The sequence below is a fragment of the Polymorphospora sp. A560 genome (genome assembly GCF_045781765.1).
Classification (GTDB): Bacteria; Actinomycetota; Actinomycetes; order Mycobacteriales; family Micromonosporaceae; genus Polymorphospora; species Polymorphospora lycopeni.
Map to the genome: position 1 here is coordinate 8,080,604 of NZ_CP122282.1, position 57,671 is coordinate 8,138,274.

The 57,671-nt window shown below is 72.0% G+C and carries 51 protein-coding genes (2 of these 51 running past the window's edge); 27 read left to right on the forward strand and 24 right to left on the reverse strand.

Annotated features, from left to right (window positions below; all coding sequences use genetic code 11):
- Positions 1-588 carry the 3' portion of a hypothetical protein gene (locus QCD66_RS36405; protein ID WP_375732625.1) on the forward strand. The gene continues 267 nt to the left of window position 1, outside the view, so only the last 588 of its 855 coding nucleotides appear in the window; its start codon lies beyond the left edge, outside the window; its stop codon occupies positions 586-588.
- A gap of 33 nt (positions 589-621) precedes the next feature.
- Here the strand turns inward: QCD66_RS36405 and QCD66_RS36410 are convergent, their stop codons facing one another.
- Positions 622-1,758 carry a DUF4192 domain-containing protein gene (locus tag QCD66_RS36410; RefSeq protein ID WP_375732624.1) on the reverse strand — a complete coding sequence of 379 codons (1,137 nt, stop codon included), beginning with the start codon at positions 1,756-1,758 and terminating at the stop codon, positions 622-624.
- Positions 1,759-1,859: 101 nt separating this feature from the next.
- Positions 1,860-2,372 (reverse strand): GNAT family N-acetyltransferase, encoded by a 513-nt coding sequence (locus tag QCD66_RS36415; RefSeq protein ID WP_375732623.1) that lies wholly within the window; start codon positions 2,370-2,372, stop codon positions 1,860-1,862.
- Between the two features lie 156 nt (positions 2,373-2,528).
- On the opposite strand from QCD66_RS36415, the gene QCD66_RS36420 reads away from it, so the two are divergent.
- From QCD66_RS36420 to QCD66_RS36440, 5 genes are all read left to right on the forward strand, one after another.
- Positions 2,529-3,419 carry a fructosamine kinase family protein gene (locus QCD66_RS36420; protein WP_375732622.1) on the forward strand — a complete coding sequence of 297 codons (891 nt, stop codon included), beginning with the start codon at positions 2,529-2,531 and terminating at the stop codon, positions 3,417-3,419.
- A 43-nt stretch (positions 3,420-3,462) separates the two neighbouring features.
- Positions 3,463-4,479, forward strand: coding sequence for a GTP 3',8-cyclase MoaA (moaA, locus tag QCD66_RS36425; protein WP_375732621.1), 1,017 nt, complete (start codon positions 3,463-3,465; stop codon positions 4,477-4,479).
- Positions 4,480-4,481: 2 nt separating this feature from the next.
- Positions 4,482-4,736 carry a MoaD/ThiS family protein gene (locus QCD66_RS36430; protein WP_375732620.1) on the forward strand — a complete coding sequence of 85 codons (255 nt, stop codon included), beginning with the start codon at positions 4,482-4,484 and terminating at the stop codon, positions 4,734-4,736.
- 16 nt (positions 4,737-4,752) lie between these two features.
- Positions 4,753-6,033 carry a metallophosphoesterase gene (locus QCD66_RS36435; protein ID WP_364213324.1) on the forward strand — a complete coding sequence of 427 codons (1,281 nt, stop codon included), beginning with the start codon at positions 4,753-4,755 and terminating at the stop codon, positions 6,031-6,033.
- Between the two features lie 226 nt (positions 6,034-6,259).
- Complete coding sequence (locus QCD66_RS36440; RefSeq protein WP_375732619.1) at positions 6,260-9,496, forward strand: UvrD-helicase domain-containing protein; 3,237 nt, start codon at positions 6,260-6,262, stop codon at positions 9,494-9,496.
- A 16-nt stretch (positions 9,497-9,512) separates the two neighbouring features.
- Here QCD66_RS36440 and QCD66_RS36445 read toward each other — a convergent pair whose 3' ends face one another.
- On the reverse strand, positions 9,513-10,130 hold the full coding sequence (locus QCD66_RS36445) for a prepilin peptidase (RefSeq protein WP_375732618.1): 618 nt from the start codon (positions 10,128-10,130) through the stop codon (positions 9,513-9,515).
- 240 nt (positions 10,131-10,370) lie between these two features.
- Between QCD66_RS36445 and QCD66_RS36450 the strand changes: the two genes are divergently transcribed.
- The 3 genes from QCD66_RS36450 to QCD66_RS36460 all read left to right on the forward strand — a co-directional run bounded on the left by QCD66_RS36450 (position 10,371) and on the right by QCD66_RS36460 (position 13,511).
- Positions 10,371-11,174 (forward strand): flagellar basal body protein FliL, encoded by an 804-nt coding sequence (locus QCD66_RS36450; protein ID WP_375732617.1) that lies wholly within the window; start codon positions 10,371-10,373, stop codon positions 11,172-11,174.
- A 247-nt stretch (positions 11,175-11,421) separates the two neighbouring features.
- Entirely contained in the window at positions 11,422-12,156 is a 735-nt protein-coding gene (locus tag QCD66_RS36455) for a hypothetical protein (protein WP_364213312.1), read from the forward strand.
- Positions 12,157-12,278: 122 nt separating this feature from the next.
- Positions 12,279-13,511 carry an ATP-binding protein gene (locus QCD66_RS36460; RefSeq protein ID WP_364213310.1) on the forward strand — a complete coding sequence of 411 codons (1,233 nt, stop codon included), beginning with the start codon at positions 12,279-12,281 and terminating at the stop codon, positions 13,509-13,511.
- Between the two features lie 66 nt (positions 13,512-13,577).
- Here the strand turns inward: QCD66_RS36460 and QCD66_RS36465 are convergent, their stop codons facing one another.
- The 5 genes from QCD66_RS36465 to QCD66_RS36485 are packed head-to-tail and all read right to left on the reverse strand — an operon-like array spanning position 13,578 to position 21,355.
- Positions 13,578-14,741: a VWA domain-containing protein gene (locus QCD66_RS36465; RefSeq protein ID WP_364213307.1), complete on the reverse strand. Its 1,164-nt coding sequence runs from the start codon at positions 14,739-14,741 to the stop codon at positions 13,578-13,580.
- Positions 14,738-17,347, reverse strand: a complete 2,610-nt coding sequence (locus QCD66_RS36470) for a DUF5682 family protein (protein ID WP_375732615.1) — start codon at positions 17,345-17,347, stop codon at positions 14,738-14,740. The genes QCD66_RS36465 and QCD66_RS36470 overlap by 4 nt, the downstream gene beginning before the upstream one ends.
- A complete protein-coding gene (locus QCD66_RS36475) occupies positions 17,344-18,429 on the reverse strand; it encodes an AAA family ATPase (RefSeq protein ID WP_357513951.1) in 1,086 nt (361 codons plus the stop codon). The genes QCD66_RS36470 and QCD66_RS36475 overlap by 4 nt, the downstream gene beginning before the upstream one ends.
- Positions 18,426-20,024: a DUF5691 domain-containing protein gene (locus tag QCD66_RS36480; RefSeq protein ID WP_375732614.1), complete on the reverse strand. Its 1,599-nt coding sequence runs from the start codon at positions 20,022-20,024 to the stop codon at positions 18,426-18,428. Before QCD66_RS36480 ends, QCD66_RS36475 begins: the two co-directional genes overlap by 4 nt.
- Complete coding sequence (locus QCD66_RS36485; RefSeq protein ID WP_375732613.1) at positions 20,021-21,355, reverse strand: SWIM zinc finger family protein; 1,335 nt, start codon at positions 21,353-21,355, stop codon at positions 20,021-20,023. The genes QCD66_RS36480 and QCD66_RS36485 overlap by 4 nt, the downstream gene beginning before the upstream one ends.
- A 72-nt stretch (positions 21,356-21,427) precedes the next feature.
- Between QCD66_RS36485 and QCD66_RS36490 the strand changes: the two genes are divergently transcribed.
- Entirely contained in the window at positions 21,428-21,994 is a 567-nt protein-coding gene (locus QCD66_RS36490) for a DoxX family protein (protein WP_364213295.1), read from the forward strand.
- Between the two features lie 311 nt (positions 21,995-22,305).
- Positions 22,306-23,760, forward strand: a complete 1,455-nt coding sequence (locus QCD66_RS36495) for a glycosyltransferase 87 family protein (RefSeq protein ID WP_364213292.1) — start codon at positions 22,306-22,308, stop codon at positions 23,758-23,760.
- A gap of 10 nt (positions 23,761-23,770) precedes the next feature.
- Here the strand turns inward: QCD66_RS36495 and QCD66_RS36500 are convergent, their stop codons facing one another.
- The 4 genes from QCD66_RS36500 to moaC are packed head-to-tail and all read right to left on the reverse strand — an operon-like array spanning position 23,771 to position 26,449.
- Positions 23,771-24,199 carry a molybdenum cofactor biosynthesis protein MoaE gene (locus QCD66_RS36500; protein WP_364213289.1) on the reverse strand — a complete coding sequence of 143 codons (429 nt, stop codon included), beginning with the start codon at positions 24,197-24,199 and terminating at the stop codon, positions 23,771-23,773.
- Positions 24,196-25,440, reverse strand: a complete 1,245-nt coding sequence (locus QCD66_RS36505) for a molybdopterin molybdotransferase MoeA (protein ID WP_375732611.1) — start codon at positions 25,438-25,440, stop codon at positions 24,196-24,198. The genes QCD66_RS36500 and QCD66_RS36505 overlap by 4 nt, the downstream gene beginning before the upstream one ends.
- Positions 25,441-25,481: 41 nt before the next feature.
- Positions 25,482-25,961, reverse strand: coding sequence for a molybdenum cofactor biosynthesis protein B (locus tag QCD66_RS36510; protein WP_375732610.1), 480 nt, complete (start codon positions 25,959-25,961; stop codon positions 25,482-25,484).
- The gene (gene moaC / locus QCD66_RS36515) at positions 25,958-26,449 is read right to left on the reverse strand and encodes a cyclic pyranopterin monophosphate synthase MoaC (protein ID WP_364213283.1); all 492 of its coding nucleotides are present in this window, start codon (positions 26,447-26,449) and stop codon (positions 25,958-25,960) included. Before moaC ends, QCD66_RS36510 begins: the two co-directional genes overlap by 4 nt.
- Before the next feature lie 658 nt (positions 26,450-27,107).
- Here moaC and QCD66_RS36520 point away from each other — a divergent pair.
- The 7 genes from QCD66_RS36520 to QCD66_RS36550 all read left to right on the forward strand — a co-directional run bounded on the left by QCD66_RS36520 (position 27,108) and on the right by QCD66_RS36550 (position 33,759).
- Positions 27,108-29,627, forward strand: a complete 2,520-nt coding sequence (locus QCD66_RS36520; RefSeq protein WP_375732609.1) for a putative bifunctional diguanylate cyclase/phosphodiesterase — start codon at positions 27,108-27,110, stop codon at positions 29,625-29,627.
- Positions 29,624-30,979 (forward strand): glycosyltransferase 87 family protein, encoded by a 1,356-nt coding sequence (locus QCD66_RS36525; RefSeq protein WP_375732608.1) that lies wholly within the window; start codon positions 29,624-29,626, stop codon positions 30,977-30,979. The genes QCD66_RS36520 and QCD66_RS36525 overlap by 4 nt, the downstream gene beginning before the upstream one ends.
- A complete protein-coding gene (gene crcB / locus QCD66_RS36530) occupies positions 30,979-31,365 on the forward strand; it encodes a fluoride efflux transporter CrcB (protein ID WP_364213277.1) in 387 nt (128 codons plus the stop codon). Before QCD66_RS36525 ends, crcB begins: the two co-directional genes overlap by 1 nt.
- Positions 31,362-31,733: a fluoride efflux transporter FluC gene (locus tag QCD66_RS36535; RefSeq protein ID WP_375732636.1), complete on the forward strand. Its 372-nt coding sequence runs from the start codon at positions 31,362-31,364 to the stop codon at positions 31,731-31,733. The genes crcB and QCD66_RS36535 overlap by 4 nt, the downstream gene beginning before the upstream one ends.
- A 44-nt stretch (positions 31,734-31,777) precedes the next feature.
- Positions 31,778-32,413: a phosphoribosyltransferase family protein gene (locus tag QCD66_RS36540; protein ID WP_357535104.1), complete on the forward strand. Its 636-nt coding sequence runs from the start codon at positions 31,778-31,780 to the stop codon at positions 32,411-32,413.
- Positions 32,414-32,435: 22 nt separating this feature from the next.
- Positions 32,436-32,882 carry a zf-TFIIB domain-containing protein gene (locus QCD66_RS36545; RefSeq protein WP_364213274.1) on the forward strand — a complete coding sequence of 149 codons (447 nt, stop codon included), beginning with the start codon at positions 32,436-32,438 and terminating at the stop codon, positions 32,880-32,882.
- A gap of 184 nt (positions 32,883-33,066) precedes the next feature.
- Complete coding sequence (locus QCD66_RS36550; RefSeq protein ID WP_364213271.1) at positions 33,067-33,759, forward strand: maleylpyruvate isomerase N-terminal domain-containing protein; 693 nt, start codon at positions 33,067-33,069, stop codon at positions 33,757-33,759.
- A 13-nt stretch (positions 33,760-33,772) separates the two neighbouring features.
- Here QCD66_RS36550 and dnaB read toward each other — a convergent pair whose 3' ends face one another.
- Positions 33,773-35,206 carry a replicative DNA helicase gene (gene dnaB, locus QCD66_RS36555; protein WP_375732607.1) on the reverse strand — a complete coding sequence of 478 codons (1,434 nt, stop codon included), beginning with the start codon at positions 35,204-35,206 and terminating at the stop codon, positions 33,773-33,775.
- Positions 35,207-35,613: 407 nt separating this feature from the next.
- Here dnaB and QCD66_RS36560 point away from each other — a divergent pair, with 407 nt between their 5' ends.
- Together QCD66_RS36560 and QCD66_RS36565 are read left to right on the forward strand one after the other, a co-directional pair.
- Positions 35,614-37,137, forward strand: coding sequence for a hypothetical protein (locus QCD66_RS36560; RefSeq protein WP_375732606.1), 1,524 nt, complete (start codon positions 35,614-35,616; stop codon positions 37,135-37,137).
- 223 nt (positions 37,138-37,360) lie between these two features.
- On the forward strand, positions 37,361-38,863 hold the full coding sequence (locus QCD66_RS36565; RefSeq protein WP_375732605.1) for a von Willebrand factor type A domain-containing protein: 1,503 nt from the start codon (positions 37,361-37,363) through the stop codon (positions 38,861-38,863).
- Positions 38,864-38,936: 73 nt separating this feature from the next.
- On the opposite strand, the gene rplI is transcribed toward QCD66_RS36565, so the two are convergent.
- The 5 genes from rplI to QCD66_RS36590 form a co-directional block, all read right to left on the reverse strand.
- Positions 38,937-39,386 (reverse strand): 50S ribosomal protein L9, encoded by a 450-nt coding sequence (rplI, locus tag QCD66_RS36570; RefSeq protein ID WP_364213259.1) that lies wholly within the window; start codon positions 39,384-39,386, stop codon positions 38,937-38,939.
- 14 nt (positions 39,387-39,400) lie between these two features.
- Positions 39,401-39,640: a 30S ribosomal protein S18 gene (rpsR, locus tag QCD66_RS36575; RefSeq protein WP_091551811.1), complete on the reverse strand. Its 240-nt coding sequence runs from the start codon at positions 39,638-39,640 to the stop codon at positions 39,401-39,403.
- Positions 39,641-39,684: 44 nt separating this feature from the next.
- Positions 39,685-40,218, reverse strand: coding sequence for a single-stranded DNA-binding protein (locus QCD66_RS36580; protein ID WP_364213256.1), 534 nt, complete (start codon positions 40,216-40,218; stop codon positions 39,685-39,687).
- Positions 40,219-40,293: 75 nt separating this feature from the next.
- On the reverse strand, positions 40,294-40,584 hold the full coding sequence (gene rpsF, locus QCD66_RS36585) for a 30S ribosomal protein S6 (protein WP_212825000.1): 291 nt from the start codon (positions 40,582-40,584) through the stop codon (positions 40,294-40,296).
- Between the two features lie 375 nt (positions 40,585-40,959).
- Entirely contained in the window at positions 40,960-41,787 is an 828-nt protein-coding gene (locus QCD66_RS36590; protein ID WP_364213253.1) for a hypothetical protein, read from the reverse strand.
- 194 nt (positions 41,788-41,981) lie between these two features.
- On the opposite strand from QCD66_RS36590, the gene QCD66_RS36595 reads away from it, so the two are divergent.
- On the forward strand, positions 41,982-42,758 hold the full coding sequence (locus QCD66_RS36595) for a deoxyribonuclease IV (RefSeq protein WP_357535122.1): 777 nt from the start codon (positions 41,982-41,984) through the stop codon (positions 42,756-42,758).
- A gap of 10 nt (positions 42,759-42,768) precedes the next feature.
- The gene (locus QCD66_RS36600; RefSeq protein ID WP_375732603.1) at positions 42,769-45,198 is read left to right on the forward strand and encodes a hypothetical protein; all 2,430 of its coding nucleotides are present in this window, start codon (positions 42,769-42,771) and stop codon (positions 45,196-45,198) included.
- 49 nt (positions 45,199-45,247) lie between these two features.
- Here the strand turns inward: QCD66_RS36600 and QCD66_RS36605 are convergent, their stop codons facing one another.
- Together QCD66_RS36605 and QCD66_RS36610 are read right to left on the reverse strand one after the other, a co-directional pair.
- Positions 45,248-46,771, reverse strand: coding sequence for a glycosyltransferase family 87 protein (locus QCD66_RS36605; RefSeq protein WP_375732602.1), 1,524 nt, complete (start codon positions 46,769-46,771; stop codon positions 45,248-45,250).
- A gap of 154 nt (positions 46,772-46,925) precedes the next feature.
- Entirely contained in the window at positions 46,926-49,382 is a 2,457-nt protein-coding gene (locus tag QCD66_RS36610; RefSeq protein WP_375732601.1) for a transglycosylase domain-containing protein, read from the reverse strand.
- A gap of 58 nt (positions 49,383-49,440) precedes the next feature.
- On the opposite strand from QCD66_RS36610, the gene QCD66_RS36615 reads away from it, so the two are divergent.
- Complete coding sequence (locus QCD66_RS36615) at positions 49,441-49,746, forward strand: hypothetical protein (protein ID WP_375732600.1); 306 nt, start codon at positions 49,441-49,443, stop codon at positions 49,744-49,746.
- A 361-nt stretch (positions 49,747-50,107) separates the two neighbouring features.
- Here the strand turns inward: QCD66_RS36615 and QCD66_RS36620 are convergent, their stop codons facing one another.
- Complete coding sequence (locus QCD66_RS36620; RefSeq protein WP_357535131.1) at positions 50,108-50,560, reverse strand: DUF5318 domain-containing protein; 453 nt, start codon at positions 50,558-50,560, stop codon at positions 50,108-50,110.
- A 249-nt stretch (positions 50,561-50,809) separates the two neighbouring features.
- Here QCD66_RS36620 and QCD66_RS36625 point away from each other — a divergent pair, with 249 nt between their 5' ends.
- Complete coding sequence (locus tag QCD66_RS36625) at positions 50,810-51,436, forward strand: PadR family transcriptional regulator (RefSeq protein ID WP_357535133.1); 627 nt, start codon at positions 50,810-50,812, stop codon at positions 51,434-51,436.
- Positions 51,437-51,456: 20 nt separating this feature from the next.
- Positions 51,457-52,536, forward strand: coding sequence for an inositol-3-phosphate synthase (locus QCD66_RS36630; RefSeq protein ID WP_357535135.1), 1,080 nt, complete (start codon positions 51,457-51,459; stop codon positions 52,534-52,536).
- Positions 52,537-52,621: 85 nt separating this feature from the next.
- On the opposite strand, the gene QCD66_RS36635 is transcribed toward QCD66_RS36630, so the two are convergent.
- Entirely contained in the window at positions 52,622-53,107 is a 486-nt protein-coding gene (locus QCD66_RS36635) for a methylated-DNA--[protein]-cysteine S-methyltransferase (protein ID WP_375732599.1), read from the reverse strand.
- Positions 53,108-53,277: 170 nt separating this feature from the next.
- Between QCD66_RS36635 and QCD66_RS36640 the strand changes: the two genes are divergently transcribed.
- On the forward strand, positions 53,278-53,748 hold the full coding sequence (locus tag QCD66_RS36640; RefSeq protein WP_375732635.1) for a hypothetical protein: 471 nt from the start codon (positions 53,278-53,280) through the stop codon (positions 53,746-53,748).
- A gap of 32 nt (positions 53,749-53,780) precedes the next feature.
- On the forward strand, positions 53,781-55,298 hold the full coding sequence (locus tag QCD66_RS36645; RefSeq protein ID WP_364213234.1) for an SPFH domain-containing protein: 1,518 nt from the start codon (positions 53,781-53,783) through the stop codon (positions 55,296-55,298).
- Between the two features lie 64 nt (positions 55,299-55,362).
- On the opposite strand, the gene QCD66_RS36650 is transcribed toward QCD66_RS36645, so the two are convergent.
- On the reverse strand, positions 55,363-56,451 hold the full coding sequence (locus QCD66_RS36650; protein ID WP_375732598.1) for a hypothetical protein: 1,089 nt from the start codon (positions 56,449-56,451) through the stop codon (positions 55,363-55,365).
- A 179-nt stretch (positions 56,452-56,630) separates the two neighbouring features.
- Positions 56,631-57,671, reverse strand: the 3' portion of a protein-coding gene (locus QCD66_RS36655; RefSeq protein WP_375732597.1) for a CCA tRNA nucleotidyltransferase. Its footprint extends 450 nt past the window's final position; 1,041 of the gene's 1,491 nt are visible here — the last part of the coding sequence; the start codon falls outside the window, past its right edge; the stop codon is at positions 56,631-56,633.

The window sequence follows — 57,671 nt, forward strand, 5'->3', positions numbered from 1 at the left end:
ATCTGGATCGCCTCGACCGCCATAGGTGGCCGTACCGTTGACGTTCCAGTCGATCTACTCGTACCCGAGAGGCTCGCGGGCCGGGGCCGACGCTCGGCGGAACTGCCAACACACGGCAAGAATGCGGCCCGTCGGACCCCTGGCCTGGAGGCTGCCGCCGCCGACCACAGCAACGTACTGATCACCAGCTTGGACCCGCAGATCGATCGACGCGCACTGCTCGTCCCAGTAGCAGGAACCGCAGCATTGCTGGTGGCAAAGGCGCACAAGCTGCATGAACGACTGACCGCCGTAGATGCCAGGCGACTGGACCGAGTCAAGCCAAAGGACGCCAGCGACGTGATCCGTCTGATGCAGTCAGATCCTGCCGACCATGTCGGAGCCAGGCTACGGACACTGGCCAACGATGACATGGCCGGCGCGAGCGTACGCGATGGCGTCGAACACCTGCGCGAACTATTCGGCCGTAGGCGCTCTCCCGGTGTCGACCTGGCTGTCCAGGCTCTAACGACAGCCACGCCCGAGACATTCGTCCGAACGCTGGCCCCGGCATACATGGCAACGCTGCTACGCAGTTACAACAGTTGAACGGGCCGCCCATGAAGGGCGGGCCCACGGCGGTCAGGTGCCGATCCGGCGACGGCGGGTCCGGCGGCGTGCGGGTCCGGCAGAACGCCGAGGGGGCATGCGGCCACCGGCCTGTGGCCACTCGGCGAGCATCGAGGGCGGGGTTCCCAGTTGCAGCGCCTCGTCGATCAACAGCGCCATGGAGTAGCCGGGTTCGGCGTGCAACGCCCGGTCGATCGCGACGCTCGCCAGCGCGCCGTTGCCGGCCCGCCAGGCGGCGAACGCGAGCAGGCTCGCGGGGGCGGCGGCGAGTCCGGGCTCCACCCGTCGCACCACGTCCGTCCACATCGTCACCTGCCAGTCGTCGTCGCCGATGCGTTCCCAGGCGTGGTCCCGGACCGGCAGGTGCGGCAACAGCACGGTCAGCCAGGCCAACTCGTCGTCGGTGAGCCGCCCCTGCTCCCGGTGCCGGGTCATCGCGGCCCGTACGGCGGCCTCGCCCGCGATGCGCACCACCCGGTCGGCCGTCGTCGGCGGAGCCGCCCCGTCGACCAGTTCGCGGAGCCGGTTGTCGGCGCGGCGGGTGGCCTGCCGCATCGCCTCGCGGGCCGGCCCGACGACCGGGGCGACCTGGTTGGCCAGCGCCGCCCGATCGGGGAGCGCGACCTGGCCGGCGAAGGTGGCGGCGGCCGCCACCTCGGTTGCCGCCGGGTCGTATGCGGTGCCCTCGGCGGGACAGCAGTCGACGGCGTCGCACAGGTACGACCAGTAGCGGCCCTCGGTCACCCGCAGCGCCTCCAGCACACGCAGCCGGGCTTCACGCAGCGCCGTCCCGACCAGTTCGACGGTCGGGGTGACCCGGGTCGCGGCACCGTAGCCGACGATCATCGCGCTGTCGGCCCGCTGCCTGGCGACGACCAGGGCGAGATGCCGGGCGGTGGCGTCCCGGGCCGGGGCGGACGCGCCGGGCGTGGGCAGGTCGCCCCGAGCCGCGAAGACGATCTTCGAGCCGCGAAGTGCCACCACCACGACGCTGTCGGCCGGGTGGAACCCGATCAGGTAGGGCACGGCGGCGAGGAGGTCGGCGGGCGAGCGCACGGAGAGCTTCGGCGCCGGCGGCGGCCCCGACCGGGCGCCGGGTCCGGTGGACGGCGGCTGGTCGGGCGGGGGCGGGGGATCGGTCAGGGTCATGCCGAGCAGCCTGGCCCGGCCGCCCGTTGATCGGAATGCCCTGCCCCGCGCCTGTGGACGACACGCCGGTCATCCACAGTCACGCAGAGTATTGTCGCTGCTCAGGACCGAAACCGCACTCCGTGAAGTGCGACGTCGTCGCGGTCGCCACCGCCACCACCCGGCTGCAGGTCGAGGGTCAGCTCGACGGCGGACAGCACGTCGTAGCCGGCCGCGTGCAGGCAGCGCAGAGCCTGCTCGTTGCGGGCCTGCGGGCGTACCGTCAGCTTGTCCAGACCCCGGCGGCGGGCCTCGTCGGCGACCCGGCGGAGCAGCGCGCGACCGATTCCCCGGCTGCGATGGGTCCGGGCCACCACCACCGGTTCGACCTGCCCCGACGACCCGTCCATGATCAGACCGACCAGGCCGACCACGCCGTCGACCGGGTGTTCGGCGACCCACACGCCGGACAGGTCGAGCCTGGTCAGATATTCCTCGAACGCCGCACCCGGGTCGGCGCCGCCGTGCCCCGGATCGGCGTAGAGCACACCATGGTGGGTGGCCAGTTCGGCGCAGAGACTCCGGCCGGCTCCGTGGTCGGCGGGCCGGTACGGGCGGATCGCGACCTCGTTCATAACGCCTGCTCACTTCGCTCGCGGCCGCCATGATTCGATCTGAGCTTGCCGATTCCTTCACTACGCTCGCTCATACCTCATCTCTACCCCCGAATCGGCCGCCGCGATACCACCTGGGGAGCACAGATTTGGCTGGGCAACGGTTAGGTTGCCCGGATGGACCTGGCCTACCTCCGGGCGCACCCGCAGCACCTGCCGACCTTCCTCACCCACCAGCGGATTCGCGAGACGCCGGTGGGTGGCGGGGACATCTGCGCGGCGTCCCGCCTCACCCTCGACGACGGCAGCTCGCTGTTCACCAAGACCTGGCCGCCGGGGTCGGCCACACCCGTACCGGAGGGGTTCTTCGCCGCCGAGGCGGCCGGGCTGGCCTGGCTGCGGGCGGCGGACGCGGTGCCCGTACCGGAGGTGGTCGTGGCCCTGCCGGACCTGCTGGCGCTCGAGTGGGTCGAGCCCGGACCGGCCACCGCCCGCGCCGCCGCCCGGTTCGGCCGGGAACTGGCGGCGCTGCACCGGGCCGGGGCGCCCGCCTTCGGCGCCGAGTGGCCGGGCTTCATCGGCGCGCTGCCGCAGGACAACACGCCGTCGGCCGGGCCGTGGTCGGCGTGGTTCGCCGAGCGTCGGCTGCTGCCCTACCTGCGGCGGTCGGTCGACAACGGCGCGCTCTCCGCGACCGAGGTCGCCCTGGTGGAGCGGCTGGTCGCCGGGATCGACGGGTACGGCGGCACGGAGCCGCCCGCCCGCCTGCACGGCGACCTGTGGCCGGGCAACGTGCTGTGGGCCGCGGACGGGCGGGCCTGGCTGGTCGACCCGGCGGCGCACGGCGGGCACCGCGAAACCGACCTGGCCCAGCTCGCGCTCTTCGGTGGCGCACCGCACCTCGCGGAGATCATCGACGGGTACGGCGAGGTGTGGCCGCTGGCCGACGGCTGGCGGGAGCGGGTGCCCGTACACCAGTTGCACTTGTTGCTGGTGCACACCGCGCTGTTCGGCGCCGCCTACGCCGGTGCGGTCCGGGCCGCCGCCGAGGCGGCCCTGCGTGCCTGAGCACCGGGTACGGCGGGCACCGGCGACGCGCTACCGTCGGACGATGACGACCGTCGGGCAGCCCGAGCGGGCCGGGCTCGCCGACCGCTTCGGTCGGACGGCGACCGACCTGCGGGTCTCGCTGACCGACCGGTGCAACCTGCGCTGCACCTACTGCATGCCGGCCGAAGGGCTGGCCTGGCTGCCGCGCGACGAGATGCTCGGCGACGCCGAGGTGATCCGGCTGGTCCGGGTCGCGGTGGAGCGGCTGGGCGTCACCGAGGTCCGGTTCACCGGCGGCGAACCGCTGATCCGCCCCAACCTGGTCGGCATCGTGGCGGCCGTGGCCGGGCTCAGCCCTCGTCCGAGGCTGTCGCTGACCACCAACGGGATCGGGTTGGCCCGGCTCGCCGGACCGCTGCGGGACGCCGGACTCGACCGGGTGAACGTGTCGCTGGACACCCTCGACCGGGCCCGTTTCGCCGAGCTGACCCGCCGGGACCGGCTGCCCGACGTACTCGCCGGGCTGGCCGCCGCGGCGGCCGCCGGCCTGACACCGGTGAAGGTCAACGCCGTGCTGATGCGGGGGATCAACGACGGCGAGGCCGTCGACCTGCTGCGGTTCGCCCTCGCCAACGGTTACGAACTGCGGTTCATCGAGCAGATGCCGCTCGACGCGCAGCACGGCTGGAACCGGGCGGAGATGGTGACCGCCGACGAGATCCTGGCCGATCTGCGGACCGGGTTCACCCTGCGCCCCGACCCGACCGAACGGGGCGGCGCACCGGCCGAGACCTGGCTGGTCGACGGCCACTCCGCCCGCGTCGGCGTGATCGGCACGGTGACCCGGCCGTTCTGCGGCGACTGCGACCGCACCCGGCTGACCGCCGACGGGCAGGTACGCGCCTGCCTCTTCGCCGTCGAGGAGACGGACCTGCGCGCGGCGCTGCGCGCCGGTGCCGGCGACGCCGAACTCGCCGACCGGTGGCGGGCCGCGATGTGGGGCAAGAAGGCCGGCCACGGCATCGACGACCCGACGTTCCTGCAACCGGCCCGCCCGATGTCGGCGATCGGCGGCTGAGGGTGGCGGAATCGCAGCTCACCGTGCGCTACTTCGCCGCCGCACGGGCCGCGGCGGGCACCGCCGAGGAGACCCTCGCGGCGGTACGGTCGCTGGACGAACTCGTCGACCTACTCGCGGCCGCGCACGGGGAACGGCTGGCCCACGTACTGGGGATCGCGAGTTTTCTGGTCGACGGAACCGCCTGGCATGATCGTCTAGCACCACTTCCGGCGGGCGTGACCGTCGACGTCCTGCCGCCGTTCGCCGGCGGCTGAGGAGGGCTTGGATTCCATGGCCGTCATCGGCTTCGCGGGGACGATCGCGGTCGTCACCGGCCTGATCCACCTCTATCTGTGGAAACGGCTGGTCCGCGACACCACCCGCCGGGGACGGTGGCGGCAGGTCGGCAGCGTGGCCGCGCTCGCCCTGGCCGTGCTCGTACCGGTCACCCTGGTCACGTCGCGGTCCGGCCTGACGTGGCTGGTCTGGCCGGGCTACCTGTGGCTCGCCGTCATGTTCTATCTGCTCGTCGTGATGTTGGTGCTCGAGATTCCGATGCTCGTCGCCCGGCTGACGCTGCGCCGCCGACCGGCTGCCGCGCCGACCGGACCGTCCGACACCGAACCGGCCACCGAGTCCCTGGTCACCGAACCGGCCCTGGTGGGCGGCGGCCCGGCCGAACCGCCGGCCCCCACCGCACCGCCCGCTCCGCCCGCGGCCGAGCCGGGCCACGATCCCGCCCGCCGGCTGCTCCTCGCCCGCGGCGCCGCGATCTTCGCCGGCCTCACCGCCACCGGCCTCACCGGGTACGGCGTGTCGACCGCGCTCGGCCCGCCACGTATCGACCGGGTGAGCATCCCGCTCGCCCGGCTCCCCCGGGCCCTGGACGGGTTACGGATCGCCACCGTCTCCGACATCCACATCGGGCCGCTGCTCGGCCGGGCGCACACCCAGCGGATCGTGGATCTGATCAACGGGCTCGACGCCGACCTGGTGGCCGTGGTCGGCGACCTGGTCGACGGGCCGGTCGCGGAGCTGGGGCCGGCGGCGGCCCCGCTGGCGGATCTGCGGGCCCGCCACGGCAGTTTCTTCGTGACCGGCAACCACGAGTACTACGCCGGTGCGGAGGAGTGGGTCACCGAGGTCGACCGGTTGGGTCTGCAGGTGCTGGAGAACGAGCGCCGGGAGATCGTCACGCCGCGCGGGGTGCTCGACGTGGCCGGCGTCAACGACCCGGCGGGCGAGGGTACGGGCGCCACCGGCGGCCCCGACTTCGACCGGGCGCTCGGCGACCGGGACCCGGACCGTCCCGTCGTACTGCTGGCCCACCAGCCGGTGCTGGCACAGGAGGCGGCGAAGTACGGGGTCGACCTGCAACTGTCCGGGCACACCCACGGCGGCCAGATCGTGCCGTTCAACCTGCTGGTGGGTCTGGAGCAGCCGGTGGTCTCCGGCCGGGGCAACGTCGACGGCACCGAGGTCTACGTCACCAACGGCGCGGGCTTCTGGGGACCACCGGTACGGGTCGGCGCCCCGCCCCAGATCAGCCTGATCGAGCTACGCAGTCCTTGATCCCCGAACCGCCCACCCGGCCGGTGCGGCGCCCGGCCACCGCACCGCCCGGCACCACACCGCCCGGCCAGCGCGGCGATCAAGGAAACATCGTGCCCCCTATGCCTCTTTTGTCGGGTGATTTGTCCTTGATCTACCGCACTGACGGGTAACCTGACGGGATAGTGCATGTCACGGTCGCGCGTGGCGCCCACCGCTGCCCGACGCGCGCGTGATTTGATGCGGCGTGCTTCCGTTCAGCGCTGCACCCCCCGGCGGCTCCCCCACGGCCACCGGGCCGTTCGTGGCGGACCTGCACATCCACTCCAAATACTCGCGGGCCTGCAGCCGCGACCTCAACATGTCGAACCTGGCCTGGTGGGCCCGGCGCAAGGGTGTCAGCCTGCTCGGCACCGGCGACTTCACCCACCCCGCCTGGTACGAACACCTCCGGGAAAGCCTCCAGCCGGCCGAGCCCGGGCTCTACCGGCTCAGCCGCGACGCCGAGCGCGAGATCGCCCGTAAGCTCCCGGCCCGGCTGGCCAGCGTCGCCGAGGCCAACCCGGTGCGCTACATGCTCAGCGTCGAGATCTCCACGATCTACAAGCGCGACGACCGCACCCGCAAGGTGCACCACCTCATCTACCTGCCCGATCTCGACGCCGTGGCCCGGTTCAACACCGCGCTCGCCCGGATCGGCAACATCGCCTCCGACGGGCGGCCCATCCTCGGCCTCGACTCGCGCGACCTGCTGGAGATCACGCTCGAGGCCAGCCCGGACGGCTTTCTCGTCCCCGCCCACATCTGGACCCCGTGGTTCTCGGCGCTGGGCTCCAAGTCCGGCTTCGACGCGATCGCCGACTGCTACGCCGACCTGGCCGACCACATCTTCGCCGTCGAGACCGGTCTGTCGTCCGACCCGGCGATGAACTGGCGGGTGTCCAGCCTGGACCGGTACCAACTGGTGTCCAACTCCGACGCCCACTCGCCGCCGGCACTGGCCCGCGAGGCGACGGTGTTCGCGACCGACCTCGACTACTACGCCGTACGTGAGGCGATGCGCACCGGCGACGGGCTGCACGGCACGATCGAGTTCTTTCCCGAAGAGGGCAAATACCACGCCGACGGGCACCGCAACTGCGGTGTCAACTGGCAACCCGAGCAGACCCGGGCGGCCGAGGGCCGCTGCCCGCAGTGTGGCAAGCCGCTGACCGTCGGCGTGCTCAGCCGGGTCGAGGAGCTGGCCGACCGGCCGGAGGGGCACGTGCCCGCCCACGCCCGCCAGGTCACCCACCTGGTCGCGCTGCCCGAGATCGTCGGCGAGATCAACGGGGTCGGCCCGAAGTCGAAGACCGTCGAAGGCCAACTCAACACCCTCGTCGCCGCGCTCGGCTCCGAACTCGACATCCTGACCACCGTCCCCGTCGACGACATCGGGCAGACCGGCGGTGAACTGCTCGCCGAGGCGATCGGCCGGCTGCGGCGAGGCGAGGTACGTCGTACCCCCGGCTTCGACGGCGAGTACGGCGTCATTCGGCTCTTCGAGCCCGGTGAGCTGGACCGGGCCGGTCAGGCGCAGACGCTGTTCGACGTACCGGTGCCGCAGCAGCGGCCACCGGCGGAGGCGGCGGCCCGGCGGCGGGCGGCGACCGCCCAGGCGAACGCCGCGAAGGCCGCGAACGCCGCGAAGACCGCGAAGACCGCGAAGACCGCCAAGGCCAAGCCCGAGCCGGCCGCCGCGCCGCCGCTCCCGCCACCGCCGTCACCGCACGAGCCGTTCGAGCCGATGCTGGCCGGCATGGAGGAGGTCGGCACCGGGCTGCTCGACCGGCTCGACGCGATGCAGCGGGTGGCCGCGTCGGCACCGGGCGGGCCGCTGCTCATCGTCGCCGGTCCCGGAACCGGCAAGACGCGTACGCTGACCCACCGCATCGCCTACCTCTGCGCCGAGCTGAACGTCTACCCGGAGCACTGCCTGGCGATCACCTTCACCCGACGGGCCGCCGAGGAACTCCGGGCCCGCCTCGACGGGCTGCTCGGCCCGGTCGCCGAGGACGTCACCGTCGCCACGTTCCACTCGCTCGGCCTGGCGCTGCTGCGGGAGAACGCCAAGGCCGCGGGGCTGCCGCCCGACTTCCGGATCGCCGACGACACCGACCGGGCCCAGGCCAGGGCCGAGGCCGGCGACGACGAGGCCGCCTACACCGACCTGTTGCGGGCCCAGGATCTGGTCGACCTCGACGAGCTGGTCACCCTGCCGCTGGCCCTGCTGCGCGACGACGCCGAACTGGTCGAGCGTTACCGCGACCGGTGGCGGTGGATCTTCGTGGACGAGTACCAGGACGTCGACGCCGACCAGTACGAGCTGTTGCGCCTGCTCAGCCCACCGGACGGCAACCTGTGCGCGATCGGCGACCCCGACCAGGCGATCTACTCGTTCCGGGGTGCGGACGTCGGCTACTTCCTGCGCTTCTCGGAGGACTTCCGGGAGGCCCGGCTGGTCCGCCTCAACCGCAACTACCGCTCGTCGGCGCCGATCCTGGCCGCGGCGGTCCAGGCCATCGCCCCGTCGTCGCTGGTCCGCGGCCGGCGCCTCGATCCGGCCCGCCTCGATCCGGAGGCACCGCTGGTCGGCCGCTACGCGGCGGCCGGTGTGGTCGACGAGGCCAACTTCGTCGTACGCACCGTCGACGAGCTGGTCGGCGGGGTGTCCCACCGGTCGCTGGACTCCGGCCGGATCGACGGCCGGGTGTCCAACGTGTCGTTCTCCGACATCGCGGTTCTCTACCGCACCGACGCGCAGGCCGCCCCCGTCGTCGACGCGCTCTCCCGGGCCGGCATACCGGTGCAGAAGCGGTCCCACGACCGGCTCCGCGACCGGGCCGGCGTCGCCGCGATCATCCGCGAGCTGCGGCACGAGAACGGGCTCGGCGGATCGCTGGCCGCCCGGGTACGGCTGGCCGGCCAGGTGCTCGCACAACGGTTCACCGCGCCGACGCTCGACGGATCCGGTACGGCCAGTCCCGAGGACGTCTGGTCGGCGGTCGAGTTGCTGACCCCGCTCGCCCAACGCTGCGGCGACGACCTGCCGGAGTTCCTGGCCCAGGTCACGACCGGTGCCGAGGTCGACGCCCTCGACCCGAGGGCCGAGGCGGTCACCCTGCTCACCCTGCACGCGGCGAAGGGACTGGAGTTCCCGGTCGTGTTCATGGTCGGCTGCGAGGACGGGTTGCTGCCGATGCGCTGGCCGGGCACCACGCCGTCGGACGACGAGGTGGCCGAGGAGCGCCGGCTCTTCTTCGTCGGTCTGACCCGCGCGCAGAACCGCCTCTACGTCAGCCATACCGCTCGGCGGATGCGGCACGGCGGGGAGCGGGAGTGCCGGCCGACGCCGTTCCTCGACGCGATCGACTCGGGCCTCTTCGAACGGCTCGGCGACACCGAACCGCGCCGGCCGAAGGACCGCCAGCTCCGGTTGCTCTGACGACGGCCCGGGTGGCTCACGCCGTCAGGGCGACGGCCAGGAGGGCGCCGGTGAGCAGGGCCGGCCCGAACGGCAGCGGGGTGTCCCGGGCGATCCGGCCGGTGAGCAGCAGCGCCAGGGCGACCGGCCCGCCGAGCAGATACGGCAGGACCACACCGGACAGGACGGTGTCCCAGCCGAGCCAGCCCAGCGGCAGGCCGAGCACGCCGCCGAGCTTGACGTCGCCGAAGCCGAGCCGGGAGCCCGGCAGCAGGGCGAGTACGACGTAGCCGGCGAGGCAGGCGGCGCCGGCCCCGGCGGCGCGTACGAGCCCGGTGCCGGTGCCGGTCAGGAAGGCCGCGCCGGTCAGCCCGCCGACGGCTACCCCCAGCATGGTGAGCACCAGGGGGTCCGGCAGCCGCAGGCAGGCCAGGTCGACGAAGGCGAGGACCACGCCGACGGCGGCGATGCCGAGGAGCGCCGGCAGGACGGGATCGGCACCGAGGCTCGCGGCGAGCAGTCCGAACGCGACCGCCGTGACGCCTGCGGTCACCGACCGTGCCGGCGGCGGTGCGGTCGAGTAGCGGCGGATCAGGGGTGGGAGGCGGGCGCCGAGCGCGGCGCCGGCTCCGGTGACCACGAGGGTGAGCAGCACCGCCGGAGGCTAGACCGGGGCACCGCTCGCCCGGGGGTGTGACGTACGCGATCAAGGGCCGTCAGGTTGCCGACATCCCGGGTCGAGCGGCCACGGCACTTCGGGCGAACCGGGCGGACACCGCGGCTTTGGCGCACTTAGGGGAGGTGGGGGTATCGAGGGGTCACGCTACGGTGGCGTCGTACACCGCCGTCCCGTACGGGTGGCCCGTCTCGACCTCTCGTGCCAGGAGGAACGTTCATGTCCAACTACGGACCGCCCGGCGGGCCCAACCCCGGTCAGCCACCGCAGTGGCCGGCCGGCCAGCCCGACGAGCCGCGGTACGGGCAGCCGTCCGACCCGTGGGGTGGGCCGGACGCGCAGGTGTCCACCCCGCCCGTCGCGACCGGGTCCCCGGCCGGCGATCCCGGCTATCACGACTACCGCGAACCGACCCAGCCGGTCGGCGGTACCCAGCGTTTCGACCAGCAGCCCTACCCGCCACCGCCGCAGTTCGGTCCGCAGGGGCAGCCGCAGCCGGTCTGGACGCAGGCCGCTCCCGTCCCGCCGGCACGCAAGAGCAAGGGCCCGCTGATCGCCCTGGTCGCGGTGCTCGCGGTCCTGGTCCTCGGGGGCGGCGGGGTGGCCGCGTGGACGCTCCTCGGTGGTGACGAGAAGAAGCCCGACGTCGTCGGAACCGGCGCCACGACCCAGCCGGAGGGCGGTTCGGGCGCGGATCCGACCGGCGCCCCGACGAGCCCGAGCGCCGAGCCGGAGCCGGCGCCGTCGAGCGCCGCGCCCGGCTCGGACAACCCGCTGGACCAGGTCCAGAACGGTCAGTGCGTCAAGAACGAGGGCACGAACGAGAAGCCGAGTCTGGTCATCGTCGAGTGTGGCGAGGGCACCTACACCGTGCTGAGCCGGATCAACGGCAAGACGAACGGGTCGGCGGACGCGAAGGCCAAGTGCGGCCGTGAGGTCGGGGTCGGCAAGTACTCGGACTGGTACTACTTCGACAGCGAGCTGGACGAACTCGACTTCGTGTTGTGCCTCCAGAAGCGCTGACTATCCGTGATCGAGCGGTCGGAGGCCGGCAGAGCCTCCGACCCGCCGGCCACAGATCCTGATGCCCGATTGATCCGTATTGTTAGGACGTCGGGCTTGCACCAATGGCGTAGAAACGAACTCATGCACCGGGCGACCCACCGTGGACTGATCACCACGGGTGGGTAGCCGGGGGCGCGCAGGCTACGGTGCGTAGGCAGCCTGGGGAATCACCGGTTGCGGAGCGCCCTTCGATCTTGGGGAGATCATGTCGAGCTACGGTCCACCCGGCCCGGGCCAGCCAGATGACCCGTACAACCAGCAGCCGCCGTACGGGAGCTACCCGCCGCCACCGCCCACCAGCGGTCCGGGTGGGTACCCTCCGCCGCCCTCGTCCTACCCCCCGCCGCCGAGTGACCCGTACGGCCAGCCCGCGGACCCGTACGGCCAGCCGGTCAGCGGCGGGTATCCGCCACCGCCGCCGACCGCCCAGTGGGGTCAGCCCGGCCCGGTCGGATACCAGCCGACGCCGCCCCCGCCGAGGCGGGGCGGTGGCGGCAAGATCGCCCTGATCATCGGCCTGGTCGTGCTCCTGATGCTCGCGCTGTGCGGGGTCGGCGTCTGGTGGCTGCTGAACTCCGACGACGACCCGGACCCGAACGCACGGCCGACGCCGACCGTGTCCGCACCGGTCGACCCGACCGGCGAGCCGTCGTCGAGCGCCTCGCCGTCGCCGTCGGCCTCGCCGTCGCGGTCGAGCGACAGCGGCACATTCGCCAAGGGCGACTGCGTGGTGAACGACGGGACCGCCGAGGACGCCGAACTGCGCAAGGTGCCGTGCGGCCCGAACACGTACGAGGTGCTGTCCCGGATCCCGTTCACGACCGACGGCGAGAAGTGCCAGACCGACCCGATCTTCGGCGACCCCGACTCGGACGCCAACTACACCCACGACAACCCGATCGACGCGGCCGACTACGTGCTCTGCCTCAAGAAGCGCTGAATTACCAAAGATAGGGCCGTCTAGCGTTGACGCTAGACGGCCCTATCTTTTGCTCGACACGCCGATACCCCGATCTACGCACATCTAGGGTTCGCGCTAGACATGCCGATACCGTGCGATGCATGGACCCGGTCCGAAACCCGTACGCGCCGGGCGCCGGCCAGCGCCCACCCGAACTCGCCGGCCGCGGCCGTGAACTCGAAGTGTTCGACGTGGTGCTCGAACGCGTCGCCCGGAGCCGCCCCGAACGCAGCCTCGTCCTGACCGGCCTGCGCGGCGTCGGCAAGACCGTGCTGCTCAACACCCTGCGCTCGCAGGCGATCGGCCGGCTCTGGGGCACCGGCAAGATCGAGGCCCGGCCGGACCAGTCGCTGCGCCGGCCGGTCGCCGCCGCCCTGCACATGGCGATCCGCGAACTCGCCCCGCACCACCGCGCCCCGGACCGGATCGACGAGTTCCTCGGCGTGCTGAAGGCGTTCGCGCTGCGGGCCAACCCACCGGCCGGTGGCCGGAGCAGCGCACCCCGGCTACGGGACCGCTGGCAACCCGGGATCGACGTGCCGGCCGCCACCGGGCGGGCCGACTCCGGCGACATCGAGATCGACCTGGTCGAACTCTTCACCGACGCGGCCAGCGTCGCCACCGACGTCGGCACCGGCGTCGCGCTGTTCATCGACGAGATGCAGGACCTCGGCGCCGCCGACGTGTCGGCGCTCTGCGCCGCCTGCCACGAACTCTCCCAACTCGGCGCGCCGCTGATCGTGGTGGGGGCCGGCCTGCCACACCTGCCGGCGGTGCTGTCGGCCGCGAAGTCGTACTCCGAACGCCTCTTCCGCTACCAGCGGATCGACCGGCTGGACCGGATCGCCGCCGACCGGGCGCTGTGCGCGCCGGCCGAGCGGGAAGACGTCGCGTACGAGCCGAAGGCACTGGACCTGCTCTACGAGAAGTCCGGCGGATACCCGTACTTCGTGCAGGCGTACGGGAAGGCGACCTGGGACCACGCCCCCCGATCGCCGATCACGGCCGCCGACGTACGGGTGGCGGCGCCCGAGGCAGAGGCGGAACTGGCCGTCGGCTTCTTCGGCTCCCGGTTCGAACGGGCCACCCCGGCCGAACGCGACTACATGCGGGCGATGGCCGCGCTGGCGCGGGTGGAGGATGCCCAGAGCGACGACCTGGACGCCGCCGTGCCGACCGCCGACGTGGCCCGCTCGCTGGGCCGCAAGCCGGCCAGCCTCTCCCCGGCCCGGGACGCCCTGATCAAGAAGGGGCTGATCTACTCCGGGGAACGGGGCACGGTCGCCTTCACCGTCCCGCACTTCGGCCGCTACCTGCGTACGCAGCCGGGCTAGCGCCGGGACTCCCGGCCCGCCGGCCCCGCGGTATGCGGAGCCGGCGGCCAGGTCCGAACGGGACGGTCAGCCGGGAGGCTGCAACCGTTCGATGACGCTGCGCAGGTCGCGCCGTTCGATCGCCGCGGCCATCAGCTCCGGGAACGCGTCCGGCGTGCAGGCGAACGCCGGCACCCCCATCGCGGCCAGCGCGGCGGCGTTCTGGTGGTCGTACGCCGGTGCCCCCTCGTCCGACAGCGCCAGCAACACGATCACCTGCACCCCGGCGGCCGTCATCGCCGCCACCCGGCGCAGCATCTCGTCGCGTACGCCGCCCTCGTAGAGGTCGCTGATCAGCACGAAGATGCTGTCCTTGGGCCGGCTGATCAGGCCCTGGGAGTAGGCGATCGCCCGGTTGATGTCGGTTCCGCCACCGAGCTGGGTGCCGAAAAGTACCTCGACCGGGTCGGCGAGCTTGTCGGTCAGGTCGACGACGGCGGTGTCGAAGACGACCATCGACGTACGCAACGCGCGCATCGACGCGAGCACCGCGGCGAACACGCTCGAGTAGACCACCGACGCCGCCATCGACCCGGACTGGTCGATGCAGAGCACCACATCACGGTGCACCGCGGTCGACCGCCGGCCGTAGCCGATCAACCGCTGTGGGATGACGGTGCGGTATTCGGGCTGGTAGTGGGCGAGGTTGGCGCGGATCGTCCGGTCCCAGTCGATGTCCCGGTGCTTGGGGCGGTTGATCCGGGTGGCCCGGTTGAGCGCACCGGTCACCGCGGCCCGGGTCTGCTGCGCGATCCGTCGTTCCAGGTCGGCGACGACCTTCGCGACCACCTGGCGGGCGGTCTCCTTGGTCGACTCCGGCATGACCCGGTTGAGCGACAGCAGCGTGCCGACCAGGTTGATGTCCGGCTCCACCGCTTCGAGCATTTCCGGCTCGAGCAGCAGGCGGGTCAGGTTGAGCCGATCGACCGCGTCGGCCTGCATCACCTGTACGACGGTCGACGGGAAGTAGGTGCGGATGTCGCCCAGCCAGCGGGCCACATTCGGCGCCGAGCCGCCGAGGCCACCCTTGCGGGAACCCGAACCACCGGCGCCGGCACCGCCGTAGAGCGCGGCGAGAGCGGCGTCGATGCCCACGTCGTCACCCCTCAGCTTCTGCCCGGTCGCGTCGGAATCACCGCCGAGCACCAACCGCCACCGACGCATCCGCTCCTGTTGGGCTTCGGTACTCATCGGACGGTCGCCTCCTGATCGGGAACGGGCGCCCAGCCCAGCAGGGCGGACACGGTCGGCACGACCAGGGCGACCCGGGCCGGGTCGAGGTCGGCCTCGGCCTGCGGTGCGACGACCGGCGTGCCGCTCTCCAACGCCCGGGCCCGCTCCCCGATCGACCGGCGCTCCGGCGCCTCGAACTGGCTGAACGTACGTCGCAGCAACGGCAGGATCTCGACGAACACGTCCGCCGGGATCGCCGTCAGCCAGCCGTCGACCAGCGCCAGCAGGCGCGGGTCGTGGACGAGCAGCAGCCCGCCGCCGGCCAGGAAACCCTCGACCCAGGCCGCGGCGGTGGCCGGTGGCACGCCCACGGTCAGGTTGAGCGCCATCCGGTGGCCGACCTCGTCGGCGTCGAGCCGGCCGGCGTCGAACAGCAGCCGGGTCAGTCGACCGGTGAGCAGTCCGGGCAGGTCGTCGCGGTTGGCGGCCCGGTCGAGGGCGCCGAGCCACCGCTCGCGCAGGTCGCCGCCGTCGACCGCCCCGCCGGAACGTCCGCCGTCCGATGTGGCCGGACCGGCCGCGCCGTCCGCTGTGGCCTCGACCGGTCCGTCCGATGTGGCCTGAACCGGACCGTCCGATGTGGCCGGCGGGCCGGGTTGGGCCGCTTCGGCGAGCAGCCCGATGGCGGTGTGCGCCAGGTCGACGTGCTTGCGCATCTCGCGGGCCGCCGCGTCGTCCAGTCCGGCGAGCGCGCCGGGCAGGTTGACGCAGGCGCGGACGACCAGGCCACCGGTCACCGACCGCAGCGCCCCGAGGTCGGTGCCGCGTACGTCGCCGTAACGAACCGTACGGGCCAGCGGCGGAAGCGCGGCGAGCAGGTGCGCGACGTCGGTGTCGAGGGCGACCCGCGCGTCGAGTGCCACCAGCACGTCGTCCAGCGCCGCCGGCAGGTCGGCGAGCAGGCACTGCTCGACCAGCGCGGTCACCTCGCCGAGACTCGTCGACCGGGCCGCCTTCTCCCGGACCCGGGCACCGGCGGCCTCGGCCACGGTGAGCCCGTATGCGCTGGCCTCGATGAGGTCGACGGCGAAACCGGGTTCCCAGCCGAGATGCCACGATTCCCAGAACGTGCCGCTGCCGCGCCGGGCCGGCGCCGGCCGTCCCCAGTCGACTCCCAGCAGCCGCAGCCGGTGCAGCAGCCGGCTGCGTTCCCGGTCGATGTCCTTGCGCAGGTCGAGATCGAGGTCGCGGGCCAGCGCCTCGGCCGGCAACCGCAACCGCTTCTGGGTGGCGGCCACGTCCCGCAGCAGCGGTACGGCCGGGGTTTCGTCGGGCACCGCGCCGAGCCGGTCACCGACCACCAACCGCCGGTCGACCAGCTCGACCCGCAGGTCGTCGCCGTCGCACAGGACGGCCCGCACCGACTCGGTGATCTCGGGCAGGCCGGGCATCGGCCGGCCCCGGACGACGGCGAGCGTCTCGGCCATCCGGACGCCCTCGATCACGTGGGCGCTGGAGACCGGAAGCCCCTCGTCGCGCAGGACGGCGGCGACCTGCACGAACCACCGGGCGACCGGGTGGTCCTCGGTGGTGAAGAGGTGGTGGTACCACCCCGGTGAGGTGACGCCGGCGCCGTAGCCGCGCCAGGAGGCGAGCCGGCCGTGGGTCCACGGCACCCAGGTCAGGCTGACCTTCGCCTTGGGTATGCCCCGCAGGATCCGGGCGTCCTGCGCGGCCGGCGGCAGCGGCGCGGTCAGGGCCGGCACGTGCCACGCACCGCAGACGACGGCGACCCGCTCGAACTCGCGGCAGGCGGCCCGCAGCGCGGTACGCATGTGCGCCTCGCGCCGCTCCTCCTCGGCCGCGTGCGATCCGGTCCGCGGATTCGCGGCCGCCCGTACCTCGGCCATCGCCTCGGCGATCGCCTCGAACGGTGCCAGCGCCCGGCTCAACTCGTCGTCACCGGCGAAGGACACGTCGAGGCGCTGCTCGACGACGTCCTCCCACCAGTCTTCCGGGCGCGGGTAGCCGGCGGCCTCGGCCAGTTCGACGATCGGGTTGCGCCGCTCGTCGCGTTCCGCGCCGAGGTCGCCGCCGACGGTCGCGAACTGCTGGGCGGCCGGCTGGTCGCAGAACCGGACCGGCACGCCGCGACCGACCGCCCAGCGCAGGGCCTGCCACTCCGGCGAGAACTCCGCGAAGGGCCAGAAGGCCGCCCGGGACGCGGGTTCGCCACCCGGCCGGGCGTCGGGGTCGGACGGGTCGGCGTCGTCGGCCGGCCCGCCCGACCCCGGTTGGCCGGAACCGTCGGGTGCGCCGGAGCCGTCCGGGGCTCCGGCGGCCGGTCCGGCCACGGTTGCCACGGCGGTGACCGGTCCGCCGGTGGTGGTGGTGGCGGCGGTCTTCGCCGTACGTGCGCGGGAGGTCAGCTCGGTCGGATAGGCCAGCAGCGCCACCGGTGGCCGCATCTGGTCCTGGCCGGCGAGCGCCACCAGGGCGTCCGCCTCGGGCGGACCCTCGATGAGGACGATGTCGGGCTGGTAGGCGTCCAGCGCCCGGCGCACCGCTCGCGCCGAACCCGGGCCGTGGTGCCGGACACCGAGCAGGATCGGGGAGCCGGTCACCCGGCGTCCCGGGCAGCGCGGTAGAAGTCCCGCCAGCCGTCGCGCTCGCGTACGACGGTCTCCAGGTATTCCAGCCAGATGGCCGGGTCGGCGGCGGGGTCCTTGACCACCGCTCCGTGGATGCCGGCGGCCACGTCGTCGGCGCGCAGTTCGCCGTCGCCGAAGTGCGTGGCGAGCACCATGCCGTTGGTGACCACGGAGATCGCCTCGGCGGTCGACAACGTGCCGCTGGGCGACTTGAGCTTGGTGCGGCCGTCCTCGGTGAGGCCGCCGCGCAGCTCGCGGAAGATCGTGACGACCCGCCGGATCTCGTCGACGGCGGCCGGCATCTCGGGCAGTTCCAGCGACCGGCCGAGCGAGGCGACCCGGCGGGTGACGATCTCGACCTCCTCGTCGGCGGTGGCCGGCACGGGCAGGACGACGGTGTTGAAGCGGCGGCGCAGCGCCGAGGAGAGCTCGTTGACGCCCCGGTCGCGGTCGTTGGCGGTGGCGATGATGTTGAAGCCCTTGGTGGCCTGCACCTCGTCGCTCAACTCGGGGATCGGCAGCGTCTTCTCGGACAGGATCGTGATCAGGGTGTCCTGCACGTCCGACGGCACCCGGGTCAGTTCCTCGACCCGGGCGATCCGGCCGTCGGCCATCGCCCGCATGACCGGGCTCGGCACCAGGGCGGCCCGCGACGGTCCCTCGGCCAGCAGCCGGGCGTAGTTCCAGCCGTACCGGATCGCCTCCTCGGCGGTGCCGGCGGTGCCCTGGACGAGCAGGGTGGAGTCGCCGCTGATCGCGGCGGCGAGGTGCTCGGAGACCCACGTCTTCGCGGTGCCGGGCACGCCGAGCAGCAGCAGCGCCCGGTCGGTGGCCAGGGTGGCGACCGCCACTTCCATCAGGCGGCGCGGGCCGACGTATTTCGGGGTGATCTCGTCGCCGTCACCGAGCAGGTAGGTCACCACGGCCTGCGGGGAGAGCTGCCAGCCCCGGGGGCGGGGCCGGTCGTCGGACTTGGCGAGGATGGCCAACTCGTCGGCGAACTGCTGCTCCGCGTGCTGGCGCAACACGGCTGGGGGCAGGGTGGACGTGGTCACGCAAGCTCCTCGATCATTTTCTGGCGGAAGTACAGGACTTCGGCGAGCCGCTCGATGGCCCGCTCGTAGGTGTATTGGGTCTCGTCGTTACGCAGTGCCGCGGCCCGGGCGGCGACCTCGGCGGCGGCGGACGGCGACAGTTTCCTGGTGGCCAACTGGCAAAGCGCATCCGCCCGGTAGCCCTGCCGCTGGCGGGTGATCAGCACGACGACCCGGTCGAGTACGGCCGTGCCCAGGTCGGCCGGCCACGGCGCGGGGCACATCATGAGCAACTGGTAGACCTGCTGGCTGGCGTTGTCGTCGGTGAGCAGATCGCGGGCGTGCTCACTCAACTCGGCCGGCGGCAGCAGTTCGTAGAGTCCCTCCGCCGGGCGGACGCCGTAGCTGGGCCGGAGCAGCGCCTTCGCCGACGGCGCGGCGAGCAACTGCCGGGCCCACTCGACGTCGCGTTCGCGGGCCGCCGCCCGGGCCAGGCCGCGCATCAGGTTCTCCGCCCAGCCGTCGGCGTCCGGCCGGCTCAGGAGGAAGGTCGCCGGGTCCGGTGCGTAGTCCCGCCAGGTCGACAGCGGGGTGGCGGCGACGAGCGCTTCCAGCCACCAGGCCCGCTTGCCGTACCCGGCGCCGTTCCCGGGATCGGCCGACAGACCGTCACGGACCATCGCGGGATCGACCTCGGCCGGCGGCTCGATGATCAACCCGCCCGAGTCGTCGAGGCGTACAGCGGCCCGGGCCCGCTGTGCCATCCGTTCCTGGTATGCCGAACCGGACAGCCGGGCGAGCAGCCGGACGGCCTGTTGCCGGACCGCCTTGGCCCGGTCGTCGAGGGCCTTCTCCAGGAACTCCTCGTCGCCCGGCCCGAGCCGGACGGCGAGCGTGGCGATGAACCGTTCCCGGTTCGCGGCGGGTTCCTTGGACCAGGCCGCGATCAGGTGTTCACGGGCCGTATCCGGGTCGCCGCGCCTGGCCCGGGCGAGCAGGGCGGCCCGGGTGCCGGCGTTGCCCTCCTGCCAGCGGGTCTCGTCCCAGGCGACGGCAGCGGCGGACGGCGGGGCGGCCGTCTCCTCGTACGGATGGTCGAACTCCTCGGTGAGGTCGACCTCGTCCGGGTCGTCGGCCTCCTCCAGCAGGTAGCCCCAGCTCGGACGCTGCTCCGCGAGCCAGCGGGCCCGGTTGCCGCCGACCACGGCGACCAGCGAGCGGAGTTCGCGGCTGGCCCGCCCGGCGTCGAGCAGCGCCGGCAGCGACTGCGGCGGGGCGACCAGCCCGCGCCCGGCGGCCAGGCCGAGCCATTCGCGGATCAACTCGCCACGGATGTCGGCGTCGAACACGTTGCCGTCGAGCAGTCTCGTCAGGCGGTTGCCGGCGGCCTTGCCGACCGTCGGCCGGGCCTCGTCGGCCGCGGGTTCGGGGCGGGCGACCTCGCGCTCCGGTGTCCGCCCGGCGCGGCGCGAAACCGCGAGCAGGGCGGCCACCTCGAGCAGCCCGGAAGCGGGGTCGGGGGCGGTGGGCGGGACCCAGGTGGGTGGACCGGTCCGGTCGGTGCCGACCAGGGCGGTCGACATCACCTCGGTCCAGGCGGGGGTTGCCGTGGTCACAGCGCCACCATCTTTCCGTCCAGCCAGGCGGTCATCAGTTGCAGTCCGGTCGGCGTCCACACCGCCGCCACCCGCACCGGGCGGCCACCGGCCACGGCGACCAGCACCCACGGTTCGACCGAGGACTGGAGCGGGAGGGCGTCGCCAGCGGCGTCGATCACGTGCCAACGCCCGTCGGCGACGGCGACCACGACGTCGTCGAGCAGCACCGGCCAGCGGTCGAGCCACGGGTCGGCGGCCAGCGCGGCGGCGTGGTCGTCGAGGGCGGCCGCGACGGTCGAGCCGGACACGTCGCCCGTGCCCGACCCGGCGGTGACCCCGTGCTGCTGGGAGACGAGCGCCCGCAGCGGCGCGCCGCCGGGATAGAAGCAGACGTCGGCGTCGATGACGGTGCCGGGCACCAGGTCGGCGTTCAACGCCTGGCCGGGCGCGGCGAAGGCGAGCACCAGAGCCGGCCGGGCGGTCTGCCGGCCGCGCAGCCACACCCGGCGTACGGTCAGCTTGTCGGCCGCCTCGTCCTGCCGGCCGAGGACCAACCATTTGTCGCGGGTGGCCGGGGTGGCGAGCACCTCTTCGGTGCTGGTCGGGTAGCCGACGTGCTGGCGTACGGTCGCGGCCAGCCCGGGTGGCAGGTCGTCGAGCCGGCGGTGCCCGGCCACCAGCATGCGCAGGAGAGCCAGCTCGGTCAGCAGGGCGTCGGCGGGCTGCCCGACGGCGAACCCGGCGAGCCGCTTGACCGTCGACGCGGCGGTGGAGGCCTGGGCGTCGACGAGCCGGGCGGCCATCGAGTCCCAGTGTTTGTAGCCGTGCTGGCCGGCGCCGGCGAGGCCGGCCCGGACCTGGTCGGCGAGCCAGGTGTCCAGCTCGTCGAGACCGGCGGTGACCCGGTCGGCGCGGCGTTTGGCGGTTCGGGCGGCGGCGGCCGGGTCGGCGGGGCCGGCGTTCGCCTGGCGGGTCTTGGCGCGTTCGACGCGGGCGGCCCGGGAGTCGCGCCACTCCCGCACCCACTCCGGCGGCTCGCCCGCGGCGAGCTTGCCGTCGGCCCAGAGCAGCAGCAGGGCGAGGGCGTGCTTGCACGGGAACTTGCGGCTGGGGCAGGAGCACCGGTAGGCGGGCTCGGCCAGGTCGACGCAGGTCTGGTAGGGCTTGGACCCGCTGCCCTTGCACAGGCCCCAGACGCCGCCGGGCTGCTCACCGCCCCCGTCGTGGCCGATGTCGTGCCACTTCTGGAGCGTGGCCAGGCCCCGGCCGGCCTTCTGCGACGACGCGTCCGGCGCGAGCGCGAGCACCTGCTCGGTGCTCCACCGGCTGTCGGTTACCACCTCGGACATGGCTCGGGACTGTAGCGGGGTCATGCGACAGTTCGGTGGGTAGCCAACCACCCACCAGGGTATGAAGGTGTCATGACTCCCGTGCGTTCCGCGGCCCGCGCCCTGCTCAGTGGGATCTTCGTCGTGAGTGGCATCCGCAACCTGGCCAAGCCCGAGCCGCTCGTCGCGAAGGCGAAGCCGGTCACCGACCGGGTCACGCCGCTGATCGAACGGGTCGATCCCCGGCTGCCCACCGATCCGCGCACCCTGGTCCGGGTCAATGCCGTGGCACAGCTCGCCGGCGGGCTGCTGCTGGCCACCGGCCGGTGCACCCGGCCGGCGGCGGCGGTGCTGGCCGCGTCGCTGGTGCCGACCACGATCGCCGGGCATCCATTCTGGAGTGTCGACGATCCGGCCGACCGCCGTAACCAGCAGACCCACTTTCTCAAGAACATCGGCCTGTTCGGCGGTCTGCTGCTGGCGGCGGTCGACACGCAGGGCCGTCCCGGTGTCGGGTGGCGGGCGCGGCGGGCCGTCGACGACGGGCTGCGGTCGGTGGACCGTGGCCGCAGGTCGGTCGGCCGGGCGGTACGTAGTGCCCGGCGGGACGCCCGGATCGCGGTGCGTTCGGCGTCGATCGGCCGCCACCTGCCCGGTTGAGGGCGGGTAGCCACGTGATCAGGTCCGGCCGGGGCCGGGCGTCGGCGTGATCAGGCCGGCCAGTACCCTACTCAAACTGAGCAATAAGGACCAATCTCGCCTCGTACACCCGGCTAGAGTCTGTCAATAGTATGAACAAGCTGTGAATCACCTGAAATAGACTCCTTGCGTTAACAAGGACGAAATGTCGCGAACCAGTGTGGGATCGGACACGGTCCCATAACGCAGGAGGTAGTGCGGTGCCTCGCCGATCTAGGCTCCGTGGTGGACCTGAACGCGAAGCACGACAACGGTACGGGGGTGGCCACGCCATGCCGGCGACCGTCGAGAGACGGACCAGCCGCCCTGCACCAGCTAACCGCCTCGCACGTGGACTCGATCGTCGGACAGTAATTCGCATCGGCATCATCGCCGGCGTCGTCTATGCCGCCTGGCTCGCCGTCGAAGCCTTCGGACGGCCGTACATCTTCTTCGACATGAAGATCTACCACGGCGCTGTGGTGTGGTGGGCAGGCGGAAACGAGCTGTACGACTTCACGGCACCCGAAACCACACTCGGGTTCACGTACCCGCCGTTCGCCGGACTCGCCATGCTGCCGATGGCGGGCCTGTCCGTGGCGGCCGCCGGCTGGATCAACCTGATCGCCAGCCTCGCCGCCCTCACGCTCGTACTCGTCGCGCTGATCGTGCCGATCGCCGACCGGCACGGCTGGTCGCGCTGGTTCGCCGTCGCCCTCGCGGTGCCGCTGGCGGTCGCCATCGAGCCCGTACGGGAGACGTTCGGCTACGGGCAGGTCAACCTGCTGCTGTTCGGGCTGATCATGGCGGATCTCGTCGCGTTGCGACGCCGCGCCCAGGCCGGGCTGCGGCCACCGGTGGCCGGTGGATTCCTGCGCCGGCTGTGGCACAGCGGCGCGTGGGCCGGTGTCGGGATCGGGCTGGCCAGCGCCATCAAGCTCACTCCGGCCCTGTTCATCGTCTACCTGATCGTCACCCGCCAGTGGCGGGCGGCGATGACCGCGATCGGCACCGCCGTCGGGGTCACGACGGCCGGCTTCGTCCTCGCCGGCCACGAGTCGGCCGCCTACTTCACCGGCGTGCTGTGGCAGACCGACCGGATCGGCAAGGCCGACATGACGCCGAACCAGTCGCTCGCCGGCCTGCTCGCCCGGCTCTACGACTCGGTCGAGACGCCGACCCTGCTGTGGCTGGCGTTCTCCCTGGTCGTGCTCGCCATCGGACTCTCCCGGGCGTCCTCGGCGCACGCCGACGGCGACGAGTTGGCCGCCTTCGCGCTGGTCGGCCTCACCGCCAACGTGATCAGCCCGATCTCGTGGACGCACCACCTGGTCTTCGTCATCCCGGCGATCATCGTCCTCGCCGACGCCGCGCTGCGCCGCCGGGCCGCGAGCCGGGGGCCGGGACGCACCGGCAGCCCGCTGCCCAACCCGCTGTTCGCGGGCAACGCGCCCGGCCTGCGTACGCCGATCTGGTTCCCGACGCTGACCGGCCTGCGCCATGGCGGCGCCGCGGTCGCCCTCTACCTGCTGATGCTGATCGCCCCGATCTGGGCGTACGAGCACCGGTTGCCGCAGGAGTCGCACTACCAGAACGGCCTCTTCGGCGCACTGATGGAGAACTCGCTCGCGCTGGCGTTGATCCTGCTGGTCGCGGCCCTGCCGTGGCGGCCCGGCGCGGAACCCGCGTTCTACACCGACTCGATGCTGCGGCTGCAGCGCCGACCCCTGGGCACCAGGCCGAACTGACCGCCGGGGCTCAGGCGCAGTTGACCCACTCGTCGGTGCCGTCGGCGAAGACCTGCCGTTTCCACACCGGCAGTCGGGCCTTGACCTCGTCGACCAGCCGGGCACAGGCGGCGAAGGCGGCCGCCCGGTGCGCCGTGCTGACCGCGGCGACGAGGGCCACGTCACCGACGGCCAGCGGTCCGATCCGGTGCGACACGGCCACCGCGTAGACGTCCGGGTCGGCGGCGATCTCCCGCGCCACCTCGGCCAGCACCGCCTCGGCGGTCGGATGCCCCTCGTACTCCAGCAGCGTGACGGCCCGCCCGTGGTCGTGGTCGCGTACGACACCCTGGAAGGACACCACCGCACCGGCCGCCCGGTCGGACACCGCCCGCTCGTGGGCCGACACGTCGAGCACGGCGGTGGTGACCTCGACGAGCAGTGTCGGCGTGGTGGTCACGGGTGTTCCCCGGCCGGCAACGGCAGCGGCACGAACGGCACCCGGTCGCCCGGCCGACCGCGCGTGCCCGGTTCGATGACGGCGAAGCCGTCGGCCCGGGCCAGCCCGCGCAGCATGGCGGACCCGACGTGGCGGACCGGGTGCGCGGTGCCGCGACGCGGATCCACCCGGACCAGCGCCAGGTGCGTGTAGTTCCCCCGCCCGGGCACCTCGTCACCGAGGACGACCGCCGGCAGCTCGGGTTCCGGCCGCCCGGTGAGACCGGCGAGCAGCGGGGCGACCAGGGAGACCAGGGCGACGACGGCCGACTGCGGGTTGCCGGGCAGGCCGGCGACGAACCGGCTGCGCCCGTCCGGCCCGGCGACCCGGGCCACCAGCATCGGAAACCCCGGCCGTACGGCGACGGTGTTGACGACGTACTCCGCGCCGAGTTCGGCCAGCGCGGGGTGGAGGTGGTCGACCGGCCCGTGCATCGTGCCGCCGGTGGTGCAGACCAGGTCGGCGTCGGCGAGCGCCTGCCGGATCGCGGCCACGTGGTCGGGCAGCGTGTCGGCGACCGGGGCGACGACCCGGGCCGGGTCGACGACGCAGCCGTACCGCCGCAGCCAGGCGGGCACGGAGGGGCCGAGTGCGTCACGTACCCGGCCGGCGCCGGGCGGGCCGGCGGTGAGCAGCTCGTCACCGAAGACGAGCAGCGCGGCGCGCGGCGCGGGCCGTACCCGCAGCGTGTCGTGACCGCACGAGGCGGCGAGGCCGGCGACCGCCGGGGTCACCGGGGTGCCGGCCGGCAGCAACCGTTCGCCGGCCGTGGCCTCCTCGCCCGGCAGCCGCCACTCCGGCTGGACGCGCGGCGTACCGGTGACCTGGCCGTCGGCGTCGCGAGCCGACTCCTCGACGCGCAGCAGTGCGTCGGCGCCGGTGGGGACCATCGCCCCGGTGGCGATCTCGACGGTGGTGCCGGCGTCGGTCAACGGTGGAGGTGTGCTGCCGGCGAGCACCCGGCCGACGACCCGCCACGGCCCGTCGCCGCGTACCGCCCACCCGTCGATGCTGGAGGTCGGAAAGGCGGGCAGGTCGGTCAGTGTCGTCAGCGGCTCGGCGAGGGTGAGTCCGTCGGCGCCGGCCAGCGGCACGTCCACCGGTTCCGGCGCGGCGACGCGGCCGGCCGCGTGGACCAGCGACCTCGCCACCGGCCAACTGACCGGCGCCGCGGGTGGGCCGGGTACGGTCTGTGCGCTCACCCGGTGAGCCTATCGTCGGGCCGCTCCGCAGCCGGCCGAGGTCAGGCGGCCGGGTGGTCGCCGCCGCGCAACTGGTCGACGGTGTGGGCGAGAACCGGCCCGAGTACGGCGAGGCCGTCGCGCGCGCCGCCGGACGAGCCGGGCAGGTTGACCACGAGGGTACGGCCAACGACGCCGGCCAGGCCACGGGAGAGTACGGCGGTCGGCACCTTCGCCCGGCTGTGGGCCCGGATCGCCTCGGCGATTCCCGGGATCTCGTAGTCGAGCAGGCGGCGGGTGACGTCGGGGGTCTGGTCGGTCGGGGTGATTCCCGTCCCGCCGCTGGTCAGCACGACGTCGACGCCGTCGGCGACCGCCCGGCGCAACTCGTCGGCCACCGGTTCGCCGTCGGGCACTACGACCGGCGCGTCCACCGCACAGCCGAGTTCACGCAGGCCCTCGACGAGCAGCGGGCCGCTGGTGTCGGTGTAGACGCCGGCCGCCGCCCGGTTGCTCGCGACGACGACGCGGGCCCGGATCACGGCCGCTCCGCCGGCCGGGTCCAGGTGCCGTTGCGGCCACCTTCTTTGCTGATGACCCGGATCGCCTCCACCGACGCCGCCGGGTCGACGGCCTTGACCATGTCGATCAGGGTCAGGCCGGCGGTGGCGACGGCGGTCAGCGCCTCCATTTCCACCCCGGTCCGGTCGGCGGTCTTCGCGGTCGCCACGATCTCGACGGTCGTCTCGTCCAGCCGCAGGTCGACGGTGACGCCGTGCAGTGCGATCGGATGACAGAGCGGGATCAGGTCGGGGGTGCGCTTGGCGCCCATGATGCCGCCGATCCGGGCGACGGCGAGGGCGTCGCCCTTGGGCAGCCCGTCGCGGCGCAACAGTTCGACGACCTGCGCGGTGGTCTGGAGGCGCCCGGCGGCGACGGCGCGCCGGACGGTCTGCTCCTTGGCGGAGACGTCGACCATCCGGGCGGCACCGGCCGGGTCGACGTGGGTGAGGTTTGCGGAGTCGGCCACGGCACGAGCCTATCGAGCGCTCTTATCGTCGGGTGCGTTGATGCCACGGCGGATGCGATCGCGGCCTCTCCGTACCCTATTCATTGGACGAGATTGATCGACAATCGTCGACACTTGCGGAGTGTCGCAGCTTTGCTGATCTTGATGAACGGCAGGCTTCACCAAAACGAGGTACCCAACCTGAAAGTTCACCGTTCGGTATTGCGCCCGTCACATCCCACGACGGATTACCGTCACACCCAACGGCGGATGGTTGCTGGCCGGACGACTGATGGGGCCTCCGTACGCCACGGGCGACGCCATGGGAAGCTGCGTCCGCGGCAAACTCCGCAGGACTCCGATAAGCCCCCGAGAGGCACCGAACAAACGCACTCAGTTTCCTTATGCAAACACCGAGTAACAGAAACGGCTAGGCTTGACTAATAGTGAGCATAGCGACATTTAATGGTCGATAAAACGCGATCCACGTCTTAGGCTCCTGCCCAGCAAAGCGAACGGGAATGGCACAAAAGCCAAACCGACTAAACGTTCGACAGGCATCGGGGAACCAAAGGAGACGGACATGCGTTCGCACGAGTGGGGCTGATGTCACCCTGTCGCCCGAGGGTGACTGGACGTAGTCTTGCGGGACGCACTGGGTAGCTGGTCAGGAGCAGGTGTGACTCGTACGAATCGACGTGATGCTGGGACCGATCGGCGGCTGCTGCTGCTAGTCGGTCCCGTCGTCATTCTCGCGGTCGTCGCGACCGCGGTGTCGATCTACCGCCTGGCAACCGTCGAACCGCGGGTGAGCCTCCCGATCCTGCTCACCCTGACCCTTCTCGCCGCGGTCGGCTTCACCATCAAGGTGACGGTCCGAATCCGCAGCACCAACCACCACATCGCCTGGTCCGAAACCGCCATCCTGGTCGGCCTCGCCCTCGCCCCCGCCGAATGGGTGGTGCTCTGCGTCGGCGTCGGCATCGGCGCCTCGATGATGCTGGCCCCCAACCGGCTCCCCCTGATCAAGGCCGTCTTCGGCATCGCCAAGAACATGAGCCTGGCCGGCGCGGCCGGGCTCGCCCTGCACCTGTCCGGCTGGGACCCCGGCCGGCAGCCGATCGAGATGGTCGTCCCGCTCGCGGTCGCCTACTGCACCGCCGTCGTGCTCGACGAGCTGCTGACCCTGCCGGTCATCGCGCACGCCACCGGCAAGAGCGGCCGGGAACTCTTCCGCCAGCACCTCGGCCTGCGGGTGGCCAGCGCCGTCGCCCGGTTCCCGGTGATCGTCGGCACCCTGGCCATCCTCAAGATCGACAACTGGCTGCTGGTCGCCGTACCCCCGCTGCTGCTGAGCCTGCACCTGGCCTACTCGGCCCGGGTCCGCAGCCAGGTCGAACGCACCGCCTGGCGACAGCTCGCCCAGGCCACCGACGCGCTCAACGTCATCGACCTCGACGTCGTGCTCGCCACCGCGGTCCACCAGGCCAGCGAACTGTTCTCCGCCGACGAGGTCGACGTCGAACTGACCGACCGCGGCCGGACCGTACGCGGAAACACCGGAGAGATCGTCTACGACGGGTCGAGCGCCGACGCGCCCCCCGCCGAGGGGTGGGTCGTCCAGGAGAAGCTGGTCGGCCACGACGAAAGCCACGACCTCGGCATCGTCCGGCTCCGGTTCCGGGCCCCGGTGGAACTCAACGAGCGCGAAGAGTACACCCTGAGCACCTTCGCCTCCGCACTCTGCACAGCCGTACGCAACGCGTCGGCATACCAGGAGCTGACCCGGGTCGCCGACGAGCACGCCGCGGCCGCCTCCCACGACGCCCTCACCGGCCTCGGCAACCGCCGGCAACTGCTCGACCACGGCACCGAACTGCTCGGCCAGCGCCACGCCGACGGGGTCACCGCACTGCTGCTGATCGACCTCAACCACTTCAAAGAGGTCAACGACACCCTCGGCCACGGCGCCGGCGACGAGGTCCTGATCCAGGTGGCCGACCGGCTGCGCAGCGCCGCCCAGGGCGACGACCTCGTCGTACGGCTCGGCGGCGACGAGTTCGCCGTGCTCTTCCAGGGCCTGTCCGCCCCGGCGGTCGCCACCCACCGGGCCGAACGCCTGCTCGCCGCACTGCAGGAGCCGCTCGACATCGACGGCATGCGACTGCGGGTCGAGGCCAGCGGAGGCATCGCGGTCGCCCCGCCCAGCGGCGGAATGCCTGAGTTGCTACGCCGCGCCGACGTCGCCATGTACCAGGCCAAACGCTCCGGAGGGCAGCAGCGGATCGCCACCTACGCGCCAGCCAGTGACACCGCCGACGTCGTACGGCTGTCCCTCGGCGGCGACCTGCCCCGGGCCGTGGCCGAACACGAGTTCTGCGTCGACTTCCAGCCGATCGTCGACCTCGGCACCGGAGCCGTGGTCGCCGCCGAGGCGCTGGCCCGCTGGCACCACCCCGACCGCGGCGACATCGACCCGATCCGGTTCCTGGAGACCATCGAACGATCCGGGCTGCTGGCGACGTTCGCCGACACCGTGCTCGACGAGGCGCTGACCGCCGCCGAGTCCTGGCGGGCGGCCGGATTCGACCTGCCGGTGGCGGTCAACGTCGCCCCGCGGAGCCTGCTCGACCCGCAGTTCCCCGACCGGGTCGCCAACCGCCTGCGGGCCCACGACCTCCCCCCGGACCGGCTCTTCCTCGAACTCACCGAGACGCTGACGGTCAGCCAACTGGAGGTCGTCGACCAGGTCCTCGAACGCCTGCGGACCGAAGGCGTACGCCTCGCCCTCGACGACTTCGGCAGCGGCTCGTCCTCGCTGTCGGTGCTGTCCCGCATCGCCGTACACGAGCTGAAGATCGACCGGGCGTTCGTGGTGGCGATGGACACCTCCGCCGAGGCGCTGGCCGTCATCCGGTCCACCGTCGACCTCGGCCGCAGCCTCGGACTCTCGGTGGTCGCCGAAGGGGTCGAGAGCGAGCCGCAACGCCACGCGCTGTGGGAACTGGGCTGCGCCGCCGGGCAGGGGCACCTCTTCGCCCGCCCGATGCCGGCCACCCGGATGCTGGCCACCCTGCGCCGCAGCGCCGGCCAGTTCGCCCCGCCCCTGCACGACGAGGGTGCCGTCGTCCACCTGAAGTCCGGGCGGCGGCCGGGTGGGCGGGGCCGCTCCGACCGTCTGCCACACTTGCCCGCGTGATTCCCACCGAGCCAGGCCACGCCGTACGCCGCCGGTGGTCGTCGATCGACCGGGCCGCCGGCGGACTCGCCGCCGACCTCGGCCTCTACACGCTCTCCGCGATCTTCGCCGCCGTCACCGCGGCCACCTCCACCCTGCTGCCACACCGGGCCTGGGGTGCGGTGGCAGCCGTCGGCTACGCCGCCGCCGCGCTCGTCGTCGTCGGCCAACTTGTCGCCCGGCGAACCCGGCCCGGAGCGTCGATCGCCGGCACCGCCGCCCGCGCCGCCGTCACGGCCCTGGCCTTCGTCGCGACCGCCCTGCTGCCGATGGTGCTCCAGGCCATCCAGCGGGCCGGCGGCCGGACCGACCGGGCGCAGGAAGAGGTCGTGGTCGTCGAACACGGCGGCGCCCGCCTGCTCGACCACGGCACCCCCTACCTCGGCACCGACGCCATCGCCGCGCTGCCACCCGGCGAGCAGCTCCTCGGCTACCTGCCCTACCAGCCGGGGATGGCCCTGTTCGGGCTGCCCCGGGCACTGGCCGGCGACGGCTGGTGGACCGACGCGCGGATCTGGTTCGCGGTCGCGACCGTCGTCGCCCTGGCGCTGGCCGCCGGCACCGTCCGTGGCACCGGCGCCCGGCTGACCGCCGACCGGACCGCCGACCGCGACGCGGCCCTGGTCCGGGCGGTGCAGCTCGCCACCGTACTGCCGGTCTGCGCGCTGACGCTGGCCACCGGCGGCGACGACCTCCCCGTACTCGCGCTCTGCCTGCTGGCCCTCGCCCTGTGCGCGGCCGCCCGGCCCGGGGCGGCCGGTGTCGCGGTCGGGCTCGCCGCCGCCCTCAAGCTCTTCGCCTGGCCGGTAGCGCTCGTACTGCTGCTGCACGCGGCGACCCACGGCCGGCGCCGGCTGGGCCGGATGGCCGCCGGCGCGGTCGGCCTGCCGGCGCTGGCCCTGCTGCCCGCCGTCCTGGTCGACCCGGCCGCCTTCGTCGACAACGTCATCCGGTTCCCGCTCGGCGACGCACTGGTGACCAGCCCCGCCCAGTCGCCGTTCCCCGGCTACCTGATCGCGTCGGCGCTGCCCGGTGGCCGCTGGATCGCGGCGGCGCTGCTGGTCGCGGCCGGCCTGGCGATCGCCGTCCACCTCGCCCGCCGCCCGCCGCGCGGCGCCGCGACCACCGCGCTGATCTGCGGGTACGGCCTCCTCGCCGCCATCCTGCTGATGCCGTCCACCCGGTTCGGCTACCTGCTCTACCCGGTGGCGTTCCTGGCCTGGGCCCCCGCCCTGCGCCACGCCGAAGCCGAACCCGGCACCGCCGTCCCGGCCGGCACCGGCGACTCCCCGGCCCTGGAGACGGCGGGCTGATGCGGGCCGGCCCGCTGGTGGTGGTCGCGGCCGGCGGCGCGCTCGGGTCGGCCGCCCGCTACGGCCTGGCCGAAGCCTGGCCCGGCCCCGCCACCGGCTTCCCGTGGGCGACCCTGGTCACCAACCTGATCGGCTGCGCACTGCTCGGCGCGCTGATGCGGGTCGTCACCACCAAGACCGACGCCCACCCGCTCGTCCGGCCGTTCCTCGGCACCGGGGTGCTCGGCGGGTTCACCACCTTCTCGACGTACGCGGTCGAAGCCCGTGACCTGGTCGCCGGCGGACACCTCGGACCGGCCGCCGGCTACGTGCTCGGCACCCTGGCCGGGGCGCTGCTCGCCGTACGCCTCGGGATCTGGGCGGCGGCCCGGTGGGGGCAGCCGTGACCCTGCTGCTCGTCCTGGCCGGCGGTGCCCTCGGCGCCGTCTGCCGGTTCCTCGTCGGACAGGCGGTGACCGGCCGGCTGCCGTGGGGCACCTTCGGGGTCAACGTGGTCGGCTCGGCGCTGCTCGGGCTCGTCGCCGGTGCCGGCAGCGCCCTGCCCGGCTGGATCGGCCCACTGGTCGGCACCGGATTCTGCGGGGCATTGACCACATACTCCGCGTTCGCGTACGAGACGGTTGACCTGGCCAGCACCCGGCACTCCCGGCTCCCCGCGGTCGGCTACGTCGCCGGCACCCTGCTGGTCGGTCTCGCCGCCGCCGTCGTCGGCTGGGTCGCCGGTGCCCGGTTCCTCGACGGCACGCCAATCTGAGGCGTTTCCCGGCCGCCCGCGACCGGGCCGCGTAGACCTGAGGAATGGGAAAGGTCTACCGCGACCGGGCGGTGGCGGGTGCGGAACTCGCCGACCACCTGGCAAGTCTCGCCGATCAGCCCGATGTCACCGTCCTTGGCCTGGTACGCGGCGGAGTACCGGTCGCCGCCGTGGTGGCCGAACGGCTGCACGCCCCGCTGGACGTACTGGTGATCCGCAAGCTGGGCGTACCGTGGGCGCCCGAGTTCGCATTCGGCGCGATCGGCCCCGGCGGCGTACGGGTCGTCGACGAACGCACCGCGAGCGGGCTCGACCCCGCCGACATCGACGAGGTGACCCGCCGGGAATCCGCCGAACTCGAACGCCGCGAGCGGCACTACCGGGGCGGCCGCCCGCCGCTCGACCTCACCGGCCGGACCGCCGTCATCGTCGACGACGGGCTCGCCACCGGCGCCAGCGCCCGCGCGGCGGCCGAGGTCGCCCGCCGGCTCGGCGCCCGGCGGATCGTGCTCGCCGTACCGGTCGGCGCGGTCGACGCGACGGACCGGGTGAAGGCTGTCGTGGACGAGCTGGTCTGCCCGGTCTGCACCCCCGAGTTCGGGGCGGTGTCGATGTTCTACGCCGACTTCCACGAGGTTTCCGACGCGGAAGTGACAGCCCTGCTGAACCCGTCCGGGTGACGCCGACCGGTAACGTCGACGTATGCAGATGACCTGTCCGAAGTGCCGGGGCGACATGCGCCAGTACGAGCGCAGCGGCGTCACCATCGACCAGTGCGGCGAGTGTCGCGGCATCTTCCTCGACCGGGGTGAGTTGGAACGGCTCTTCGAGGCCGAGGCCAACTGGAACCGGCAGCACCCGCCCACGCCGCCCGGCCAGCCGCCGGCGTACGCCCCGCCGCCGCCCGGCGCACCGGGATACGCCCCGCCGCCCCCGCCCGGCGCACCGCCCGGATACGCACCGCCCCCGCCGCCCGGTGGTGGATACCAGCCGCCACCGCCTCCCGGCTACCGGCAGGCCGCGCACGTGCCACCGCCCCCGCCGGCCGGGCACGGCTACCCGCCGCCCCACGGTGGCGGCCACTACGGCTACCACGGGCACTACCGGCAGAAGCGCCAGAAGAGCTTCCTCAACGAACTGTTCGACTGACACCGCGCCGGACACCCGGCACCGGCCCGGCTCCGCGACGTGCGGACCGGGTCGGTGCCGGCCGGCAAGCTGACGGCCCCGACCGCGGCGCCGGGTGGCCGGCCGGGGTCCGGCGGATGAAAGTTGGCCGATGGAACCGGGTCGCGGGAAGCATTCCGGCGGACCCGCGTGCCAGGCTGGTGCGATGACGGCGGCCTCTCCTCGCGACGCACCCGCGGCCCTCGACGCCGCATACGCCGGCATCACCGACGTGGTCGGCGGGATCGACGACGTCGACCTGCTGCTTCCCACCCGGTGCCGCGGCCTGCTGGTGGCCGACCTGCTGGTGCATCTGCTGGCCGACGCCCGCCGGGCCCTGCTCGCGTTCGCCAACCCGGTCGACGGCCCGGCCGATACCGACGCGGTGAGCTACTGGCGCCGGTACGCCACCACCAGAACCAACGAAGATCTGGTCTGGGACGTGTGGCGGCACCGGCGGGCGACCGCCGCCTTCGAACGCCCCGACGACATCGCGGACGCGTGGGTGGAGACCTCGACCGCCGTGGTGGGGGCGGCCCGCGCCGCGCCGTACGGCGCCTTCGTCGCCTCGCAGGGCCGGGTGCTGTCCGTACCCGACTTCGTGGCGACCCTGGTCACCGAGGCTGCCGTGCACCATCTCGATCTGATCGTGGAGCTGCCGTCGGCGCCTCCGCCCGCCCCGGCCGCGTACGGGCCGGCGGTCGCCACCCTCGACGGCCTGCTCGGCGACGACGCGGTGCGGCCCGCCCGCTGGAGCCCGGCCGAATACCTGCTGAAGGCGACCGGCCGGGTCGCCCTCGACGACCGGGACCGCTCCGACCTGGGGCCGGCGGCGATCTGGTTCCCGCTGCTCGGCTGAGCGGCGGTACGCCTCAGTTGATGGCCATGTCGACGAAACGCGACAGGTGCAACTGGGCGGCGACGGTGATCGTGTCGGTGGGACCGTTACGGTGCTTGGCCACGATGAAGTCGGCCTCGCCCGCGCGCGGCGACTCCTTGTCGTAGTAGTCGTCGCGGTGCAGCAGGATGACCACGTCGGCGTCCTGCTCGATGGAGCCTGATTCACGCAGGTCGGACAGTTGTGGACGCTTGTCGGTGCGCTGCTCCGGCCCACGGTTCAGCTGGCTGACCGCGATGACCGGGCACTCGACCTCCTTGGCGAGCAGCTTCAGACCACGGGACAGCTCGGCGACCTCCTGCTGACGGCTCTCGGTCCGCTTCGGCGAACTCATCAGCTGGAGATAGTCGACGACGATCATCTTGAGGTCGTGCCGCTGCTTGAGCCGCCGGGCCTTGGCCCGGATCTCCATCAGGTTCATGTTCGGGGTGTCGTCGACGAACAGCGGCGCCTCGCTGATCTCGCCCATCCGGCGGGCCAGCTTGCTCCAGTCGTCGTCGGAGAGCTGACCGGAGCGCAGGACGTGCAGCGGCACCCGGGCCTCGGCCGAGAGCAGCCGCATGACGATCTCGACCTTGCTCATTTCCAGGGAGAAGATGGCGCTGGCACAGTTGGCTCTTACGGCCGCATTTCGGGCAAAGTCCATGGATGCCGTCGACTTGCCCAGGCCGGGCCGGCCGGCGACGATGATCAACTGTCCGGGGTGCAGGCCGTTGAGCAGTCGGTCGAGGTCACTGAACCCGGTCGGCACGCCGGTCATCACGCCGCCCTGCGCGCCGACCGCCTCGATCTCGTCGAGGGTGGGCTGGAGCATGTCGGCGAGCACCGCGAAGTCTTCGCTGACCCGCTTCTCGGTGACGTCGTAGATGGCCTGCTGGGCCAGGTCGACGATGTCGTCGACGTCGCGCCCGCCGCCACCACCGGAGCCGTAGCCGAGTTGCACGATCCGGGTGCCGGCCTCGACCAGCCGGCGCAGCACCGCGCGCTCGGCGACGATGCGGGCGTAGTAGGAGGAGTTGGCGGCGGTGGGGACGCTCGCGATCAGCGTGTGCAGGTAGGGCGCGCCGCCGATCCGGCCGATGTCGCCGGAGTCGACCAGGGCGGCGGTGACCGTGACCAGGTCGGCCGGCTCGCCCCGGCCGTAGAGGTCGAGGATGGCGTCGAAGATGGTGGCGTGCACCGGGCGGTAGAAGTCGTTCGTCTTGAGGATCTCGACGACGTCGGCGACCGCGTCCTTGGAAAGCAGCATCCCGCCGAGGACGCACTGCTCGGCGGCGATGTCCTGTGGAGGCGTCTTGTCGAACTGGCCGGGTGGCGGCCCGCCCTGCCCGCCTGATCCGCCCGGCCCGCCCTTGGGGGGTCCCGACGGTCTCGCCTCTGCCGCGCGCACGTCGTCGTCGATCGACATGTCACCCCTCCATCCGATCGGGCGACCCACCCCAGCAAAGCGCCTGGGTAAGACAGTTTCTGCCGGCCACGTCCCGTCGCGTGACCGGGGTGGAGTCACATCCGCGAAGCAGGGCCGAACGGTCACCATACGAATCCCGGGTTGGTTGGCCAAACCGGCCGGTGGACAAGCCTTGGGACAACCTGTGGACAGAAAGCCTCCAGGCTGTGCGCTTGGCTGTGCACAACCTGTGGATAACTCACGAGTAGGTGGAGTTACCTGGCCTTGACCTGTGGTTACTGAATCCACATGCTGTGGATAACGAAAATCCGCCAGGTTGGCACATCGGTGCCGGGCGATCGCGGGCTCCGACGGTTGTGTCTGGATGGCCGATTGCGCCCCGATCTGAGAGAGGTCAGGCTCCGGCCGTGGACTACCGGGACCGGCGGCACGACGGACGGCCCGACCATGCCTGGGCCGGCCCCGACGACCAGGCGGTCGGCCACCCCGGCGACGACCGCTCCCGGCTGCCCGCGACCGGAACCGACCGCTCACCGCTGCCCGGTCCGGTGCCCCGCCAGGGCGGCCGGCACCACCGCGCCGAGGAACGGGACGACACCGACGAGCGTCCGGCCGACCGGCACGGCGCCGGCCCGACCTGGCAGCAGACCGAGACCACGACCAGTTGGCAACGCGTCACGCAGACCCGGGACTGGCGTGAGACGACCAGCACCTACGACTGGTCGATGACCGCCGACGACGCCTACGGCGGAAACTGGCGGCACGACGAGCCGGTGTCCCGCGGCCGGCGACGCCGCGAACGGATCGACTGGTCCACGTCGACCGAGACCGGTGAGTGGAGCCGTCACGACCACACCGGGCAGTTCGACCGGGTGACCGGCGCCGACGGCGATCCGGCCGGCCGCAGCGACCGGTGGGGTGCCGGTGGGTACCCCCACCCGCCCACCCCCGCCCCCGACGACACGTCCGGCTGGTCGATGTCCGCCGGCCGGTCCCGCGGATCGGCGGAGGCCGGGCCGGGCGAGACGCCGTACGGCGACGAGGGCCGGCGGCACGGGCCGGAACGTGGCCGGCACGGGCAGCCGGCGAACGGGCGGGAACGCACCGCCGAGACCGGGCAGTGGAGCAGCTACACCGACACCGGCCAGTGGGACCGGATGACCGACACCGGCAGCTGGGCGCCGCGGTCCGACGGCGAGCCGCCGTACGGGTCGGGGGCCGGCCGGTCGGAGCCGTCCGACCGTTACGGGTCGGCGCCGGACCGGGCCGACACCGACGGCCGGAGCCGCCGCGCCCGGCACCACCGCGACGACGAGTTCTGGGCCGGCACGAGACTGGCCGAAGACGACCCGCGCTGGGTCGAGACGCCGCCCACCGCGCCGCGCTCGCCGGCGGTCAGCTTCCCTGGCCCGGGGCGGTCCGACGAGATTCCGCCCGACGGGTCACACCCGGCCAGCACCATCCCGTCCCAGCCCCGCACCCGGCGGGCTGCCACCGCCGGGGCACCCGGCCGGGCCACGGCCACCCGTACGGCGCCCACCCGCCGCCCGGCGACCCGCGACGACGGTCTGCTCGACCCCGATCCGGGCGGTGCCGTCGCCTCGGTGCTCTACACGGCGGCGTGGTACGCCGTACCGCTGCTGTTCTTGTTCGTCTGGATGCTGACCCTCGACTCCACCGCGCCGGCCGGTTGTGTGACCGACGCGGCCGGCGGTGGCTGCGGGTCGCCGCGGGCGAACGCGGTCAATTCGATGCTCGACGGCGCCCCCCGGTTCGGGGCGGCCCTGGCGACCAGTCTGGCGGTCGCCGTCCTGTTGCGCTGGGCGAGCGGTACGTGGCGGGCGGTCAGCGTCGGTCTCGCCGCGGCCGTCGTCGGGGGTGGCCTGTCCACGGTGCTGCTGAGCGCCATCACCGGCGAGCCGCTCGGCTGAGCGTCACTGCCGCAACCACCGGTAGGTCTCGGGTTCCGTACGACCCGGTCACAGCGGGGCACGGTCGGATATCGGCTCGGACTCGACCGGAGCCGGCCCCGACACCGGATGGTCTGAATGGCATCAGAAGATCCGGCGGCGCCGGGCGGGAGACGCCGGTGCCGGCGCCCGCCCCGGGCCGGGCCGGATCTCGTCGGCCGAACCTTCCCGTAGGAGGACACCGATGGTTCGTTTCCGTCGCCCGTCGAGAGCCGCCGTGCTGGTCGTCGCGCTGTCGGCGGTGCTCGCCGGCAGCGCCTGCACCGCCGAGCGGTCCGCGTCGGACACCGCCGCCCACCGCAACACGCCGACCCAGCCGGATCGGCGTACGGAGCACAGCCCGATCCCGTTCACCGGCGGCGAGACCCGGACCGACGAGGATCCACAGTCGACGTTCGGGGTGGATGTCGACACCGCGTCGTACGGCTACGCCCGACGACTGATCAACGACGGCCGGCTGCCCGACGGGGCGGATATCCGTCCCGAGGAGTTCGTCAACGCCTTCGACCAGGAGTACCCCGAACCGGCCGGCGACGGGTTCGCGATCCACGTCGACGGGGCCCGGCTGCCCGATCGACATCGGCCCGAGCCGGCCGGCGACGTACGACTGCTCCGGGTCGGTCTGCAGACCCGGGGCGAGGATCCGGCGACCCGGCCGGACGCGGCGCTGACCTTCGTCGTCGACGTGTCCGGGTCGATGCGCGAGCCGGGCCGGCTGGACCTGGTCCAGGACGCCCTGCACACCCTGGTCGACCAGTTGCGGGACACCGACTCGGTGGCGATCGTGGCGTTCAGCCGGGAGGCACGGACCATCCGGAAGATGACCCGTGCCGGCGACGCGGACGCGCTGCACGACGCGATCGACTCGCTGAAGACCCAGAACAGCACCAACCTGGAGGCCGGGCTGGAGCTGGGCTACCGGGTGGCCCGGGACGGCTTCCGCGAGGGCGCCAGCAACCGGGTGATCCTGCTTTCCGACGGGCTGGCCAACGTCGGCAACGACACCGCGGAACCGATCCTGGCCCGGGTACACGAGGAGGCCGCCAAGCAGATCGCACTGCTCGGGGTCGGGGTGGGCAGCGACTACGGGGACAGCCTGATGGAGCAGCTCGCCGACCGGGGCGACGGTTTCGTGGTGTACGTCAGCGAGCCGGAGCAGGCACGCGAGGTCTTCGTCCGGCGGCTGCCGGCCACCCTGGCGGTACGCGCGCTCGACGCCAAGGTGCAGGTGACGTTCGACCCGGCGGCGGTCCGGGCGTACCGGCTGATCGGCTACGCCAACCGGGCGATCGCCGACGAGGACTTCCGGGACGATCGGGTCGACGGTGGCGAGGTGGGTCCGGGGCACAGCGTGACCGCGCTGTACGCGGTGCGGGTGAACGACCGGGTGCCGGCCGGTGCCCGGGTGGCCACGGTCGACGTACGGTGGCTGGATCCGCAGGACCGGTCGGCGTCGGAGACGTCGTCGGGGGTGACCGCGGGTGCGCTGACCGGCGAATTCGAGGCGGCGCCCGCGCGACTGCGGGTCTGCTACGCCGCCGGGTACTTCGCGGAGGCGCTGCGCGGTGGGTCGGAGGCGACGTACGCCGACCTCGCCACGGTGGCCGATCGGGCGGCGGGGGAGACCGAGGACCGGCAGGTGGACGATCTGGCCAAGGTCATCCGGCGCGCGGGCACCCTGGACTGAGCCGCCGCGCCGGTCACGACAGCAAAGAAATGGGGGTCCACCGGCGCCGGTGGACCCCCATTTTCGTGTTGCCTTACTTGGCCCGCACCACGTTCAGGCTGAACTTGGCGGTGACCTCCGGGTGCAGCTTGACGCTGACCGGGTAGGCGCCGACCGACTTGATGCTGCCGGGCAGTTCCAGCCGGCGGCGGTCGAGGGTCGGGCCGCCGGCGGCCTTGACCGCGTTGACGATCTCCGCCGCGGTGACCGAGCCGAAGAGGCGGCCGCCGTCGCCCGCGCGGGCGGTGAGGCTGACCTTGAGGCCCTCGAGCTGGCCCTTGACCTCGTTGGCGTGGCCGAGGTCGCGGATCTCACGGGCCGAACGGGCCCGCTGGATCACGGTGACCTGCTTCTCCGCGCCCTTGCTCCACGGGATCGCGAAGCCCTGCGGGAGCAGGTAGTTGCGGCCGTAGCCGCCCTTGACCTCGACGATGTCGCCCGGGGTGCCGAGACCGGACACCTCCTGAGTCAGGATGATCTTCATTCCGGTGCCCCCTCTCAGCGCGCCGTGGTGGTGTACGGCAGGAGCGCCATCTCACGGGCGTTCTTCACCGCACGGGCGATCTGGCGCTGCTGCTGGGAGGTGACCCCGGTCACCCGCCGAGCGCGGATCTTGCCGCGGTCGGAGATGAACTTGCGCAGCAGCGCGGTGTCCTTGTAGTCGATGTAGGTGATCCCGTCCTTGTCGAGCGGGTTCACCTTCTTCTTCGGCTTGCGCAGTGCCGCAGCCTTCGCCATTGCTCTTGCTCCTGGTTTGCGGTCCCGGCCGCTGGGGGCCGGCATCAGAACGGGGGCTCGTCGTCGAAGTTTCCGCCACCGCCCGAACCGGAACCGGAGGAGGCGGGCGCGGCCGTGGCCCACGGGTCGTCGAAGTTGCCTCCGCCGCCACCCTGGCCACCACCACCGGAGGCACCGAAGCCACCACCGCCGGAGCGGGACATCTTCTGCACCTTCGCCGTGGCGTAGCGCAGCGACGGGCCGATCTCGTCGACCTCGAGCTCGATGACGGTGCGCTTCTCACCCTCGCGGGTCTCGTACGACCGCTGCCGCAGCCGTCCCGAGACGATCACGCGGGCGCCCCGCTGCAGCGACTCGGCGACGTGCTCCGCCGCCTGGCGCCACACCGTGCAGGCGAGGAACAACGCCTCGCCGTCCTTCCACTCGCCGGAAGCCTTGTCCATGAACCGGGGCGTCGAAGCGACCCGGAACTTTGCGACCGCCGCACCCGACGGGGTGAAACGCAACTCGGGGTCATCGGTCAGGTTGCCGATGACCGTGATCGTGGTGTCTCCTGCCATGACCATCTCCTCGCGCACTCATCTTCGTCCGCGCACAGGCTCGCAGAGCCGTACGACAGTGATGAGGCTGATCCGGGCGGGCCGGGGTACGCGTCAGCGCGTCTCCGGCCGAATGACCTTGGTGCGCAGCACCGACTCGTTGAGTCGGAGCTGACGGTCCAGCTCGGCAACGGCCGCAGGCGTGGCCTGCAGGTCGATGACGGCGTAGATGCCCTCGGCCTTCTTGTTGATCTCGAACGAGAGGCGCCGGCGGCCCCAGACGTCGAGCTTCTCCACTGAGCCACCCGCAGTGCGGATCACGTTGAGATACGTGTCGAGCGACGGGGCGACGGTGCGCTCCTCGAGACTCGAGTCGAGGATCACCATGATTTCGTAATGACGCAAGACTTACTCACCTCCTATGGGCTGGCGGTCACGGTCCTTCCGTGACAGGAGGTCGTGCGTCGTCGCCGGCCGGACGGTGGGGGAACCCACGAGCGGACGGACAACCCCACGAGAGTACCGGGTGCACCGCGTCGGGACATGGCCACCCCCGGTGACCCGCCGGTACGGCGGGGGCCGTTCGGTCGCGGGTACGGCGAGGGCTCCTCCGTTCACCGGAGGAGCCCTCGCCGTTCTCGTGGCCGCGGGGCGCGCTATCCGCATTCTTTGGGTGGGACCTGGGGAGGAACGACCACACCGACGAGGTTGGATAGGAGGCGCCCCGCGGAGCCTTTATGTCGCGCCGTGTCAGGAGCTGCCGGCGCCAGATATATAGCACTAAGCCGGAGCAGTCCGGCTTGTTCGTTGAGCAATAATAGCCCGAATTGCACCTGCGGATACGCCAACGACGCAAACCGTCGCGACAAGTGCCAGAAGGCCGATCGGACCGGTGTCCCGAATCGGTTCGACCGACGCCATCGGCTCGGCCGCGGCGTCGTCACCGGGATCCGCCGGCGGCAGATCGAGCCCTGCGGCCGGCACCGGGCCGCCGCTGGCCGGCCCCTCCGAGCCCGGCGTGGACGTCGGAGCCGTCGACGGGGTGACCGAGACGCCCGCCGACGGTGTGGCAGCCGCCCGCGGGGCCACGGTCGACCGCGGCGTCTCCTCCACCGGCCGGGTGGGCGACGGACGCCCAGGTGTCGGCGTGGTCGGCTGCGCCGTCGGCCGGCCGGGAGCGGACTGCGGCGGTGGGACCGCCGCCGCGACCTCGACGCGTACGGCCGACTCCTCCGACAGCACGCAGACGGGCTTGAGGGCCAACTTGACCGGACCGCGCCGGAAAAGCACGTCGGCGGTCGCACCGGCCGCGACCTCGCCCTGTGCCGAGCCGTCGAGCAGCAGCCGGGCGCGACGCCCGGTGTTGTTGACCACCCGCAGGGTGCTCTCCGCCGGCACCGTCACCGAACCGACGTCCGGCTTGGCGCCGCAGGCGACGCCGAGGAGCCCGTCACCGCTGAACACCACCGTCTGGCCGCTCTCCTGCACCGGTGCGCCGGGCGCCGGGCCCGGTTCGGCGTACGCCGGACCACCGAACAGCAGCGGCGCACCGAGAAACAGGGCGCCGACCGCGACGGCGGCACGACCATGTCGGGACAACAGCGACATCCACCATCTCCCAATGTCGATCTTCGGGTCGGGGTTGGGATCGGCGGCCCCCGGCCCGTTGGTCATTGCAGGTAACGACGGGCCGGCACGGCGGGTGACGCGCACGACGCGGGCGATTCGCGAGCCACGGCCCACCCCGGCCGGCCCGGCCCGGCGGCAGGTACCCGTCGCACCGGCGACGTAGGCTCGCCTCCATGCGTATCGGAGCCCATGTCGACCCAGGCGACCCGCTCGCCGAAGCGGCCGCCCGCAAGGCCGAGGTCGTGCAGTTCTTCCTCGCCGACCCCAAGGGCTGGAAAGCACCGGAGGCCCGCGCCGACGCCGACGCGTTACGCACCGCGCAGGTCGAGATCTACGTCCACGCCCCGTACGTCGTCAACGTCGCCACGACCAACAACCGGATCCGGATCCCCAGCCGCAAGCTGCTGCTCAGCCACGCCACGGCGGCGGCCACCGTCGGCGCCAAAGGACTGATCGTCCACGGCGGTCATGTCGGCAAGGGCGACGACGTCGCGGTCGGCTTCGACAACTGGCGCAAGACCTTCGCGTTCGCCGCCGAGTCCGGTGGCTTCGCCACCCCGATCCTGATCGAGAACACCGCCGGGGGCGACAACGCGTGTGCCCGCCGGTTCGACGCGCTCGCCCGGCTGTGGGACGTCATCGGGTCGTACGACGTCGGGTTCTGCCTCGACACCTGCCACGCGCACGCGGGCGGCGAGGCGCTGCTCGACGTCGTCGACCGGGTCAAGGCCATCACCGGCCGGATCGACCTGGTGCACGCCAACAACTCCCGGGACGCCTTCGACTCCGGCGCGGATCGACACGACAACCTGGCACAGGGGATGATCGACCCCGAGTTGCTGGTCGCGGTGGTCCGCGCCGCCGGCGCACCGGTCGTCGTCGAGACCCCGGGCGGGGTCGACGGACAGGGCAAGGACATCGCATTCCTGCGCGACCGCGTCACCGCCTAGGGGAATCCGTATGAGCACCGAGCAGCCGAAGGTCTCCGACCGGGGCACGGACACCGGCCCGGCCGGGGCGACGAAAACCGGCGAACCGGTCGCCGAGCCGCCGCCCGTCGCTCCGGAGGCCGCCGCGTCGGAGCCCGCGAAGCCCACGACCGAACCGGCCGTGGACCGGCCGGCGAAGCCCGGCACGGCGGCTGGCACGTCCGGCTCGACGGTCGACGCCCCGGCGAAGGCCGACGACGCGGCTGCCAAGGCCGACAGCGGGACCGCGGCCCCCAAGGACGACCCGGCAAAGGGCGACGGGGACACGGCGAAGGAAACGGCCAAGGACAACCCGGCCAAGGACAACCCGGCCAAGGACCGTGCGAAGCCCGTCCCCGTGGCCGCGCCCGGCGACCCGTTCAAGCCCAGCGAACGGGCCCGGCTCGCGGCGGAGGCCAAGGAGGCGGCACGGGCGAGGCGCGCCGCGAAGGCGAAGGCGAAGGCTGACGCCAAGGCGGCTGCCAAGGACAAGGCGGGCACGCAGACCAAGCCCGATGCCAAGGGCCAAGCGGGTGCGGAGGTCAAGCCCGGCGCCAAGGATCCGGCGGCCGCCAAGACGGACCCGAAGGCGGCCGCCCCGGCGGCCACGATGACCGTCGTGAAGAAGGTCAGCCTGGTCAAGCCCGGTGACCGCTGGTCGGCGTTCGCACCGGCACCGCTCACCGTGCCCGGCCGCATCCGTCGGGTCGTCCACGCCATCGGACGCGGGCTGATCCACGAATGGACCCTCGCCGCCGTCGGCGCGGTCGTGCTGGCCGTGCTGATGACCTGGCCGACGCTGCGCTACCCACAGCACACGATCCCCCAGGACATCTGGGACCCGACCCTCCAGGCGTGGCAGATGGCCTGGTCCGGGCACATCCTGTTGACCGACCCCAGCCAACTCTGGCACTCCAACTCGTTCTTCCCGGAACGCTGGTCCTTCGCCTTCTCCGACACCCTGCTCGGCTACGCGCCGGCCGGCATGATCGGCGACGGCCCGGTCGCCGCTCTCGTCCGCTACAACATCATCTTCGTGCTGGTCCACGCACTGGCGTTCTTCGGCGCGTACGTGCTGGCCCGGCAGCTCGGGGCCGGCAAGACCGGGTCCGCGGTCGCCGGTGCCGCGTACACGTACGCGCCGTGGCTGCTCTCCCAGGCCGGCCACCTGCACGTGCTGTCCAACGGTGGCATCCCGCTCGCGCTCGCGATGCTGGCCCGTGGCCACGGCTGGTCGCTGAAGCACGGCTACCGCCCGGAGCGGCGGCACGCCGGCTGGGCGCTCGCCGGGTGGTTCGTCGCCGCCTGGCAGATCAGCCTCGGGTTCGGCATCGGCCTGCCGTTCGTGTACGTGCTGGCGCTCATCGTCGTCGTGACAGCCGTGATCTGGCTGGTCCAGCGGTTCCGGTCCACCGGCCCGAAGCGGCCGTTCGGCATCAAGCTGCTGCTCGCCGACCTGTTCGGCGGTGCGGCGTTCGCCGCGACCGGGCTGGCACTGTCCATCGCCTACTTCAAGGTCGCCGAACTCCACCCGTCCGCCCGGCGGTCGGTCGGTGACCTGGAACTCTTCTCGCCGCCGGTCGGCGGCTTCTTCACCGCGCCGCCCGAGTCGCGGATCTGGGGCGAACTGCACGCCGGCGCCCGCGAGGCACTGCCGTGGAACGCCGAGATGACGCTGCTGTCCGGCTTCGTGCTCTACGCGCTGGCCGCCGCCGGACTGGTCTTCTCCATCTGGACGGTGCGTCAGCGGCTTCTCCTGCTCGCCGCGGTGCTGGTCAGCGCCATCCTCTCGATGGGCACCCAGTTCTTCGGCGGGACGTTCACCTACGTCGCGCTGTTCGAGACGTTGCCCGGCTGGGACGGTCTGCGGACCCCCGGCCGGCTGGCGATCTGGACCACGCTGTTGCTCGCCATCCTGGCCGCCGGATCGGTCAGCGCCCTCGTGGTCCGGGCGAAGGAAACCGCGGCCGAGCGGGTGCCGGCCCGCCCGGGGCCGTGGCTACGGCTGGCGACCCTGCTGCCTCTCGCGCTGGTCCTGGTCGAAGGGCTGAATGTCACCCCGCATCCGATCGTGCCGGCCCAGCCGGCGGCGTTCCGCCAGGTCGACGGGCCGATGCTGGTGCTGCCCAGCAACCAGGGCGTCGACCAGCACGTGATGCTCTGGTCGACCAGCCGGTTCCAGCCGGTCGTCAACGGCGGCAGCGGCTTCACCCCGCGCCGGCTCACCGAGATCCGCGAGGCGACCGCCAGCTTCCCCGACCAGGCGAGCGTCACCTACCTGCGGGACATCGGGGTACGCACGGTGGTGCTGCTGCGCGACCGGGTGGCCGGGACGCCGTGGCAGACCACCATCGACCTGCCGGTCGACTCGCTCGGCATCCAGCGCGAAGACGTCGGCGAGGTTGTCGTCTTCCGGCTCTGACCCAGCGTGGCGGTCGCCGTCGACCGGCGACCGCCACGGGTGGAACGCGCTACTGGGTGCCGGCCACCGACGCCGGTACGGGCAGCGGGGCCGGATCACCTCGACGGCGACGTAGCCACTCGGCGTCGGGTGCGCCGTCGAACACCCCGCCGTCGGGATCGTCGTCGTACGTCCGCCGGACCCGGTCGTCCTCGGGCTTGAGGATCTCGCGGATCACGAGCACGCACAGGACGACGACGGTGATCAGGCGCAGTGACGCGGCGAGGACGAACACGCCCTCCGGAAAGACCTGCTTGCCCCCTGCGCCGAGCAGTTCGCCGTAGAAGGCGACGAAGTAGCCGACCTCCGCGAGTTGCCAGGCGAGGAACGCACCCCACTTCGGCCGGGCGAGCACGATCAACGGAAGCAGCCACAGGTTGAACTGCTGCGACCAGACCTTGCTGGTGATCAGGAAGGCGGCGACGACCAGGAAGGTCAGCGCGGCCAGCCGGGGCCGCCGGGGCGCGAGCAGCCCGAGCGCCCCGATCCCCAGACAGGCCAGGAAGAACAGGGCGTACGACACGTTGTTGAGCGTCGGGATGTTGTCGCTCAGCCACTGGAAGGGTCCCTGGTCGCCGGGTGACCCGCTGTTCCACTTCCCGTCGAGGTAACGCCCGATGTACCACAGCGTGCCCCAGTCGATCGGGCGCTCGGTGTTCAGCTCGAAGAAGCGGTTCCAGCTCTCCCGGTAGGAAAGCGCCACCGGCAGGTTGAGCAACACGATCGTCACCAGGGTCGATCCGGCGGTGACGAGCACCTGTCTGAACCGGCCGGTACGCAACGCGAGCACGAGCAGCGGGCCGAGGACGAACAGCGGCCACATCTTCGCCGCCGCCGCGATGCCGAGCAGGATTCCGGCGGCCAGGGGTCGCTGTTTCGCCCAGGCGTACAGGCCGAAGGCGGCGAACCCGATGACCAGGAAGTCCCAGTTGACGGTCGCGGTGACCAGCAGCGCGGGGGACAGGGCGAACAACGCCGCGTCCCAGGGTCTGCGGCGACGCAACGACAGGATCACCGCGACGGTGGCGACGGCGAGGACGCAGAGCACCAGGGCGTTGAGGTTGTAAAACCACATCGCCTGGTTGATCTCGGGACGGTCGCTGCCGAGTTCGTGCACCGGCAGCCCGAGGATCCCCATGAAGTAGCCGGTGACCACCGGGTATTCGACCGGGTGGTCCCGGTAGGGAACCTTGCCCTCGTTGAGGCCCTCGGCGTAGTAGAGCGCGAGCACGTCGGTGTAGCAGAACCGGGTGTACTGGACGTTGTTCTGCCAGGCACCGTCCTGGCAGGGCGACTTCTGCACCCAGTGCAGCGCCAGCGTCAGGCAGACCAGGGCGAGCACGATCCGGCTCGCGGTCCAGAACCCGCCGGACCACCGGCCGCCCGGCGCGTCCTGGCGGACGGCGTGCTCGCCGAGCGGACCGCCGATCGCCTGGGACAGCCCCTTGACGAAGCCGTCCGACCTGGACGGATGATCGATCTTCTCCGCCCCGTCGTCCGGTTCGTCGGTACGCGGCTCCGACTGCACGGTCATGACGCCGGCCGATTGATTCGCTCGCTCATGACTGGGAATCCTGCCCCACCGGAGGCCTGTTCGTCCCGCCTGTCCCGGGGAAAGTTCCCCGAAAACGGCGTCAGCGGCCGGGCAGAGGCCCGGCCGCCGGCGCGTCGTCCACCGCGGACTGTCGTTACCGCCACCTGGTCGGCGTCGGGGTCGGCCTGATCAGCCCGTCGAACGGGTTGTCGTCACCGCCGCCACCACCGCCCGGGTTGCCGCCACCACCTGGGTTGCCACCGCCGCCCGGGTTGCCGCCGCCACCGGGGTTGTCGCCGCCACCTGGGTTGCCACCACCGCCCGGGTTGCCACCACCTGGGTTGCCGCCCGGGTTGTCACCGCCCGGGGTCGGGCAGGTGATCCGCAGCGGGTCGGTGCATTCGGGGGTCGTTGGCACGACAGGCGGCGGCGACACACCATTGGCCGCCGGGTGGTTCGGGTCGCCGGTGCTCTTCTTCTCCTTGAACGATTCGTTCTTGAGCTTGAGCGCGGCGTGCGCGTCCTCCATGAACTTGTCCCAGATCGCCGCCGGCGTGCCGGCACCACCCATCGCCCTGCCGTTCGCCTCCTTCACCGCCTCACGCTTGCCCTTGGTGCCGACCCACACCGCGGAGGCGATCTGCGGCGTGGCGCCGACCATCCAGGCATCGCCGTTGTCGCTCGTGTTCTGCCGGAGTTCCCAGGTGCCGGTCTTGCCGGTCGCCGGCCGGCCGCCCTTGAGCCCCTTGCCGATGTTGCCCGGGATCTTCTGCAGCACGGCGTTGAGCGAGTCCATCTGCTCGGGCTGGAAGACCTCCTTGGGCTTCAACTGCTCGCCGCCGACCTTGACCCATTCGCCGGCCGAGTTGCGCTCCTCGACCAACTCGATGAAGTGGGCCTTGTGGTAGGTGCCCCGGTTGGCCAGGGTCGCCACCCCGTTGGCGTGGTCGAGCACGGTAATGCCGTACTGGCCGTAGCCGATCTGCTTGTCGAACTGCGACGGCGCGACGTCCGCGGGCTTGCTCTCCAGCAGGTTGATCGCCTTGGCGTCGTTGTTCCACATGGTGCGGATGCCGGCGTCGCGGGCCGCCTCCACGATCTTGTCCGGTCCGAGTTCCTTGGCGATCCAGTAGAACGGCGCGTTGTACGACTCGATCGTCATTTCCTCCAGCGAACACCACTTGGCACAGGAGTGCGTACGGCCGGCGTTGGAGATCTCGAAGTCGCCGTCCTTGATCTTCGTCGAGTCCCAGTGCGTGTCCATGGAGATGTTGGCCTTGAGAGCCGCCGCCAAGGTATAGACCTTGAAGGTCGAGCCGGGGGCGTGACCACCGGTGGTGCCGCCGTCGTTGGCGCCCGCGTAGTCGTAGTCCGTGCCGCTCTCACCGCCGTAGTAGGCGAGCACCCGGCCGTTGTTCGGATCCACCGCGACCAGGGCGGCCATGTAGTTCTCGGGCAGCTTCGACATCGGCGACGTCTTGGACGCCCGGCGGGACGCCTCCTGGGCCGCCTTCTGCACCCTGGGATCGATGGTGGTCTTGATCCGGTAGCGGCCCTTGCGCCAGTCCGTGATACCCATCGCCTCGAGCTCGTCGCGGACGTAGTTGATCACGTTTCCGGACGGGGTGTTGACGCCACAGTCGGTGGCGCAGGACTTCTTCGGGTCGTACGTCTTGAGGGTCTCTTCGGGGAAGACGGCGGCGGCCCGCTCCTCAGCGGTGATCCACTTCTTGTCCAGCATGTTGTTGAGCGTGTAGTTCCAGCGCTCCTCGGTGGCCGGCCGGTTGACCTGCGGGTCGTAACCCATGTGGCCGGTGACCCGGTCCGGCTCCGGCTGCTTGATCACCGATGCGAGGACGGCCGCCTCCGACGGGGTGAGCGCCCCCTTCTCGCCGGGCGGGATCAGGACCGACTTCCCGAAGTAGGTCTGGGCGGCGGCCTCGATGCCGTAGCTGCCCCGGCCGAAGTAGATCGCGTTCAGGTAGTAGCCGAGGATCTGCTGCTTGTCGAGTTCCTGTTCGAGCTTCGAGGCGAGCAGCGCCTCGCGGAGCTTACGGCTGTAGCTGATGTCCGTCAGTTCGGCCACGTGCCGGGCGTACTGCTGGGTGATCGTCGAGGCACCCTGGGTCGCACCGCCGGTGAAGTTGTTCCACGCGGCGCGGGCGATGCCCTTCATGTCGATGCCGGTGTGGTCGAGGAAGTTCTTGTCCTCGGCCGCCATCACGGCGTTTCCGACGACCGGCGAGATCTTGTCGGCCGGGACGATGGTGCGGTTCTGCTCACCGAGTTTCGCCAGCTGGCTGCCGTCGGCGTACATGATCGTGGTGGTCTCCGGCTCACCGAAGTCGGTCGGCGACTTGACGGTGGTGGAGAACCAGGCCAGGCCGACGACGCCCGCCCCGGCCAACATGATCATTACGGCGAACGAGGCGATCAGCAGGTTGATCCGCTTACGCCGCTTGGCCTTCTTGCTCGGCGGGCCGCTGCGCCGGTTCCGGCGTCCACCGGATCCGGAGTCGTCGGGTCCGTCCGGGCCGAAACCACCCGGCCCCTTCGGACCGCGCGGGCCGCCCGGGCCCGAACCGCCCGGTCCGGCCGCCGCGGGTGTCACCGGACGGACGGAGGCCCGTCCGACGGTCGCCCGACCGGCGACCGGCGCGGCGCCGACGGTGGCCCGCCCACCGGCCCGGTCACCGCCGGGTCCGGGTACGACCGCGCGTCCGACCTGCGCCCGACCGGCCGGCGCGCTCCCGGTCCCGTTACCCGGACCGTTCACCGACGCACTGCCGACCGACGCGCTACCGACCGAAGCGCTGCCGCTGGCCGAACTGCGGGCCGACGCGCCGCCAACCGAGGCACTGCCGACCGAGGCGCTACCGACCGACGCACTGCCGACCGAGGCGCTGCCCACCGACGCCCGGCCACTGGAGGCGCGGCCGGTGGCCGCGGCGCGGGGAGGGCCGGGCTCGCTGTAGCCCGCCGCGGCCCGCGGCACCTCGAAGCCGCCTGCCGGCTGTGCCGGCGAGTCGAATGCGTCCTGGCCAGAACGCCGGTACGGGTTCTCGGCCTCGGATCCGGAGTCGCCGTCGGAGCCGGAGATCCGGGCTCTTCCACGCGCGGAACTGGGGTCGCCGTACGAGTTCATTCCTCACACCCTGCCGGTCGCGGTGGTTCGCGGCTGCGACACCACCGGTTTGCCGTGAGTTGGGACACGCTGCGGCGCCGATCTACGGCGGCCATATGCAGCTTTATCTGCAATAACCGGACTTATCCGGTTGACGATCTGCCGGGCGTTACGTTTTTGGTCGAGCGCCGTCGGGGCCAGGGGGACAGTGGTCACCGGCCGGCCCCATGCCTTCGTTCCGGTGTGACACCGCCGCCCGATGCCGCCATTGGCTCGGCCGTGGCCTGCTCGGAGTCGAGCAGACCGTCCCGGCCAAGCAGGAACTGCTCGACGAGGTGGTTCCAGTCGCAGGCCCGGCAGACTTCCACCACGTAGACCTGAAACTCACGCAGCGTCATCGCCAGCAGGGACAGCTCGGCCCGGTTCCGGGCCTGGCCGGCCGACTGCTTGAGCTCGTCGCCATAGATGTAGTGCACCAGCGTGAGGTTTTCCTTGCGGCAGATCGGGCAGCGGTCCTCGGTTGGTTCGCCGTGGAACCGCGCGGCGTTCTTGAGGTACGGCGAAGCGTCACACACCTCGTAAGTGCCCACCCGGCCGGAAAACACCTCGCGCAGCAGCGACCGCCGCCGAAGCGAGTAGTCGACCGCCTGCCGCTGGGTACGCATGGGCAGAAGGGTACGCGGTCCGGCCGAACGAGGCGACCACTCGCCGGTCATATACGGCGTCGACAGGACCTTCGCACCCCTACCGCATCACATCGTCAATCACTGTACGTAACATCCGGTGCGCAAAATCGGGGGTTTGCCCGCATCCTATTCGGCGACTAACGTTGCGATGTATCGGGCCGATACATCGGTGCGTCCCACCCCGGGAGTGGGTCGAGCGCCACCGGCGTGGATGAGGAAGGCAGGGCCGTGCTCGAACTCGCCATCCTCGGCCTTTTGCAGGAATCTCCCATGCACGGCTACGAGCTACGGAAGGAACTCACCGCCAAGCTGGGAGCGATCCGGGCGGCGATCAGCTACGGCTCGCTCTATCCGACCCTGCGTCGGCTGCAGGCGGCCGGGTGGATCAGTGAGACGGGCGACACGCCGACCGCCACCGAGGAGGTACCTCCCCTGACCTCGCGGCGTGGCCGCGTCGTCTACCGGATCACCGCAGAGGGCAAGGAACGTTTTGCCGAACTGCTCGCGCAGGCCGGCCCCGAGACGTACGAGGACACCGGCTTCGGAGTGCACTTCGCATTCTTCGCCCGCACCGACCAGGCCACCCGGCTGCGGATCCTGGAGGGTCGCCGGCGCAAGGTCGAGGAGCGCCGCGAAGGTCTGCGCGACGTCCTGAGCCGTGCCGCCGAGCGACTCGACGCCTACACCCTCGAACTGCAACGCCACGGCCTGGAGGCCTGTGAGCGTGAGGTTCGGTGGCTGGAGGAGCTCATCGCCAACGAGCGCTCCGGCCGGGCCCCCCGAACGGGTGGGCCACGAGAAGAGACAAGCCCGCCTCCGCCTGGGCAGTCCAGGAAAGAGCCGGAGCGGCCGTGATTAAGAAGGAGGCAAACGCGATGGGCTCCGTCCGCGTCGCCATCGTCGGTGTCGGGAACTGTGCTTCATCCCTGGTCCAGGGGGTGGAGTACTACCGCAACGCCGACCCGAACGACCGCGTCCCGGGTCTCATGCACGTCACCTTCGGCGACTACCACGTATCCGACGTGCAGTTCGTCGCGGCGTTCGACGTTGACGCCAAGAAGGTGGGCATGGACCTCGCGGAGGCGATCGTCGCCAGCGAGAACAACACCATCAAGCTGTGCGACGTGCCGCCGACCGGCGTACTCGTGCAGCGTGGCCCGACCCTCGACGGCCTGGGCCAGTACTACCGCGAGATCGTGCAGGAGTCCGACCAGACCGAGGTCGACGTGGCCCAGGCGCTGCGCGACGCGCAGGTCGACGTCGTGGTGTCCTACCTGCCGGTGGGTTCGGAGCAGGCCGACAAGTTCTACGCGCAGGCGGCGATCGACGCGGGTTGCGCGTTCGTCAACGCCCTGCCGGTCTTCATCGCCTCCGACCCGGAGTGGGCGCAGAAGTTCGTCGACGCCGGCCTGCCGATTGTCGGTGACGACATCAAGAGCCAGGTCGGCGCGACCATCGTGCACCGTGCGCTGGCCAAGCTGTTCGAGGACCGCGGGGTCGAACTGCTGCGCACCTACCAGCTCAACTTCGGCGGCAACATGGACTTCATGAACATGCTGGAGCGCAACCGCCTGGTCTCGAAGAAGATCTCGAAGACCCAGTCGGTGACGTCCCAGGTGCCGCACGAGATGGCCAAGAGCGACGTGCACATCGGCCCGTCGGACCACGTGCCGTGGCTCGACGACCGCAAGTGGGCGTACATCCGCCTGGAGGGTCGCTCGTTCGGTGACACCCCGCTCAACGCGGAGCTGAAGCTCGAGGTGTGGGACTCGCCCAACTCGGCCGGCGTCATCATCGACGCGGTCCGGGCCGCGAAGATCGCGCTGGACCGCAAGATCGCCGGTCCGATCATGTCCGCGTCGAGCTACTTCATGAAGTCGCCGCCGGTGCAGTACGCCGACCACGAGGCCCACCAGGCCGTCGAGGACTTCATCGCCGGCAAGATCGCCAACTGAGCGACCGGAACGCGTCCGGGGCCGGGTCCGTACGGGACCCGGCCCCGCGCCGTCGTCGGCCCCGCGTCGCCGACGGTGGGACCGTTCAGGACCAGGCCCGGCGCAGGGCTACGCCCGCCTCCAGTTCCAGGAGGTGGCGCTTGCGCGGCAGCCCGCCGCCGAAGCCGACGAGCTTTCCGCCCGCGCCGACGACCCGGTGACAGGGCACGATGACCGGGATCGGGTTGCGGTTGCAGGCGGTCCCGACCGCCCGGGCCGCGCCCGGATCGCCCACCGCGCGGGCGATCTCGCCGTACGTCCGCATCTCGCCGTACGGGATCAGCGACAGTTCCGCCCAGACCGCGCGCTCGAAGTCGCTGCCCCGCCGTACCGACAGCACTCCGGTGAAGGTGGTCAGCTCGCCGGCGAAGTAGTCGCGAAGCTCCGTCAGGGCGTCGGCCAGTGGGCCGGCGTCGACTTGCGCCGGGTCGGCCGCCCCCTCGACCGGGCCGAAGTGCACCCCGCAGATCCCGGCGGCGTCGACGCCGACGGACAGGTCGCCGATCGGCGAGTCGAGTACGGCCCAACGCATGGCCCCATTGTCCCGCACCGCCCGGACGTCCCCGAACGGGTGCGAGCGGGCGGCGACGCACCGTGACCGAGGTACGGCACTGCGGGATCGTTGCAGGTGATCGCTACCCTGCAGGCGTGGACACCGCGACGATCGTCTTCTTGGTCATCGGTGGAATCGGCGTCGCGCTGATGGCGGCGGGCCTGCTCGGCGGTGAGCTGCTCCACTTCGGCCATCCCGACGTCGATGGACCGGTGTCGCTGGAGATGATCGCCGGATTCGTCGGCGCGTTCGGATTCGGTGCCGCGATCGCCAATGAACTCCTCGGTGGTGACACCCCCGGGCTGATCGCCGGTGCGGCCGGTGCCGGGCTCGTCGCGGCCGTACCCACCGCGTGGCTGGCGGTGCGCCTGGCCCGGGCGGCTCGTGACATGCGTACCGACGCCACCCCGACCCGCGACGACCTGGTCGGATCTCTCGGGATCGTGGTCACCCCGATCCCGGCCGGCGGATACGGCGAGGTGCGGATCCAGCTCGGTGGCCAGCAGGTCAAGTTCAGTGCCCGGGCCGCCGCCGCGATCCCACTGGGTGCCTCCGTCTTCGTGGTCGAGGCCCCGACCGACACGAGTGTCTTCGTCGAGGAGACCCAAGTCATCCAATAAGTCCGAGATTCCCTATATATGAGGACGGTCCGATGACCCCACTGCTCATCGCGATCGGCGGCGGCGTGCTGCTGATCTTCATCCTGGTGCTCTTCGTGCTCTCCCGGATCAAGGTGGCCGGGCCGAACGAGGCCTTCATCGTGACCGGCCGCAAGGGCCGTACGACGCAGGGCGCCGACGGATCCCGCTCGACCGACAACTCCGGCCAGAAGGTCGTCATGGGCGCCTCGGTGTTCGTGCTTCCGGTCGTGCAGAAGCTGCAGTCCCTCGACCTGTCCAGCCGGCGGATCCACGTCGAGATCCAGGGCGCGGTCAGCAAGCAGGGCATCCGGGCCAAGCTGCAGGGCGTCGCGATCGTCAAGGTCGGCGGCAACGAGGGTGCCATCCGGGCCGCCGCCCAGCGGTTCCTGCACCAGCAGAACGAGATCGAGGAGTTCACCCGCGAGGTACTGGCCGGTGCGCTGCGCTCCATCGTCGGCCGGCTCACCATCGAGGAGATCATCCGCGACCGGGCGGCGTTCGCCAGCGCGGTGGCCGAGGAGGCCGAGCACTCGATGACCAACCAGGGGCTGGTGCTCGACACCTTCCAGCTCCAGGACATCTTCGCCGAGGGCACCTACCTCCAGGACCTGGGCCGTCCGGAGGCCGCCCGGGTGCTCAAGGACGCGGCCATCGCCGAGGCCCGCGCCCGGCAGGCCGCCGAGCAGGAGCGGCTGCTGGCCGAGGAGGCCATCGCCGAGGCCAACCGCAACCTGGAGCTGAAGCAGGCCTCGATCCAGGCCGAGATCGACGCCGCCAAGGCGAAATCTGCGGCGTCCGGCCCGCTCGCCCAGGCCGAACGCGACCAGGCGATCCTCTCCGAGCAGCAGAAGGTCGCCGAGCGCAACGCCGAACTGAAGGAGCGCCAGCTCGACACCGAGGTCCGCAAGCCCGCCGACGCGGAGCGGTACAAGGTGGAGCAGGAGGCCGAGGCGGCCCGTAACGCCGCCGTGCTCGGCGCCGACGCGCAGCGGCAGGCGACCATCGCCGCCGCGCAGGCGCAGGCCGAGCAGGCCCGGCTCACCGGTGAGGGCGAGCGGGCCCGGCGGGCCGCGCTCGCCGAGGCCAACGCCATCGAGGGTGCCAAGGAGGGTGAGGCGGAGCAGCGCCGCCGTACCGCGATCGCCGAGGCCATCGAGCGGGAGGGCCAGGCCGAGGCCGCCGCGATCCTGGCGAAGGGCCAGGCCGAGGCCGACGCGATGGCCCGCAAGGCCGAGGCGTTCGCCGCGTACGGCGAGGCGGCCGTCCTCGACCTGCTGGTCAAGATGCTGCCGCAGGTGGTCGAGGCGGCGAGCGCCCCGATGGGCTCGATCGACAAGATGACCGTCATCTCCACCGACGGTGCCTCGTCGCTGACCAAATCGGTCGCGAACAACGTCGCCCAGGGCCTTCAGCTCGGCACCGACCTGACCGGCATCGACCTCGCCGGCCTGCTGGCGAAGCTCGGCTCGAACGGCACCGGGACCGCGGACGGCGACGGCCGGGTCCTGGACAGCGCCCCGAAGAACTGACCACCAACGACAGAGAGCGCCGCCCCCGGTTCGGGGGCGGCGCTCTCGCGTATGGAGGGTCGGCTCAGCGGACGCGCGAGTACTTGATCTCCATGTTGTAGGAGCTCTGCACGAGCTGGTCGCCGCTGCACGTGTATTTCGACGGGTCGTCGCCGCCGCCGAGCGGCTCGCTGACCGGCTGCCCGCTGCCCACGGTGGCCGTCGTCGTGCCGTCGGGCTTGACGTTCGACAACGAGAGCGTGCCGTTATCGGCCCGGTAGTCGAAGGTGATCCGACCCGTGAACTTGATGGTCACCGTCTGGCCCTGCACGGAGCCCCGGTATTCGGTGCCGGTGCCGTACTCGGTGACGCCCTTGCCATCGGCGGTGAGCGAGAGCCTCGCCCACGGGCTCCGGCCGTTGAAGGTCACGTTGCCGACCCCGTCGATCGGCACCTCTTCACGGTGCGAGTTGACCACCCACTCACCGACCACGCACTGGTCGATGCCGGGCACCGCGGGCGCCGACGACTCGGACTGCTGCGCGGAGGGCGTCGGGTTGGGGGAGTTGGCCAGGACATCGGGGTCGTCCTCATCGTTGCCGCGCATCCCGACGACGACCAGGATCGCGACGACGAGCACGGCGAGCGTCGAGCCGAGCGCGATGGCCGGTACCAGGAACTTGTTCTTGCTCGGCGGCTGCTGCTGCGGGATCGACGGATAGCTGACCGCGTATCCGCCGCCGCTCGTCGGCTGCGGGTAGGTCGGGCCGCCGCTGCCCGGGTAGCCGCCGGGCGGGGAACTGGTCGGGTAGCCGGGGGCCCCGGACTGCTGCGGGTATCCGCCGCCCGACACCGGGGGATAGCCGGCACCGGACACCGGCGGGTAGCCCGGACCGGACGAGGGCGGATAGCTCGGGCCGCCACTCCCCGGCTGGCCGTAGTCGGGCTGGCCGTACGCGCCGCCGGCGGGCTGGCCGTAGTCGGGCTGCTGTCCGTAACCGGAACCGGGCTGCTGCCCGTAGCCCTGCTGCCCGTACGGCTGCTGATAGTCCGGCGGCTGCTGCGCGTAGGGGGAGGGCGGCAGCGGATCGAGGCTGCCCCGGTAGGTGCCGCACTGCGTGCAGTTACCCGCCGCGTTGATGGTCACGCCGCCGCAGACAGCACACGGCTGCATGGTCGCCTCCCGGAGTACGTCGTCAGATGCCCACTGTGGCCCGTGTGCGCCAGGTGCACCGCTGCCGTTCTGCGACGGTATCCGAGCCACGCCATGCCCGTAACTGCCGATTCGGGCGACTCGGGGCAGACCGCGCCGGCGGGCGCTGTCGACTACCCGACCAAGATCGGGGGCGGGGGCTAGCCGATTCCCTCGGCGCGCGCCCAGCGCAGCAGTTCGGCCTCGGCCTCGTCGCGGTCGAGTGGTCCGCGCTCCAGCCGTACCTCTTTGAGGTGGCGCCAGGCGCGGCCGACGATCGGGCCGGCGGGCACGCCGAGCAGTTCCATGATGGCGTTTCCGTCGAGGTCGGGCCGGACCCGGGCCAGGTCCTCCTCGGCCTGGATCCGGGCGATCCGCGTCTCGAGCGCGTCGTAGTCGGCGGCGAGGGCCGCCGCCTTGCGCCGGTTGCGGGTGGTGCAGTCCGACCTCGTCAGCTTGTGCAGGCGGGGAAGGAGGTCGCCGGCGTCGGTGACGTAGCGGCGTACGGCAGAGTCGGTCCACTCGCCACGGCCGTAGCCGTAGAAGCGCAGGTGCAGCCCGACCAGGTCGACGACGGCGGAGGTGACGTCCTTGGGGAAGCGGAGCGCCTTCATCCGCTGCTTGGTCATCCGGGCCCCGACCACTTCGTGGTGGTGGAAGCTGACCCGGCCGTCGGAACCGACCGCCTTGGTGGCCGGCTTGCCGACGTCGTGCATCAGGGCGGCCATCCGCAGCACGAAGTCCGGCTCACCGCCCTCCAGCGCGATCGCGTTGCTCACCACGGTCAGGGTGTGCTCGTAGACGTCCTTGTGCTGGGCGTGCTCGTCGATCTCGAGCTTGAGCCCGGACAGTTCAGGCAGGAACCGGTCGGCGAGCCCGGTGTCGACCAGCAGGCGCAGACCGGTGATCGGGTCGGCTCCGGACATCAGCTTCACGAACTCGTCCCGGATCCGCTCGGCGGTGATCCGGTCGAGGTCGGTGGCGAGGGCCGCCATCGCCGCCCGTACGCCGGGTTCGACGGCGAACCGCAGTTGGGCGGCGAACCGGGCGGCACGCAGCATCCGCAGCGGGTCGTCGCCGAACGACTCCTGGGGAGTGCCGGGCGTCCGGATCACCCGCGTGGCGAGGTCGTCGAGGCCGCGGTGCGGGTCGGTGAACCGGTGGTCGGGGAGGCTGACCGCCATCGCGTTGATGGTGAAGTC

Bases quoted from the DNA above. Each gene is read 5' to 3' on its own strand.
- moaA (WP_375732621.1), top strand. From the start codon at position 3,463: ATGACGACCGTCGGGCAGCCCGAGCGGGCCGGGCTCGCCGACCGCTTC.
- QCD66_RS36590 (WP_364213253.1), bottom strand. From the start codon at position 41,787: ATGTCGCTGTTGTCCCGACATGGTCGTGCCGCCGTCGCGGTCGGCGCC.
- QCD66_RS36595 (WP_357535122.1), top strand. From the start codon at position 41,982: ATGCGTATCGGAGCCCATGTCGACCCAGGCGACCCGCTCGCCGAAGCG.
- QCD66_RS36490 (WP_364213295.1), top strand. From the start codon at position 21,428: ATGACTCCCGTGCGTTCCGCGGCCCGCGCCCTGCTCAGTGGGATCTTC.
- QCD66_RS36640 (WP_375732635.1), top strand. From the start codon at position 53,278: ATGGCGGCGGGCCTGCTCGGCGGTGAGCTGCTCCACTTCGGCCATCCC.
- crcB (WP_364213277.1), top strand. From the start codon at position 30,979: ATGCGGGCCGGCCCGCTGGTGGTGGTCGCGGCCGGCGGCGCGCTCGGG.
- QCD66_RS36415 (WP_375732623.1), bottom strand. From the start codon at position 2,372: ATGAACGAGGTCGCGATCCGCCCGTACCGGCCCGCCGACCACGGAGCC.
- QCD66_RS36630 (WP_357535135.1), top strand. From the start codon at position 51,457: ATGGGCTCCGTCCGCGTCGCCATCGTCGGTGTCGGGAACTGTGCTTCA.
- QCD66_RS36485 (WP_375732613.1), bottom strand. From the start codon at position 21,355: ATGTCCGAGGTGGTAACCGACAGCCGGTGGAGCACCGAGCAGGTGCTC.
- rpsR (WP_091551811.1), bottom strand. From the start codon at position 39,640: ATGGCGAAGGCTGCGGCACTGCGCAAGCCGAAGAAGAAGGTGAACCCG.
- dnaB (WP_375732607.1), bottom strand. From the start codon at position 35,206: ATGTCGATCGACGACGACGTGCGCGCGGCAGAGGCGAGACCGTCGGGA.
- QCD66_RS36605 (WP_375732602.1), bottom strand. From the start codon at position 46,771: ATGACCGTGCAGTCGGAGCCGCGTACCGACGAACCGGACGACGGGGCG.
- QCD66_RS36465 (WP_364213307.1), bottom strand. From the start codon at position 14,741: ATGAGTACCGAAGCCCAACAGGAGCGGATGCGTCGGTGGCGGTTGGTG.
- QCD66_RS36620 (WP_357535131.1), bottom strand. From the start codon at position 50,560: ATGCGTACCCAGCGGCAGGCGGTCGACTACTCGCTTCGGCGGCGGTCG.
- QCD66_RS36550 (WP_364213271.1), top strand. From the start codon at position 33,067: ATGACGGCGGCCTCTCCTCGCGACGCACCCGCGGCCCTCGACGCCGCA.
- QCD66_RS36565 (WP_375732605.1), top strand. From the start codon at position 37,361: ATGGTTCGTTTCCGTCGCCCGTCGAGAGCCGCCGTGCTGGTCGTCGCG.
- QCD66_RS36495 (WP_364213292.1), top strand. From the start codon at position 22,306: ATGCCGGCGACCGTCGAGAGACGGACCAGCCGCCCTGCACCAGCTAAC.
- QCD66_RS36545 (WP_364213274.1), top strand. From the start codon at position 32,436: ATGCAGATGACCTGTCCGAAGTGCCGGGGCGACATGCGCCAGTACGAG.
- QCD66_RS36650 (WP_375732598.1), bottom strand. From the start codon at position 56,451: ATGCAGCCGTGTGCTGTCTGCGGCGGCGTGACCATCAACGCGGCGGGT.
- QCD66_RS36540 (WP_357535104.1), top strand. From the start codon at position 31,778: ATGGGAAAGGTCTACCGCGACCGGGCGGTGGCGGGTGCGGAACTCGCC.
- QCD66_RS36645 (WP_364213234.1), top strand. From the start codon at position 53,781: ATGACCCCACTGCTCATCGCGATCGGCGGCGGCGTGCTGCTGATCTTC.
- QCD66_RS36455 (WP_364213312.1), top strand. From the start codon at position 11,422: ATGTCGAGCTACGGTCCACCCGGCCCGGGCCAGCCAGATGACCCGTAC.
- QCD66_RS36410 (WP_375732624.1), bottom strand. From the start codon at position 1,758: ATGACCCTGACCGATCCCCCGCCCCCGCCCGACCAGCCGCCGTCCACC.
- QCD66_RS36450 (WP_375732617.1), top strand. From the start codon at position 10,371: ATGTCCAACTACGGACCGCCCGGCGGGCCCAACCCCGGTCAGCCACCG.
- QCD66_RS36600 (WP_375732603.1), top strand. From the start codon at position 42,769: ATGAGCACCGAGCAGCCGAAGGTCTCCGACCGGGGCACGGACACCGGC.
- QCD66_RS36435 (WP_364213324.1), top strand. From the start codon at position 4,753: ATGGCCGTCATCGGCTTCGCGGGGACGATCGCGGTCGTCACCGGCCTG.
- QCD66_RS36635 (WP_375732599.1), bottom strand. From the start codon at position 53,107: ATGCGTTGGGCCGTACTCGACTCGCCGATCGGCGACCTGTCCGTCGGC.
- QCD66_RS36420 (WP_375732622.1), top strand. From the start codon at position 2,529: ATGGACCTGGCCTACCTCCGGGCGCACCCGCAGCACCTGCCGACCTTC.
- QCD66_RS36460 (WP_364213310.1), top strand. From the start codon at position 12,279: ATGGACCCGGTCCGAAACCCGTACGCGCCGGGCGCCGGCCAGCGCCCA.
- rplI (WP_364213259.1), bottom strand. From the start codon at position 39,386: ATGAAGATCATCCTGACTCAGGAGGTGTCCGGTCTCGGCACCCCGGGC.